The sequence below is a fragment of the Billgrantia bachuensis genome (genome assembly GCF_011742165.1).
GTDB classification, from domain to species: Bacteria; Pseudomonadota; Gammaproteobacteria; order Pseudomonadales; family Halomonadaceae; genus Halomonas; species Halomonas bachuensis.
The window spans coordinates 1-52,311 of record NZ_JAAQTO010000065.1; the positions used below are offsets into that span (position 1 = coordinate 1).

50 protein-coding genes and 2 pseudogenes are annotated in these 52,311 nt (G+C 65.5%); 29 read left to right on the forward strand and 23 right to left on the reverse strand.

What is annotated here, in order from left to right; genetic code table 11:
- The 7 genes and pseudogenes from HBJ55_RS21210 to pqqA all read right to left on the reverse strand — a co-directional run.
- Positions 1-131 (reverse strand): annotated as a pseudogene (locus tag HBJ55_RS21210) (S-(hydroxymethyl)glutathione dehydrogenase); the annotation flags it as partial.
- Between the two features lie 146 nt (positions 132-277).
- A complete protein-coding gene (locus HBJ55_RS21215; RefSeq protein WP_167119952.1) occupies positions 278-2,776 on the reverse strand; it encodes an insulinase family protein in 2,499 nt (832 codons plus the stop codon).
- Positions 2,773-3,924: a pyrroloquinoline quinone biosynthesis protein PqqE gene (pqqE, locus tag HBJ55_RS21220; RefSeq protein WP_167119954.1), complete on the reverse strand. Its 1,152-nt coding sequence runs from the start codon at positions 3,922-3,924 to the stop codon at positions 2,773-2,775. The genes HBJ55_RS21215 and pqqE overlap by 4 nt, the downstream gene beginning before the upstream one ends.
- Positions 3,917-4,201, reverse strand: a complete 285-nt coding sequence (pqqD, locus tag HBJ55_RS21225) for a pyrroloquinoline quinone biosynthesis peptide chaperone PqqD (protein ID WP_422674225.1) — start codon at positions 4,199-4,201, stop codon at positions 3,917-3,919. The genes pqqE and pqqD overlap by 8 nt, the downstream gene beginning before the upstream one ends.
- Positions 4,201-4,989: a pyrroloquinoline-quinone synthase PqqC gene (gene pqqC, locus HBJ55_RS21230; RefSeq protein ID WP_167119960.1), complete on the reverse strand. Its 789-nt coding sequence runs from the start codon at positions 4,987-4,989 to the stop codon at positions 4,201-4,203. The genes pqqD and pqqC overlap by 1 nt, the downstream gene beginning before the upstream one ends.
- A 68-nt stretch (positions 4,990-5,057) precedes the next feature.
- Positions 5,058-5,984, reverse strand: coding sequence for a pyrroloquinoline quinone biosynthesis protein PqqB (pqqB, locus tag HBJ55_RS21235; RefSeq protein WP_167119963.1), 927 nt, complete (start codon positions 5,982-5,984; stop codon positions 5,058-5,060).
- A gap of 92 nt (positions 5,985-6,076) precedes the next feature.
- Complete coding sequence (pqqA, locus tag HBJ55_RS21240; protein WP_081786101.1) at positions 6,077-6,148, reverse strand: pyrroloquinoline quinone precursor peptide PqqA; 72 nt, start codon at positions 6,146-6,148, stop codon at positions 6,077-6,079.
- 334 nt (positions 6,149-6,482) lie between these two features.
- Between pqqA and HBJ55_RS21245 the strand changes: the two genes are divergently transcribed.
- The 8 genes from HBJ55_RS21245 to HBJ55_RS21280 all read left to right on the forward strand — a co-directional run bounded on the left by HBJ55_RS21245 (position 6,483) and on the right by HBJ55_RS21280 (position 14,291).
- Entirely contained in the window at positions 6,483-8,306 is a 1,824-nt protein-coding gene (locus tag HBJ55_RS21245; protein WP_167119966.1) for a methanol/ethanol family PQQ-dependent dehydrogenase, read from the forward strand.
- A 102-nt stretch (positions 8,307-8,408) separates the two neighbouring features.
- Entirely contained in the window at positions 8,409-8,936 is a 528-nt protein-coding gene (locus tag HBJ55_RS21250) for a c-type cytochrome (RefSeq protein ID WP_167119969.1), read from the forward strand.
- 44 nt (positions 8,937-8,980) lie between these two features.
- A complete protein-coding gene (locus HBJ55_RS21255) occupies positions 8,981-9,823 on the forward strand; it encodes a substrate-binding domain-containing protein (protein WP_167119972.1) in 843 nt (280 codons plus the stop codon).
- Positions 9,820-10,461, forward strand: coding sequence for a hypothetical protein (locus HBJ55_RS21260; RefSeq protein WP_167119975.1), 642 nt, complete (start codon positions 9,820-9,822; stop codon positions 10,459-10,461). The genes HBJ55_RS21255 and HBJ55_RS21260 overlap by 4 nt, the downstream gene beginning before the upstream one ends.
- A gap of 56 nt (positions 10,462-10,517) precedes the next feature.
- Positions 10,518-11,729 carry an ABC transporter substrate-binding protein gene (locus HBJ55_RS21265; RefSeq protein WP_167119978.1) on the forward strand — a complete coding sequence of 404 codons (1,212 nt, stop codon included), beginning with the start codon at positions 10,518-10,520 and terminating at the stop codon, positions 11,727-11,729.
- Positions 11,717-12,724, forward strand: coding sequence for a PQQ-dependent catabolism-associated beta-propeller protein (locus HBJ55_RS21270; RefSeq protein WP_206022802.1), 1,008 nt, complete (start codon positions 11,717-11,719; stop codon positions 12,722-12,724). Before HBJ55_RS21265 ends, HBJ55_RS21270 begins: the two co-directional genes overlap by 13 nt.
- On the forward strand, positions 12,721-13,491 hold the full coding sequence (locus HBJ55_RS21275; RefSeq protein ID WP_338072063.1) for an ABC transporter ATP-binding protein: 771 nt from the start codon (positions 12,721-12,723) through the stop codon (positions 13,489-13,491). The genes HBJ55_RS21270 and HBJ55_RS21275 overlap by 4 nt, the downstream gene beginning before the upstream one ends.
- Positions 13,482-14,291, forward strand: coding sequence for an ABC transporter permease (locus HBJ55_RS21280; protein ID WP_167119981.1), 810 nt, complete (start codon positions 13,482-13,484; stop codon positions 14,289-14,291). Before HBJ55_RS21275 ends, HBJ55_RS21280 begins: the two co-directional genes overlap by 10 nt.
- Before the next feature lie 3 nt (positions 14,292-14,294).
- Here HBJ55_RS21280 and HBJ55_RS21285 read toward each other — a convergent pair whose 3' ends face one another.
- From HBJ55_RS21285 to HBJ55_RS21310, 6 genes are all read right to left on the reverse strand, one after another.
- Positions 14,295-14,687, reverse strand: coding sequence for a c-type cytochrome (locus HBJ55_RS21285; RefSeq protein WP_167119984.1), 393 nt, complete (start codon positions 14,685-14,687; stop codon positions 14,295-14,297).
- Between the two features lie 7 nt (positions 14,688-14,694).
- Complete coding sequence (locus tag HBJ55_RS21290) at positions 14,695-15,057, reverse strand: hypothetical protein (RefSeq protein WP_167119987.1); 363 nt, start codon at positions 15,055-15,057, stop codon at positions 14,695-14,697.
- 110 nt (positions 15,058-15,167) lie between these two features.
- Positions 15,168-15,554: a hypothetical protein gene (locus HBJ55_RS21295; RefSeq protein WP_167119989.1), complete on the reverse strand. Its 387-nt coding sequence runs from the start codon at positions 15,552-15,554 to the stop codon at positions 15,168-15,170.
- 84 nt (positions 15,555-15,638) lie between these two features.
- Positions 15,639-15,950 (reverse strand): AzlD family protein, encoded by a 312-nt coding sequence (locus HBJ55_RS21300; RefSeq protein ID WP_167119992.1) that lies wholly within the window; start codon positions 15,948-15,950, stop codon positions 15,639-15,641.
- On the reverse strand, positions 15,947-16,672 hold the full coding sequence (locus tag HBJ55_RS21305; protein ID WP_167119995.1) for an AzlC family ABC transporter permease: 726 nt from the start codon (positions 16,670-16,672) through the stop codon (positions 15,947-15,949). The genes HBJ55_RS21300 and HBJ55_RS21305 overlap by 4 nt, the downstream gene beginning before the upstream one ends.
- Entirely contained in the window at positions 16,669-17,664 is a 996-nt protein-coding gene (locus tag HBJ55_RS21310) for an LLM class flavin-dependent oxidoreductase (RefSeq protein WP_167119998.1), read from the reverse strand. Before HBJ55_RS21310 ends, HBJ55_RS21305 begins: the two co-directional genes overlap by 4 nt.
- 167 nt (positions 17,665-17,831) lie before the next feature.
- Between HBJ55_RS21310 and HBJ55_RS21315 the strand changes: the two genes are divergently transcribed.
- From HBJ55_RS21315 to HBJ55_RS21335, 5 genes are all read left to right on the forward strand, one after another.
- Complete coding sequence (locus HBJ55_RS21315; protein ID WP_167120001.1) at positions 17,832-19,466, forward strand: BCCT family transporter; 1,635 nt, start codon at positions 17,832-17,834, stop codon at positions 19,464-19,466.
- A 122-nt stretch (positions 19,467-19,588) separates the two neighbouring features.
- On the forward strand, positions 19,589-19,765 hold the full coding sequence (locus HBJ55_RS21320) for a hypothetical protein (protein ID WP_167120004.1): 177 nt from the start codon (positions 19,589-19,591) through the stop codon (positions 19,763-19,765).
- 36 nt (positions 19,766-19,801) lie between these two features.
- Positions 19,802-20,476, forward strand: a complete 675-nt coding sequence (locus HBJ55_RS21325) for an extensin-like domain-containing protein (protein WP_422674226.1) — start codon at positions 19,802-19,804, stop codon at positions 20,474-20,476.
- Between the two features lie 72 nt (positions 20,477-20,548).
- Positions 20,549-21,496 (forward strand): cobyrinic acid a,c-diamide synthase, encoded by a 948-nt coding sequence (locus HBJ55_RS21330; RefSeq protein WP_167120010.1) that lies wholly within the window; start codon positions 20,549-20,551, stop codon positions 21,494-21,496.
- Between the two features lie 79 nt (positions 21,497-21,575).
- Positions 21,576-22,790: a toxic anion resistance protein gene (locus HBJ55_RS21335; protein WP_167120013.1), complete on the forward strand. Its 1,215-nt coding sequence runs from the start codon at positions 21,576-21,578 to the stop codon at positions 22,788-22,790.
- A gap of 17 nt (positions 22,791-22,807) precedes the next feature.
- Here the strand turns inward: HBJ55_RS21335 and HBJ55_RS21340 are convergent, their stop codons facing one another.
- From HBJ55_RS21340 to HBJ55_RS21355, 4 genes are all read right to left on the reverse strand, one after another.
- Positions 22,808-23,152 (reverse strand): sll1863 family stress response protein, encoded by a 345-nt coding sequence (locus HBJ55_RS21340; protein ID WP_167120016.1) that lies wholly within the window; start codon positions 23,150-23,152, stop codon positions 22,808-22,810.
- Positions 23,153-23,223: 71 nt separating this feature from the next.
- Entirely contained in the window at positions 23,224-24,492 is a 1,269-nt protein-coding gene (locus HBJ55_RS21345; protein ID WP_338072064.1) for a GGDEF domain-containing protein, read from the reverse strand.
- On the reverse strand, positions 24,489-25,850 hold the full coding sequence (locus tag HBJ55_RS22500; RefSeq protein WP_240936234.1) for a substrate-binding periplasmic protein: 1,362 nt from the start codon (positions 25,848-25,850) through the stop codon (positions 24,489-24,491). The genes HBJ55_RS21345 and HBJ55_RS22500 overlap by 4 nt, the downstream gene beginning before the upstream one ends.
- A 255-nt stretch (positions 25,851-26,105) precedes the next feature.
- A complete protein-coding gene (locus tag HBJ55_RS21355) occupies positions 26,106-27,221 on the reverse strand; it encodes a PQQ-dependent sugar dehydrogenase (protein WP_167120019.1) in 1,116 nt (371 codons plus the stop codon).
- Positions 27,222-27,342: 121 nt separating this feature from the next.
- Between HBJ55_RS21355 and HBJ55_RS21360 the strand changes: the two genes are divergently transcribed.
- Both HBJ55_RS21360 and HBJ55_RS21365 read left to right on the forward strand, forming a co-directional pair.
- Positions 27,343-28,728, forward strand: coding sequence for an MFS transporter (locus HBJ55_RS21360; RefSeq protein WP_167120022.1), 1,386 nt, complete (start codon positions 27,343-27,345; stop codon positions 28,726-28,728).
- The gene (locus HBJ55_RS21365; protein ID WP_167120025.1) at positions 28,725-29,474 is read left to right on the forward strand and encodes a sulfite exporter TauE/SafE family protein; all 750 of its coding nucleotides are present in this window, start codon (positions 28,725-28,727) and stop codon (positions 29,472-29,474) included. Before HBJ55_RS21360 ends, HBJ55_RS21365 begins: the two co-directional genes overlap by 4 nt.
- A gap of 10 nt (positions 29,475-29,484) precedes the next feature.
- Here HBJ55_RS21365 and HBJ55_RS21370 read toward each other — a convergent pair whose 3' ends face one another.
- Positions 29,485-30,720, reverse strand: a complete 1,236-nt coding sequence (locus HBJ55_RS21370; RefSeq protein WP_167120028.1) for an E22 family MetX-like putative esterase — start codon at positions 30,718-30,720, stop codon at positions 29,485-29,487.
- A 158-nt stretch (positions 30,721-30,878) separates the two neighbouring features.
- Here HBJ55_RS21370 and HBJ55_RS21375 point away from each other — a divergent pair, with 158 nt between their 5' ends.
- The 6 genes from HBJ55_RS21375 to HBJ55_RS21400 all read left to right on the forward strand — a co-directional run bounded on the left by HBJ55_RS21375 (position 30,879) and on the right by HBJ55_RS21400 (position 37,823).
- A complete protein-coding gene (locus HBJ55_RS21375) occupies positions 30,879-31,406 on the forward strand; it encodes a retropepsin-like aspartic protease family protein (RefSeq protein WP_167120031.1) in 528 nt (175 codons plus the stop codon).
- Positions 31,407-31,501: 95 nt separating this feature from the next.
- Positions 31,502-32,377 carry a YihY/virulence factor BrkB family protein gene (locus tag HBJ55_RS21380; protein WP_338072065.1) on the forward strand — a complete coding sequence of 292 codons (876 nt, stop codon included), beginning with the start codon at positions 31,502-31,504 and terminating at the stop codon, positions 32,375-32,377.
- Positions 32,378-32,394: 17 nt separating this feature from the next.
- Complete coding sequence (locus HBJ55_RS21385; protein ID WP_167120037.1) at positions 32,395-33,435, forward strand: NAD(P)H-dependent flavin oxidoreductase; 1,041 nt, start codon at positions 32,395-32,397, stop codon at positions 33,433-33,435.
- Positions 33,436-33,478: 43 nt separating this feature from the next.
- On the forward strand, positions 33,479-35,206 hold the full coding sequence (locus HBJ55_RS21390) for a VRR-NUC domain-containing protein (RefSeq protein WP_167120040.1): 1,728 nt from the start codon (positions 33,479-33,481) through the stop codon (positions 35,204-35,206).
- Positions 35,203-37,539 (forward strand): ATP-dependent DNA helicase, encoded by a 2,337-nt coding sequence (locus tag HBJ55_RS21395; protein ID WP_167120043.1) that lies wholly within the window; start codon positions 35,203-35,205, stop codon positions 37,537-37,539. The genes HBJ55_RS21390 and HBJ55_RS21395 overlap by 4 nt, the downstream gene beginning before the upstream one ends.
- Positions 37,540-37,643: 104 nt before the next feature.
- Positions 37,644-37,823, forward strand: coding sequence for a PLDc N-terminal domain-containing protein (locus tag HBJ55_RS21400; RefSeq protein WP_167120046.1), 180 nt, complete (start codon positions 37,644-37,646; stop codon positions 37,821-37,823).
- 7 nt (positions 37,824-37,830) lie between these two features.
- On the opposite strand, the gene HBJ55_RS21405 is transcribed toward HBJ55_RS21400, so the two are convergent.
- The 3 genes from HBJ55_RS21405 to HBJ55_RS21415 all read right to left on the reverse strand — a co-directional run bounded on the left by HBJ55_RS21405 (position 37,831) and on the right by HBJ55_RS21415 (position 38,977).
- Positions 37,831-38,037: a DUF3565 domain-containing protein gene (locus HBJ55_RS21405; protein ID WP_167120049.1), complete on the reverse strand. Its 207-nt coding sequence runs from the start codon at positions 38,035-38,037 to the stop codon at positions 37,831-37,833.
- A 30-nt stretch (positions 38,038-38,067) separates the two neighbouring features.
- Positions 38,068-38,595, reverse strand: coding sequence for a GspH/FimT family pseudopilin (locus tag HBJ55_RS21410; RefSeq protein WP_167120086.1), 528 nt, complete (start codon positions 38,593-38,595; stop codon positions 38,068-38,070).
- Positions 38,596-38,713: 118 nt separating this feature from the next.
- Positions 38,714-38,977, reverse strand: a complete 264-nt coding sequence (locus HBJ55_RS21415) for a PP0621 family protein (protein ID WP_167120052.1) — start codon at positions 38,975-38,977, stop codon at positions 38,714-38,716.
- A 98-nt stretch (positions 38,978-39,075) separates the two neighbouring features.
- Here HBJ55_RS21415 and HBJ55_RS21420 point away from each other — a divergent pair, with 98 nt between their 5' ends.
- On the forward strand, positions 39,076-40,707 hold the full coding sequence (locus tag HBJ55_RS21420; protein ID WP_167120055.1) for an NAD+ synthase: 1,632 nt from the start codon (positions 39,076-39,078) through the stop codon (positions 40,705-40,707).
- Between the two features lie 66 nt (positions 40,708-40,773).
- Here the strand turns inward: HBJ55_RS21420 and HBJ55_RS21425 are convergent, their stop codons facing one another.
- Complete coding sequence (locus HBJ55_RS21425; RefSeq protein WP_167120058.1) at positions 40,774-41,598, reverse strand: outer membrane protein assembly factor BamD; 825 nt, start codon at positions 41,596-41,598, stop codon at positions 40,774-40,776.
- 119 nt (positions 41,599-41,717) lie between these two features.
- Here HBJ55_RS21425 and rluD point away from each other — a divergent pair, with 119 nt between their 5' ends.
- The 5 genes from rluD (at position 41,718) to ilvN (ending at position 48,914) form a co-directional block, all read left to right on the forward strand.
- Complete coding sequence (rluD, locus tag HBJ55_RS21430) at positions 41,718-42,677, forward strand: 23S rRNA pseudouridine(1911/1915/1917) synthase RluD (protein WP_167120061.1); 960 nt, start codon at positions 41,718-41,720, stop codon at positions 42,675-42,677.
- Positions 42,678-42,686: 9 nt separating this feature from the next.
- Positions 42,687-43,442 (forward strand): peptidoglycan editing factor PgeF, encoded by a 756-nt coding sequence (pgeF, locus tag HBJ55_RS21435; RefSeq protein WP_167120064.1) that lies wholly within the window; start codon positions 42,687-42,689, stop codon positions 43,440-43,442.
- A 158-nt stretch (positions 43,443-43,600) separates the two neighbouring features.
- On the forward strand, positions 43,601-46,183 hold the full coding sequence (gene clpB / locus HBJ55_RS21440) for an ATP-dependent chaperone ClpB (RefSeq protein WP_167120067.1): 2,583 nt from the start codon (positions 43,601-43,603) through the stop codon (positions 46,181-46,183).
- Positions 46,184-46,698: 515 nt separating this feature from the next.
- Entirely contained in the window at positions 46,699-48,423 is a 1,725-nt protein-coding gene (locus tag HBJ55_RS21445) for an acetolactate synthase 3 large subunit (protein WP_167120069.1), read from the forward strand.
- Positions 48,423-48,914, forward strand: a complete 492-nt coding sequence (gene ilvN, locus HBJ55_RS21450) for an acetolactate synthase small subunit (protein ID WP_104205163.1) — start codon at positions 48,423-48,425, stop codon at positions 48,912-48,914. The genes HBJ55_RS21445 and ilvN overlap by 1 nt, the downstream gene beginning before the upstream one ends.
- A 61-nt stretch (positions 48,915-48,975) precedes the next feature.
- Here ilvN and ilvY read toward each other — a convergent pair whose 3' ends face one another.
- Positions 48,976-49,863 (reverse strand): HTH-type transcriptional activator IlvY, encoded by an 888-nt coding sequence (ilvY, locus tag HBJ55_RS21455; protein ID WP_167120072.1) that lies wholly within the window; start codon positions 49,861-49,863, stop codon positions 48,976-48,978.
- Between the two features lie 178 nt (positions 49,864-50,041).
- Between ilvY and ilvC the strand changes: the two genes are divergently transcribed.
- Positions 50,042-51,058, forward strand: a complete 1,017-nt coding sequence (gene ilvC, locus HBJ55_RS21460) for a ketol-acid reductoisomerase (protein ID WP_167120075.1) — start codon at positions 50,042-50,044, stop codon at positions 51,056-51,058.
- Between the two features lie 149 nt (positions 51,059-51,207).
- Positions 51,208-52,066, forward strand: a pseudogene (gene pssA, locus HBJ55_RS21465) (CDP-diacylglycerol--serine O-phosphatidyltransferase).
- Positions 52,067-52,311: the final 245 nt, after the last annotated feature.

Genomic DNA, 52,311 nt, shown 5'->3' on the forward strand with positions numbered 1-52,311 from the left:
GCATCGGTGTGACAGACGCTGGTCGCGGCGATGCGCACCAGCACTTCGCCGGCCTTGGGATCCTGGACATCGATTTCGGTGAGTTCGAGGGGCTGGCCCGCGGCCATGGCGACGGCGGCGCGTGATTTCATGGCAGGTCTCCCTGGGTTGTTGTCGTAGGGCCGCGTTAGGCCTTGAAAGGGTCGACGCTGATGACAGTCTAGGTGAGCCGGGGCAAACGGATTGTGACGTGGTGACACAACAGAGTTGCGTACTGGCAACATTGCTTCAGCGTGGATTACGCGTCTGCTCCGCTCGGGCGGTGGAACCACCAGCGCGTTGCCAGGCGGCCCATGGCGAGGTCGCGCGCCAGGGAGAGGAGATCGTCGCAGCGCAGTGCTGCCAGCGCCTGCTCTTCGGCCTCCCAGGGCAACGGCTGCCAGGGCGCGCTGGCGTTGCCCGACGCTGTTTGGCGACGCAACGACTGCCATAGTCGGTCAGTGGCTTCGGCGTGAGTCTCGGGGCGGCCGGCGTGGCTGAGCAGGCCAAGCCGGCGGCGTGTCATCTCCGCCGGGGAGAGCTGCGCCAGCGTTTCGCCCTGCCGGGTCAGAAAATCGAGAATGGCCTGGCGCAGTGTGTCTGCCCCGGTGCCGGGAGACTGAATCACGTAGCCCAGTCGCGGGAAACCCGACGCTTCGCGATAGCGCACCGCCGATACATAGCCCAGGGCGCGGCGCTGACGCATTTCATGGTGGAAGGCGGCATCGTGGCACTGGGCCAGCAGCTGCAGCAGCCAGCGGCTGCGGGGGGTGTCGTCGGGGCCGGCGAGCTCCAGCATGGCGGCGTGATCGCTGCCCTGAGGAGACAGCCAGGTCGTGCCCTCCCGTACTTCATGCTGTGGCTCGTCAGCCTCGGTTGGCATGTTTGTCAGCCGCTCGGCCAGATGCCGGATGAGCGCTTTGGCCGCTCGTTCATCGGCGCAGCCACTCGCCCATCCCAGCACGTGCCTGGATCCGGCGGCATTCGCCCCGGGGGGTGGCAGAGCCTCGAGCCGCGCCAGCATGCGCTGGGCCAGTAGCCCTTCGGCCGGACCAGTGGGGGCCGGTGCGGTTCTCTCCGGCCAGCAGGCCACGGCCAGCTCCACCAGTGCCTCGAGGCGCTCGGCCGTGCCCGTGGCGATGAGCCAGTCGCCGCGAGCATCGCCTGCACAACTCAAGCGCATGCCGTGGCTAGCGGCCACCTGGCGCAGCGGCAGCGTATTCTGCCGCCACTGGGCCAGGCGCGCGGCCTGCTGCGATGCTGGCGCGGGCCAGCCCAGGCAAAGGCTGGCCGGCGGCGCATCGGGCAGGCGTGCCGGGTCTCCGGCCCAGAGCGTAAATCGCTCGTCCCGGTGCAACGGGCGCGGGGGCGGGTCGTCGACGCTCGGGTAGACCGGGCGGACGGCGAGCGAGGGTGGCGCCCGCCAAGGCAGCGGCAGGCTCTCGCCCGGCGGTGATTGGCTGCGCCAGGCGGTGCCGGTTTCCGCCAGCGTCGCCCAGCGGTGCGGCGTGGTGGGAGATTGCCAAAGCAGCCGGCACTGCTCGGGAGCCAGCCAGGGCAATAGCGGTTCGGTCGTGGCGCCGGCAGGCTGGGGCGTGTCCTGTTGGTTGGCTACCAACTCAGCGGCGCGTAGGCGCGGCCAGGCATCGAGATCCAGCGGTGCAGAGGGTGGGGTGGGCAGTGGCGCGGCGAGCGCCCGCTCCAGCGCGCTGCGACAGGCGACCAGCATCGCCTGCACCGCCTCCATATCGGGTGCCGGCGTCAGGCGCAGAGCCAGAGCGGTACCCATGCCATCGGGGGCGAGCGTGACTTCCAGCTGTTCCAGCTCAATGGCGGCCTGCAGGGTGGCGGCGAGCCGGCCATCGGCCAGCCGGGCCGCCACGGAAGCCAGCCAATCGGCATGTGTACTTGCTTGTTCCTCGGGCAGGGGCCAGAACAGTTCCAGCGTCGTCGTTCTGGAATGGGTCCCTGCCTTGGCCGTGGGCGGATGCCAGGCCACACCTCCCGGTTCGCTCCAGCGCCAGTGACGCACCGGCGGTGTGGGCTCACGTGCCGGCAGCATCGCGCCGTGGCGGGTGAGCCGTTCCAGTTGCTCCTCGAGCGGCAGCGGCCCCAGCATGACCAGCGCCATGCGCTCGGCGCGGTAGTGCTGGCGATGAAACGTGGAGAGCTGCATGACCAGCCGTTCCCTATCAACGCCCAGCGTCTTGCGGTTACCGGCATGGCACAGCCGGGCGGGATGCCCTTCGCGACAGAGCCGGCCGAGCGCTACCAGCCGGTGCAGGGCCGGGTCGGCCAGCCGGGCCTGGAATTCCGCATCGAGCACCTCCACCTCGCTACCGATGCGCTCGGGATTGAAACTTGGCTGGGCCAGCACGTCCACCAGGCGGGTCAGGCCTTCATCGGTGTCGCCGGGCGGCAGGTGAAGGTGAACGTCGGTGACGGTTTCGCCGGTGCGGGCGTTGTAGCGCCCGCCACGCTCGCCGACCCAGCAGGCCAGTTCGCCCGAGTCGGGATAGTTTGCCGATCCCAGGAACAGGGCGTGTTCGAGCAGGTGGGCCAGGCCGCGGCAGTCGCCAGGTTCGTCCAGGTAGCCCACGCCCACTGCAGCGACCAGGCGCTGCCGGCGAGCGCCGGGCACCTCCGCCGCAGCGATTGTCAGGCCGCTTGCCAAGCGGGTCTCGTGCAGGCGACTACCCGGCGGTAGCCCCACGCGTCGGGCAGTCTCGTCATCGGGGACGCTGGCTGGGGCGTTCATGTGCGGCAGAATATTCGCGATTCGTGAACGTTGCGCGGGGTCAGCGCTTCCATCGGCGCGGCGGCGGCATCGGCCTCGCGGCGGGCGGCCTCGATCAGGTGATGATCCGGCGACAGCGAGCACACGGGATCGGTGGCGGTGGCGTCGCCGGTCAGCAGGTACGCCTGGCAGCGGCAGCCGCCGACGTCCTGGTGGCGCTCGTCGCAGCTGCGGCAGGGTTCGCGCATCCAGGCGTCGCCGCGGTAGCGGTTGAAGGGCTCGCTGTCGTACCAGATCTCGCGCAGCGGGCGCTCGCGCACGTTGGGGAAGCGCATCGGCAGCATGCGCGCGCTGTGGCAGGGTAGCACGGCGCCGTCCGGGGCCACGGTCATGAAGATCGCGCCCCAGCCACCCATGCACGCCTTGGGGCGTTCGGCGTAGTAGTCGGGCACCACGAACAGCAGGCGCATGTCGTGGCCGCGCTCGGCCAGCCGCTCGCGCCAGCGCGCGGTGGTGGCCTCGGCCACCTCGAGCTGCTCGCGGCTCGGCAGCAACCCCTCGCGATTGAGCTGGGCCCAGCCGTACATCTGGCAGTTGGCCAGCTCCACGGCGTCGGCGCCCAGCTCGTCGCACAGGGCGATGATGTCGTCGAGCCGGTCGATGTTGTGCCGGTGCAGCACCACGTTGAGCACCATGGGATAGCCGGCGGCCTTGACCGCGCGCGCCATGGCGAGCTTCTTGGCGTGGGCCTTGGGCGAACCGGCCACCGCCGCGGCGACCTCGGGATCCGAGGCCTGTAGGCTGATCTGGATGTGGTCGAGCCCGGCCGCGTGCAGCGCCGCGATGCGCGCCTCGTCGAGCCCCAGCCCGGACGTGATCAGGTTGGTATAGAAGCCGAGCCGGCGCGCCTCGGCCACCAGCGTCTCGAGGTCCTGGCGCACCAGCGGTTCGCCGCCGGAGAAGCCCATCTGCACCGCGCCCATGGCGCGGGCCTGGGTCAGCACCTCGATCCACTCGGCGGTGGAGAGTTCCTCCTTCACCGCGGCGAAGTCGAGCGGGTTGGAGCAGTAGGCGCACTGCAGCGGGCAGCGATAGGTGAGCTCCGCGAGCAACCACAGCGGAGCGCCGGTGGCGCCGTTGACGGCAGCGGTATGGGTACGGTCAGTCATGTTGGATCCAGCCTTGTCGGGCGGCATCGAGCAGGAATTCGTGGACGTCCTGTTCGATCGCCGCGGCGGGAGCATCGGGGAACTGCGCCTGCAGGTTCGCCACCACGTTCGCCACGTCGCGCTGGCCGTCGAGCTGGGTGAGGATGGCGCCGGCACTGTCGTTGAGCTGCACCATGCCCTCGGGATAGAGCAGCACGTGGCGGTTCTGGGCCTCTTCCCACTGCAGGCGCCAGCCGGGGCGCAGGCGATAGACGGATGCTGGTGCGATCGTAGTCATCATAGCCCCCGGTGGTAGACGCGCCGGTCGGTGACGCTGTGGTAGGGCGGGCGCTCGAGCTGGTAGGCCAGGGTCATGGCATCGAGCATCGACCATAGCACGTCGAGCTTGAACTGCAGGATCTCCAGCGCGCGCTGCTGGGCGGCGGCGGTGGTGCATACCGCCAGCGCCACCTCCAGGCCGTGGTCGACGTCGCGACGGGCCTCCTTCAGGCGCTTGCGGAAGTAGCCGTAGCCGGCCTCGTCGATCCAGGGGTAGTGGGTCGGCCAGGTGTCCAGGCGGCTCCTGTGCGCCTCGGGAGCGAACAGCTCGGTGAGCGACGAGATCGCCGCCTCGCGCCAGTCGGCGCGGCGCACGAAGTTGACGTAGGCGTCCACCGCGAAGCGCACCCCCGGCAGTACGTGCTCCTGGGCCCACAGCTCGTCGCGGGTCAGCCCCACCGCCTCGCCCAGGGCCAGCCAGGCCTCGATGCCGCCGCCATCGTCGGTGTGGCCGTCGTGGTCGAGCAGCCGCTGGATCCAGCGGCGTCGCGTGGCGGCGTCGGGGCAGTTGGCCAGCAGCGCGGCATCCTTCTGCGGAATATTGACCTGGTAGTAGAAGCGATTGGCCACCCAGCCGCGGATCTGCTCCGGCGTGGCGCGGCCCTCGGCCATGTCGACTTGGTAGGGATGGTGAATATGGTAATAGGCACCCTTGGCCAGCAGCGCCTGGCGGAAAGCCTCCGGCGGTAGTGCCGGTGCGTCGGTCTCGACCGCAGAGGCGGCGAAGGGAGAGGCAATCGAGGTCATGAGGCGCTTCCTTCCCATTGCATGGCGTGTAGAGGGTTATTGTTGTGACGTCATCTGAAGTTGCCGGTTCATATCTCCAGGCGCATGCCGTCGAAGGCGACCTCGATGCTGGCCTCATCCAGCGTGCCTCGCTCGGGCGAGCGCTCATCGAGGATCGGGTTGGTGTTGTTGATGTGGATCAGCACCCGGCGGGTGTCCGCCGGCAAGTCGGCCAGCTCCTCCAGCAGACCGCCCGCGCCCGCCAACGCCAGGTGGCCCATGTCGGCGCCGGTGGCCTGGCCCACACCGGCACGAATCAACTCGTCGTTATGCCATAGCGTGCCGTCGACCAGAACGCAGTCCGCCCGGCGCAGAAAACTCCGCACCCGCACGTCGAGCCGACCGAGCCCCGGCGCATAGAACAGCCGCTTGTCGCGCTCGCGATCCTCGATCAGCAGGCCGATGTTGTCGCCCGGCGTGGGGGCCCCGCGCCGCGGCGAGTAGGGCGGCGCGTTACTGGTCAGCGCCACGGCGGTGAAAGCGAGGCCGGGGCAGGCCGGCACCTCGAATTCGGCCTCGAGATGCGTTTCGTCGATGCCGATGGGTCGCCAGTTCAAGCCGCCCCAGTGTTCGAGCATAGTGAACAACGGGAAGCCGCTGCTCAGGTCCTGATGCACGTTGGGTGTGCACCACACATCGAAGGGACACCCTTCGCGCAGCGACAGCAGGCCGGTGGCGTGATCGATCTGCGCATCCATCAGCAGTACCCCGCCGATGCCGCTGTCGCGCGGGATCCGGCGCGGATGCAGCTCGCGGTTGGCGGCCAACTGGCTGCGGATATCGGGCGAGGCGTTGCACAACAGCCAACGTTCACCATCGCTGCTGATGGCGATCGACGACTGAGTACGAGGAGTGGCCTCGATGCTGCCTTCGCGCAGGCCGCGGCACAGCGAACAGTTGCAGTTCCACTGGGGAAAGCCGCCGCCAGCGGCCGCACCCAGAACCAGTACATGCATGCAGAGCTCCGTTGCCGGTGGTAAACGAAACACGGCTGACGCCCGGGATGGGCGTCAGCCGCTTGATGCTACATCCTGATCCTGAGTCGGGTTCAACGGTTGGAGATGTACAGCGTAACTTCGAAACCGAGACGAAGATCGGTATACGCAGGCTTGGTCCACATAGGAGGCCCTCCACATTGGGGTGGATTTCTTTGCATGCACTCCCCAGTAAAGCAGTGAACGGCGTGACTGCCTTTCGACCTAAGTCGCATGCATTGCGTGTAAGCACCAGCGTAACGCGTTGAAACGCTGCTGTGGCGCGGCTCGATAGGGCACTGAAAAGATTGTTGCCAAGAGGCAATAGTCTTTTGACTTAAAAGCGGTGCCTAATTTACCCCTGTCGACCGGTGGCGACGAAAAGTTGTGCTAGACCTTCTCAATGTCAATAGCTGAAACACAACTATACAAGATGTGCCGTTTCCCCAGGCACACCTTCAGTGAGACGGAGACGACGCCATGCTTAGGGAGACAGGTTACGTGCTAGCGGCCATGGGATTGATGGCCGCATCGGTGGCACACGCCAACCAGAATCAACTCGAACTCCAGCAGAACCCGGAATACTGGGCAACTCAGCTGGGTAACTACCAAGGCAACCGTTTCAGCGAGCTGGACCAGATCAACCGCGACAACGTGGGCGAGCTACGCTCGGTCTGGCAGTTCTCCACCGGCGTACTGCGCGGCCATGAAGGTGGCCCCCTCTACGTCGGCGACGGTCGCTTGTACATTCACACCCCCTTCCCCAACAAGGTGTTCGCCCTCGACCTGGAAGACGAGGGGCGGGTGGTCTGGAGCTATGAGCCGGATCAGGATTCCCGTGTCATACCGGTAATGTGCTGCGACACGGTCAACCGCGGGCTGGCCTACGCCGATGGCCGCCTGTTCCTCGGCCAGGCCGACAACACCCTGATCGCACTGGATGCCGAGAGCGGCGAACTGCTGTGGGAGGTCAGCAACGGCGACCACACCGTCGGCGAGACCAACACCATGTCGCCCCTGGTGGTTCACGACAAGGTGCTGATGGGCATCAGCGGCGGCGAGTACGGCATTCGCGGCCACATGACCGCCTACGATGTCGAGACCGGCGAACAGGTGTGGCGCGGCTACTCCACCGGCCCCGACGACGAAGTGCTGATCGATCCCGAGACCACCACCATGCTGGGCGAGCCGATCGGCGAGTCCGACCTCGGCGTCTCTACCTGGCCCGAGGGCGAGTGGGAACGCGGCGGTGGCGCCCCTTGGGGCTGGGTCACCTACGACCCCGAGCTTGACCTGGTCTACTACGGCACCGGCAACCCTGGTACCTGGAACCCCGAGCAGCGCACCAAGGATGGCGAGCCCGCCGACAACAAGTGGGCGATCACGGTGTTTGCCCGTGACCCCAACGACGGCACGGTCAAGTGGGTCTATCAGAAGGTGCCCTTCGACGAGTGGGACTACGACGGGGTCAACGAGAACCAGCTGATCGACATCGAGTACGAGGGCGAGCAGCGCAAGGGCCTGGCGATCATCGACCGTACCGGCTTCGGCTTCCTGCTCGACCGTGAGACCGGCGAGCTGCTGGTGGCGGAGAAGTTCGCTCCCGAAACCAACTGGGCCGATGACTACGACATGGAGACCGGCCGGCCCAACGTCAACGAGCAGTACAGCACCTACCGCCAGGGCGTGGACGTCAATACCACCGACATCTGCCCCACCGCCATGGGCGCCAAGAACATGCAGCCGAGCGCCTACTCGCCGCGCACCGGGCTGATCTATGCCGGCATCAACCGGATCTGCATGAACTACGAGCCCTTCGAAGCCGAATACGTGGCCGGCCAGCCCTACGTCGGCGCCACCCTGACCATGATGCCGGCGCCGACGCAGAACGGCAGCATGGAAGGCCGCATGGGCAGCTTCATCGCCTGGGATCCGGTGGCTGGCGAAACCGTGTGGGAAGTGGACGAGCGCTTCGCGGTGTGGAGCGGGGCGCTGGCCACGGCCGGTGACCTGGCGTTCTACGGCACGCTGGAAGGGCACGTGAAGGCGGTCGATATCGAAACCGGCGAGGAGCTGTGGCGCTTCAAGACTCCCTCCGGGATCATCGGTAACGTCAATACCTTCATGCATGAGGGCAAGCAGTACCTGGGCGTGCTCTCCGGTGTTGGCGGCTGGGCCGGTATCGGGCTCGCGGCCGGCCTGGAAAACCCCGAGGACGGGCTGGGTGCGGTGAGTGCCTTCTCCGCCCTGGGGGACTACACCAAGCTCGGCGGTGTGCTGACAGTATTCGCCCTGCCGGATTGAGCCGGTTCATGATCGGGCGGGTATGGCGATGCCATGCCCGCCCAACCTTGTCTTTCCGGCGGCGTCATCTTCGACGCGCCCGAGCTGTAGAAGGAAGTCTGCATGACGGTATTTGCACGTTCCTGCCGCGGTATCCTTTCCCTATTCGCCGTCCTGCTCACGCTGGGACTGGTCCAGGCCGGCCAGGCCGACGAGGATCGCATTACCGGTGAGGCGCCCGGGGCCTTCGTCGTCGAGGACGGCAAGGTCGACCCCGACACCTACGAGGGCTATATCATCTACACCCGAGTCTGCATGGCCTGCCATGGGCCGGATGGCCTGGGCTCATCCTTTGCGCCCAATCTGGTCCGCGCCGTGGAGAGGCGTGGCTGGGAGAATTTCGCCGGTACCATTGCCTCCGGGCGTGAGGTCCAGCCTGGCCAGGTGATGCCCTCCTTCGCCGACGATCCCAATGTCATGGGCAACATCCCCAAGATCTTCAGTTATCTGCGTGCACGCGGCGAGGGTGGCCTGGGGCGCGGCCGCCCGAAGATCATCGAGTCGATGCAGGAGCAGGACGAGGAGAGCGCTGAAAAAGGCGCGGAAGAGGAAGAAAAAGACGAGGCCGCCGAGGAAGCGAACGCCGAGTGAAGCGTGGCACCGTTCGCAATGCCATTTCCGCCAGCGGAGGATGCATGAGAGCAGCCTGTCGTCAGATGGTACGAGCCGTGACTTTGGCCCTGGGCCTGGTCGCCGCTTGCAATGCCGTCGCCGAACCCCCCGAGCGCCTGGAGCGCGAGGCCCTGCGGGTCTGCGCCGATGGCAACAACCTTCCTTTCAGCAACCAGGCCGGCGAAGGCTTCGAGAATCGTATCGCCGAGCTGATGGCAGACGATCTGGGCGTGCCGCTGACCTATGTATGGGCGCCTCAGGTGATGGGCTTCGTGCGCAACACCCTGGAGCTGCGGGTCTGCGATGTGATGATTGGCGCCGTGGCCGGCTACGGGTTCGTGCAGAACACCAATCCCTACTATCGTTCTGTTTACTCCCTGGTGGTGCCCGAGGACTCCGAGCTCGATACGACCCGCCTGAGCGACCCGGCATTCGCCGGGCGGCGCATCGGCGTAGTCGCGGAGACCCCGCCGGTGGTGCCGCTACGCCGCAGCAGAGCACGGATCCAGGGCTACCCGCTGATGGTCGATACCCGGGTGCGCGCACCGGTGCGCGATGCCGTCGAGGACGTCGCCAGTGGCAACACCGAGGGTGCCGTACTGTGGGGGCCGCTGGCCGGCTACTACGCGGCGCGCCAGGACCCGCCGTTGAAGGTGGTGCCGCTGGTCGACGATGACTCAGGCGCCCAGCTCGATTATCGCATCACCATGGGGGTGCGGCATGGCGAACCCCACTGGAAGGACTGGATCAACGACTTCATCGACCGCCACCAGGACGAAATCCACGCAATCCTCATGGAGTATGGGGTGCCGCTGCTCGACCGACACGGCCAATTGATCGAGGCTGGTGAGGGAGGTGGTCCATGAACAGAGCGAGGCGTCTGCGTCTGCTGCCGCTGGGAGTTGCCATGGGCCTGGCGCTAGCCGGCACGGCTCAGGTCGAGGCGCAGCGCGCCGCGGCGGGGCCACCCGACTGGCCCTGCGTACAGCGGCTGATCCCCGAGCTGGCCTGGGGCACCATCTGGACCGGCCCGCCGCTGGACGAACTGGAACAGGACTGGTGGGAGGACGAGGAGGTCGGGCGGGTAGTGCGCTTTGCCACCTCGCGTTCGACTCCCGATGAGCAAGCCCTGGAACGGGTTCGAGAGTTCGTCGACTCGGTGGACGAGGAGGAGGCCGAGCAGCGGCTGACCCTGCTGTTCGCCGGCCTGTTCGAACTCACCGACCGCGAGCGCCGACGCACTATCGAGGGCATACGGCGCGCGTCACGCGCCCAGATGGACCGCCTCGACACCATTTCGTCGATGGTCGACGAGCTCGAGGAGCGTCGCGCCGAGGAGGATGCGGACGAGCAGGAGATAGAGCGGTTGTCCGAGGCGCTGTTCTGGGAGCAGCGCACCTTTCAGCATCGCCAGCAGGCGCTGCCGGCCATGTGCGACCAGCCTTACCTGCTGGAAGAGAAGCTGTCCCGCATGGTCAGGCTGATCATGGCACGCATGCCCTGAGCTGGCTGCTGCACATAACGACAACAGCGGCAGCGCCGGCTGCCTGAGGAGTACGCATGAGAACGCTACCGCGATCCCTTTGCTGGCTGGCGATGGGTGGGCTGGCCTGCGGCTTGGGATGGCCGACCCTGTTGGCGGCCGATACGCTCGAGCCGATCGTCGTGGGCTACCTGGGCATGGAGCGCCCCGACGACCGGGAGCCGCTCTCGGTGCTCGACCCCGTGCTAGACGACGATGGGGTGCAGGGGGCTCGACTGGGGATCAGCGACAATAACGCCTCGGCCCAGTTCCTGGGCCAGGAGTTCCTCTTGCACGAGGCGCAGGTTGCCCAGGGCGATGATATCGATGAGGCCTTGGAAAGCCTGGTCGAGCAGGGCGTGGAGTGGATCGTCAGTGGCTTGCCCGGCGAGGCATTGAGCGAGCTGATGGCGCATCCCGCACGCGGCGAGCGGGTGGTGTTCAATGCCCGGGCGCCGGACGACGAGCTGCGCGGCGAGGCGTGTCATCCCCAGCTCTACCACACCACTCCCAGCCGGCGCATGCTGGCCGATGCCCTGGCCCAGTTCCTCGGCTTCAAGCAGTGGGACCGCTGGGCGCTGGTCTACGGCAACACCGAGGAGGATCGTATCCTGGCCGATGTGCTGCGTGCCGCAGCCGAACGCTACGGCCATCGCATCGTGGGTGACCGGCAGTGGCCCCACGACCCCATGGCGCGCCGCGCCGAGGGCGGCTTCCATGCCATCCAGCGCGAGATCCCGGTGTTCGTGCAGGATCTGCCCGAGCACGACGTGCTGGTGATCGCCGACGAGACCGATTATTTCGGCGAATATTTCCCCTACCAGACCTGGACGCCGCGCCAGGTGGTGGGTACCCAAGGACTGATCGCCACGCCCTGGCACCGCGCCCACGAATCCTGGGGCGCGGTACAGCTGCAGCGACGCTTCGAGGAGCTCGCCGAGCGTTGGATGACGCCGCGCGACTTCAGCGCCTGGCTGGCGGTGCGTTCGCTGGGCGAGGCGGCGGCGCGTACCGGCTCCGTCGAGCGCGAAACGATCCTCGATTACATGCTCAGCGAGGAGTTCGAACTCGCCGGCTACCTGGGCCTGCCGGTCAGCTACCGCACCTGGAACCACCAGCTGCGCCAGCCCATCCTGATCACCGGACCGCGCATGGTGGCTTCGGTGTCGCCGCAGGAAGGCTACCTGCATTCACGCACGCCGCTCGATTCGCTGGGCGCCGACGAGGGGGAATCGACATGCCGTTTCTGAATCGCAGGGGACCGGTTTCCAAGTTTGGGCATAGCCTGCTCGGGCTGGCCCTGGGAACGCTGCCGCTGCTGTCCTCCAGTGCCCAGGCGGAGCGAATCTTCGTCTCCAACGAGAAGGACAATACCGTTTCGGTGATCGACGGCGCGAGCCTCGAGGTGGTGGAAACCATCCGCGTCGGGCGTCGCCCGCGTGCGATGGCCTTCAGCAGCGACGGCAGCGAGCTGTTCGTGGCGGTGGGCGACGACGAATCCATCGACATGATCGATCTCGAGACGCTGCAGGTGGTGCGCAGCCAGTCCTCGGGGGAGGACCCCGAGGTGATCCGCGTCGACCCCAACCGACCCTACGTTTACGTTTCCAACGAGGACGACAACATCGTCTCGGTGCTCGACTACGAACGCCGCACCCTGGTTACCGAGATTCCGGTGGGCGTCGAGCCCGAAGGGCTCGGCATCAGCCCCGACGGGCGCTGGCTGATCTCCACCACCGAAACCTCCAACATGGCACACATCATCGATCTCGAGACCATGGAGGCGGTACATCATCGCCTGGTGGGGGCGCGGCCGCGGCACGCCGAGTTCACCCATGACGGCCGCGAGGCCTGGGTTTCGTCGGAGATCGCCGGCATGGTGTCGATCCTCGACATGGAGGAGACCTTCGACATCAAGCACACCATTCGCTTCGACGTGCCGGGCGTGCCGCGAGAGACCGTGCAGGCGGTGGGGGTGGAGCTCACTTCCGACGGTCGCTACGCCTTCGTCGCCCTGGGCCCCTCCAATCGCGTGGCGGTGATCGACCAGCAGAGCTACGAGGTGCTCGACTACATCCTGGTCGGCCAGCGGGTCTGGCACCTGGCGCTCAACGGCGACGAGAGCCGGCTCTACACCACCAACGGGGTCAGCGGCGACGTCACCATGATCGAAGTGGATGGCCTGCGGGCGGTCAAGTCGATTCCGGTGGGACGCTTCCCTTGGGGAGTGATCGTCGAACCGTGAGTGAAGAGACCGCTGTGCGTGGCGAAACGGCACCTGCCCTCGAGGTTGCCGGGCTGAGTTTTGCCTACAACGGGAAACCAGTACTCGATGCGCTCTCCGTGGCCATCGCGGCGGGGGAGTTCGTCGTCCTGCTCGGACCTAACGGTGCCGGAAAGACTACCCTGTTCTCGCTGATCACCCGGCTGCACGATCGCCGCCAGGGCGAGATCCGCATCGGCGGCTTCGACATGCGCCGTCAGGCGGTACAAGCCCAAGCTCGCATCGGCGTGGTCTTCCAGCAGCCGACCCTCGACCCCGACCTCAGCGTGGCGCAGAACCTCGCGTATCACGGTGCCCTGCACGGCATGGGGCGGCGCGAGGCGAGATCGCGAGCCGAGGCGCAGCTCGAACGGGTGGGGCTGGCCGCCCAGCGCCGCACGCGGGTGCGACGGCTCTCCGGCGGCCAGCGGCGGCGGGTGGAGATCGCCCGCGGGCTGATGCACTCGCCGCGCCTGCTGCTGCTCGACGAGCCCACCGTGGGGCTGGATATCGCCTCGCGCCGCGAGCTGGTCGAGCATGCCCACCGGCTGTGTGCCGAGGAGGGCGTGGCGGTACTGTGGGCGACCCACCTGATCGACGAGGTGCGCCCCAGCGATCGGGTGCTGGTGCTGCATCGCGGTTGCCTGCTGGCCGATGAGCGGGCCGAGGCGTTGCCCACTCGGCTCGGCGTCGATAGCCTGGGCGAGGCTTTCGACCGCCTGGTGGATGGGGAGAGTCCATGCGAGTGATGCCCTGGCTGAACTGCCTGCGCGGCGTGGTGGGGCGCGAACTGCTGCGCTTCCTGCACCAGCGCAGCCGCTTCCTGGCGGCGCTGGTGCGGCCGCTGGTGTGGCTGTTCGTCTTCGCCACCGGCTTTCGCATGGCGTTGGGCGTGGCCATGACCGAGCCCTACCAGACCTACATTCTCTACGAGGTCTACATCGTGCCGGGGCTGGTGGGCATGATTCAGCTGTTCAACGGCATGCAGAGTTCGCTGTCGATGGTCTACGATCGCGAGATGGGCAGCATGCGGGTGCTGCTGGTCAGCCCCTTTCCGCGTTGGTACCTGCTGGTATGCAAGCTGCTGGCCAGCACTCTGGTTTCGGTGGTGCAGGTCTACGTCTTTCTCGCCATCGCCTGGGCCTACGGCATCCAGGCCCCCCTGATGGGCTATCTCTACCTGCTGCCGGCGCTGCTGGTGACGGGTTTCATGGTCGGCGCCCTGGGGCTGCTGCTCTCCTCCTTCATTCGCCAGCTGGAGAACTTCGCCGGGGTGATGAACTTCGTCATCTTCCCGATGTTCTTCCTCTCCTCGGCGCTCTACCCGCTGTGGCGCATCCGCGAGGGCAGCTATCTGGTCTATCAGATCGCGGCGCTCAATCCCTTCACTCACGCCGTGGAGATGATCCGCTTCGCCATGTACGAGCGTTTCAACGTCGAGGCGGTAACGATCAGCGTGGCCGTGGCCGCGTTGCTGCTGGCGTTGGCGATACTCGGGTATAACCCGTCGCGGGGCATGCTGGCCCGCAAGGGCGCCGGCGGGGACTGAGCGTCAGGGCTCGGCGATACTTTCCAGGTAGTCGATGATGCGCTGGCGCGAGCGCTCGTCGAGCCCCCACAGCACCATGCGCGTGCCGGGCAGGAACTCCTGGGGCCCGGCGAGGAAGGCGTCCAGATTCTCGCGGTTCCATGTCAGGTCGGCTTGCTCCAGGACCGGCGAGTAGTCGAAATCCTCGAGGCTGCCGGCCGGTCGGCCGACCAGCGCGTGCAGGCTGGGTCCGGCCAGGTGCCGGCCGGGTTCGATGCTGTGACAGCCGATGCACTGGGAGCGGAACAGGCGTTCCCCCTGGGCATGCTCGGCAGCCGCGCCTGGCACGGGAGTTGAAAGTATCGCCAGCAGGGCGAGGACGGCCGGCAACGGGCCGAGCCGGAAGGAGCGCGACACGAGCACCTCAGAAGCAGCGCAGGTTGGCGTCGGCCTGGACTCGATGCAGGGCGTCGACCTGATCCTGCATGCCGCGCTCGGTGCGGAACAGCACGCCCAGTTCGCCGCGCTGGTCCTGCATGCCCAGCACCGTCTCGACTTGCTCGTAGGTTTCGTAGGGCAAATGCTCGGCGATCACGTCGATGCTGCAGGAACACTTCTGCATGGTCAGGTAGTCGTTGCCATTGGAGGCCATGCAGCCCAGCACGTAATCGACGCGTGCCTCGGTGGGGTAGTCATTGGCCAGGCTCGTCGTGGCGAAGGGGAGCAGCAGGCAGGCGAGCACCGTCTGGCGCAGCACGCCGGCCGCTGTCGTCCGAAGTCGAGGCATTGTTGTTGTCTCCGGAAGCATCAGAGTGGATGACTTCAACTTATGGCAGACGAGTTCTTTTTTCCACTGCAAACGATGACTTATCGATTCTGAGCCCCGTTGCCAGCCGGTCAGCCGTTGCGTTCGTCGTCGCGAACCTCGTAGTCGCCCTCCAGCAGTTCATGCTCGCCCGGGCGACGGTCTCCGCGGTAGTGGGCCTCGCGATAGCGGGTCTCGCTGTAATGGTGGCTGCCGCCGGCATCCTTGGCCTGCTCGGCGCGGATCTGCTCGAGGCGCTTCTTCATGCGGTAGCGCACGAACGGCAGCATGGCCCAGCCGAGCAGCAGGAAGAACAGGCCGAGTACGGTGCCGACGATCAGCAGCAGGCCGAACAGCAGCCAGGTAAGGATCAGCTTCAACCCACCCAGGGGGCCGCGGGGCGCCTGATTCGCCCGGGCGCGCCACTGCTGGGCGGCCTGCCAGGCGGCGTTGCGGCGAGGATCGTTGCGATCGAACATGGACGTCTCCGATGATGACGCCGCAGCGCGGCGTGCGAATGACTGTCCCTTTGAGACTGTGGGACAAGGATCGTTCCCTGGAGCCTATGCGACCAGTCGCCACAGGGCAGCGGTCACGATGCCGGCAGTGATCGCTGCAAGGGCCTTCTGGGTGGTCAGCATCATCACGAGGGTGGCCAACAGTGCCAGACGTGCGCCCCAGTCGCCCTGCACCGCCATGGGCGTGATCACCGCGACCAGCACCGAGCCTGCCATGGCATTGATGAATCGCTCCACCTTGGGGCCGATGGGAATGCGCGACATCACGAACACGCCGCCGGCGCGGGTCAGGTAGGTGATAAACGCCATGATCATGATGGCAATGACGGCTCCCGCCGCCGTCGAGGGCAGAGTCATGCGGTGGCCTCCCGCTCCCCGCGGCTGGGCGGTACCAGCAGGCCGACAAGCCCACCGGCCAGGGCCCCGACGATCACGTGGGAGTGCGGCGGTAGCCAGACCATTGCCGCCAGGGCGGCCAGTGCAGCGGCGCTCCACGGTAGCAGCATCGACAGGTCGCGGCGCCCGCCTACCAGCATGGCCAGCAGGAAGCAGCCCATGATCACGTCGAGCCCGAAGCGCTGGGGCTCCTCGATGCCGCTGCCGAAGATTACCCCGAGCAGCGTGCCTGCCAGCCAGGTCAGCCACAGGGCGATGCCGCCTCCCACCAGCATGCCGACGTTGGTTTCGCCGCGCTGGTGATCGGCGGCGGCCATGGCCCAGTTGGAGTCGCTCATCACCACCAGGCTGGCGTAGCGCTGTCGGGGTGGCAGATGGGCCAGCCAGGGTTGGATGGCGGCTCCCATCAGCAGATGGCGGGCGTTGATGGCGAAGGTAGTGGCGATCAGCGGCAACAGCGGAATTTCCGGTCCCCACAGCTCCAGGGCGGCGAACTGCGAGGCACCGGCGAAGACCAGCGCGCTCATCAGCATGGCCTCCAGGCCCGACAGGCCGCGCGACAGAGCGGCCACGCCGAAGGCCAGGCCGAAGATCACCACGAACAGCGACAGCGGCGCCATGCGGCGGATGCCGGAGAGCACGCCGGGGAGATCGAGTCGTGCACCAGCTACGGGTGGGGTCATGCGTGCCACACCTCGCTGACGATCTCGTAGCTGCGCAAGCGATCCTCGCTGGCGTAGGTATCGGTGTTGAGCATCAGTTCGTCGGCCCCGGTCTGCTCGAGAAAGCGTTCTAGCCCTGCGTGCACGGTATCGGGCCCGCCGATGACCGCCGCGCCCAGGAATTGCTCCACCTGGACGCGCTCCATGGGCGTCCAGTCGAGGGTCTCGACCGGCGGCAGCGAGCGGGTGCGGCGGCCGTGTACCATGCCGAGGAACTTCTGACGGGTGGTGGAGGCGAGGAACTGGGCGCGTTCGTCGTCTTCGGCGGCGATCACCGGCAACCCGACCATGGCGTAGGGGCGTTCGAGTAGTGCCGAGGGGCGGAAATTGTCGCGGTAAAGCCGCAGCGCTTCGTGCAGGTAGCCCGGTGCGAACTGGGCGGCAAAAGCGAACGGCAGCCCCTCGCGGGCCGCGAGCTGGGCGCTGTAGCCGCTGGAGCCGAGCAGCCAGAGAGGTACCCGGGTGCCCTGGCCGGGTACGGCGCGCACGCGCTGGCCGGGCTGCTCGTCGTCGAGGAAACCCTGCAGCTCGGCCAGCAGCTCGGGGAAGTTCTCGGCACCGGCATATGGGTCGCGACGCAGCGCGGCCATGGTGGCGGCATCGGAGCCCGGCGCGCGGCCCAACCCCAGATCGATGCGGTCCGGGTAGAGGGTCTCCAACGTGCCGAACTGCTCGGCGATGACCAGCGGGGCATGGTTGGGCAGCATGATGCCTCCGCTACCCACGCGGATGCGCGAGGTGGCGCCGGCGATATGGCCGATCATCACGGCAGTGGCGGCACTGGCGATGCCGTCGAGGCTGTGATGCTCGGCCAGCCAGTAGCGGGTGAAGCCCAGGCGTTCGGTCAACCGGGCCAGCGCCACGCTCTCGGCGAAGCTATCGGCGATGGTGCCGCCCTGGCGGATCGGTGCCAGGTCGAGCACGGATAGTGGGGTGTCGGAAAGTCGGGGCATGTTCGAGACTCAAAACCTTTAGCCTGCTTGGTTTCTCCAGAATCGTCCTCTCGACGCCACGATGCAATGGTTTTGTGGCCCGAATCGATACGGTGGCAGTGGATTGTGTGGCGTCAGGGTTGGCCTGCTAGGATGAGAGCGTTCAAGGACGAAGCAAGGAGCGCCTTATGGCCAACCATGGAGGGCAACGGGTCTTTACCGTGTCGGCCCTGATCATTCTGGCGCTGGTGGCACTCGGCGCCGGTTTTCCCGAGGCTTTCGGCGAGGCGGCCGACGCCGCGCTTGCCAGCGTGACCCGGCTATTCGGCTGGTTCTATCTCTTTTCGGTGTTCGGCTTCGTGGTTTTCCTGCTGGCGCTGGCCTTGAGCAAGTACGGCAAGATCCGCCTGGGGCCGCAGGACAGTACGCCGAGCTTCAGCTTCTTCTCCTGGGTGAGCATGCTGCTGGCGGCCGGCTTCGGCGTGGGCCTGGTGTTCTACGGCATGGCCGAGCCCATGCTCCACTACGTCGAACCGCCCTACGGCGACGTGCCCGCCGAGAGCACCGAGGCGGCACGCTACGCCATCCAGTACAGCTACTTCAACTGGGGCATTCACCAATGGGCGGCGTTTTCGGTAGTGGGCCTGATCATCGCCTATTTCCAGTTCCGCAAGGGGCAGGCCGGGCTGGTCTCGTCGGTGCTGTCGTCCATTGCAGCCAAGTACCCTCGCGTGCGCCCCTACGCACCGACCCTGGACGTGTTCGCCGTGGTGGCCACGGTGATGGGCGTAGCGACCTCGCTGGGGCTGGGGGTGCTACAGCTCAACGGTGGCTTCAACGCCGTGTTCGGTCTACCGGAAAGCGTACTTTGGCAGTCCATCATCCTGTTCCTGATGTTCCTGGCCTACATGGCCTCCACCTGGTCGGGGCTGGACAAGGGAATCCGCCGGCTCTCCAACCTCAACATGATCCTGTGCATCGGCCTGATGCTCTATGTGCTGGTGACCGGCCCCACGGTGATGATCCTCGAGACCATCACTCTGGGTGTCGGTGACTACCTGCAGAATTTTATCGGCATGAGCCTGCGTATCTCGCCCTTTACCGACAACACCTGGGCGGCCAACTGGACGATCTTCTACTGGGCCTGGGTAATCGCCTGGTCGCCGTTCGTCGGCACCTTCGTGGCTCGGGTGTCGCGCGGTCGCACCATCAAGGAGTACGTTTTCGGCGTGCTGATCGTGCCGCCGCTGCTGGCCTGCCTGTGGATCGGCGTGTTCGGCGGCGCCGCCCTGCACATGGAGCTGGCCGGCGACGTTGGCCTGGCGAGCGCCACCGAAGCCAACATCACCGTGGCGTTGTTCGAGATGTTCGAGCTCATGCCCTTTACCGGCGTGCTCTCGGTTATCGCCATGCTGCTGATCTTCATTTTCCTGGTCACCTCGGCCGATTCGGCGTCCTATATCGTGGCCCAGATGACCGACAACGGCTCGATCAACCCGCCGCTGTTCAAGCGGGTAGCCTGGGGCGTGTTGATTGCCGCCATCTGCCTCACGTTGATTGCCGCCGGTGGCTTGACCGGGCTGCAATCGGCAGCAGTACTCTCGGCGCTGCCCTTCACCTTCATTCTCTACGGCATGATCGTGGTACTGATTCGCGAGCTGCGCGCCGACCGCCGGGCCATGCTCACCCAGCTCTACCGCCGCCATGGCGAGACACCGGTGGGCGCCGATGCCTTCGAGGCCGAGGCGCTGGGCGAGCAGGAACGGCTGCGTCGCGCGCCCAATGTGATCAATCGGCGCATCAACCGCCGCGAAGGTGGCTAGGTGTGTCCGCAAGCGGTTTGTGCTTGAGCAATATGGCGTTAAAAGTCAGCCCCAAATAGCAGGTAGCCAGTGGGGGGCGCAGGCCGTAAGCTCTGAGAAGAATGGGGAACCGGACGTCTACCATGTCTCTCATCGGCCCACGCCGTCGCGCGCTTCAGCGAGGCGCCACCCGCCGGCGGCAGCCGAACCGCGGGAATCAGAACAACTTCGATCGCTGGCTCGACCGTGCGGTTGACCTTGCCGTGCTCACGGCCCTGGCGGTGGGGGGCGTGGCGCTGGTATTGCACTTGTTGCGCTAGCGCGGGGTCGAGATGCGCTCGTTGCTGGTATTGGTCATGTTGGTCGCCGTCGTTGCTGCTGCCTGGTGGCAGTTCGAGGAGCGAATACCCGCCCATTGGCATCCCTGGAAACCGCTGAGCGTCGACGACATCCTGACCCCGGTCACCAAGTGGAAACTGCATCGCCTGGCCGACGACCGTGAGGGGTGCCTGACGGCGCTCGGCACGGCCCCTGAGGGGACGCTGCAGATGACGCCGTTGGATGATTACGAGCCTTCGCCCGGTTGCCCGCTGAGCAACGTGGTGCGCCTGCATGGCAGCGACGTCGCGTTCAATGCCAGTTTCGTTGCGAGCTGTCCGCTGGCCCTGGCCTGGGTCATGTACGAGCGCCAGCGCCTGCAGCCGGCAGCCGAGGCCCACTTCGGCACCCGAGTGGCGCGTATCGAACATTTCGGCAGCTTCTCCTGTCGCAATGTCTATGGTCGCGAGAGCGGCCGACGCAGCGAGCATGCCACGGCCGAGGCCTTGGACGTTGCCGCCTTCCGCTTGGAGGATGGACGTAGGATCACCCTGCTCGAACACTGGAACGACGAGGGGGCGCGGGGAGCCTTCCTGCGCGAGGCGCGCAACGGCGCCTGCGACCTGTTCGGCAACGTGCTGGGCCCGGCGTACAACCGCGCCCATGCCGACCACTTTCACTTCGGCATGCGTGGTTTCCGCCTGTGCCGCTGAGATCGTCAGGCTCGCACGCCGTCGTCGGCCCCCGTACACTCAGAGGCATCTACCCGCTGGCGCACGAGGCTTATGCTGGGATTCTTGCAGGGATTCGCTTACGGGCTTTTCGTCACCTGCCTGCCATGGTGTCTGGTCGGGCTGGCCAACCCGCGGCTGGCGGTAGCCACCGATAACCCCAACCGCTTCCAGGTGCTGTTTCGCTACTGCCTGCTGGTACCCTTCATCAGCACGGTGCTGTGGCTGACGTCGCTGTGGGGCGGCTTCGGGCCTAGCCTGGGCGGTTGGCTGGCCGGCCTGGTGGCGGTGGGGGTATCGCTGCCCGTGGAGCGTGGCTGGCGTCGCTGGCGAGCGCGGCGGCACCATCGCCGGTTGCAGGAGCGGCTGGCGGCCGAAAGCGAGCGGCGGCGCGCCGAGCAGGAGCGTGCCGCGCGGGAAACCGGCGTGGCCGAGCTGGACCCCGACCGGCCGCCGGTGGATGCCGATGAGCTGGTGCTGTCGCTGTGCCGCGCCAAGCAGGGGCTGCTCGACGTGAGACGTGCCGATCTGGCGAGCCAGGTCGACCGTTTCTACACCCGCTATGCGCATGTGATGGAGCTGCTGTCGGCGCGCTTCGACCGCAGCGAGCTGGCCTTCGAGCGCTCCCGGGGGCTGATCACCGAAGTCTGCCTCGGTGCGGTGGATACCTTCACCTCCATGGCGGCCCAGGCGCGTGGCGTGACGGGGCTGGACGGCGACTATGTACGCCGGCGCCTGGATCAGGAGGGAAGCCGGCTGTCCGTCGAGGAGCGGATTGCGCTCAAGCGTCGGCTCGAGCTGATCGAGGAGACCGACCATCGCCTGCGGCGCTTGGTCGCGCGCAACGAATCGGCGCTGACGCTGCTCGACGATACGGCGGTGGCTCTCGCCCGGGTCGAGACGGGGCGACCGCAGGCCACGCTTGCCACCGACCGGGCGCTGGAGGAGCTGCGACGCTTCATCGAGGGAGCGGATCGCTACAGCCGCCATGAACGCCGTTGAGCATCTCGCTGGCCGGCGTTGAGCAGTACGCCGGCGTAGCTTGCTAAGGTGTGGAAAAGCGCCTGAAGGGGGAACGCTTATGAATCAGTCGTCCGAACGTGGCTCGCCGCTCTCGCTGCCGCCGGTGGAGCAGATCGCCAGTGAACTCGAGGAGGTCGCTCCCGAGCCGATGGATGGCGAAGAGATCGTGATCGACGACCCTGAGCTGGAGCAGTTGGCGGATAGCTTCGTCGACGAAGTGCTGGCCAGCGAAGGCGCCGCGCTCGAGCGCCAGCGGCGTGCGGTGGACGAGATGGGCCTCGAATTGCAGCAGCAGGCGGCGCATCACAGCGAGATGCTGCAGGCGCCGTTGCGCAAGCTGGCCCATCAGGGCGATGAGGGCGGTCCGGTGGCCAAGGCGCTGATCGACCTGCGCGGGCACATGCAGGATCTCGACCCTCATCAGCATCGCCTGGCGTCGGGGCCGTTCGACCGCCTGCTGTCGCGCATTCCCGGGGCAGGCAGTCGCGTGCAGCGCTATTTCCGCAAGTTCGAAAATGCCCAGCAGGCGCTGGATGCCATCATTGCCGACCTGGAGGCGGGGCGCGACATGCTGCGTCGTGACAACATCACGCTCAGCGATGACCAGGAGAGCCTGCGCCAGCTGCTGGGACGGCTGCAGCGTCAGGTCGACCTGGGACGGTTGATCGACCGACGCCTGGTGCAGGCACTGGAACGGCTCGGCGACGCGCATCCGCAGCGCGCCTTCATCGAGGAGGAACTGGTCTTCCCGCTGCGCCAGCGCATCGTCGACCTGCAGCAGCAACAGGCGGTCAGCCAACAGGGCGTGCTGGCCCTGGAAGTGATCATTCGCAACAATCGCGAATTGATTCGCGGCGTCGACCGGGCCATTCACGTGACCGTGTCGGCGCTGACCGTGGCCGTCGCCGTGGCGCTGGCGCTGGCCAATCAGCGCCTGGTCCTCGACCGCGTCGAATCGCTCAATACCACCACGTCGGAGATGATAGCCGGAACGGCGAGAACGTTGCGCCAGCAGGGCGTGGAGATCCAGACCCGTGCCGCCTCGGCCCAGCTTGACATGCAGGCGCTGGAGCAGGCTTTCGACGACGTGCTGGGCGCGATCGACGACCTGTCCCACTATCGCCAGGAAGCGTTGCCCCAGCTCGACGCCCAGATCGACCGGCTGGCACAACTGGCACGCCGCGGCGGTACCGCCACCGACAGGCTGCAGCGCGGCAGCGAGATCCAGTCACCCGACTCGGAGGAGGAGCCGCCGTCCCAGCGTGAGCCTTAGGCCAAGCCTTCGCCTGCCTAAGGCGAGCCCCCGGGGGAGTGGCTCGGGCCATCGTCTTCGTTGACGTCCTTGGGCGGTGGCTCGTGCCGCTGGGCATCGCGCAGTGCCTTGCGCATCAGCTCCCAGGCATCGTCGAGCCCCTGCTGCAGGGAGTCCCAGGCCGCCTCGCTGGCAAACTGCAACTCGTCTAGCCGACGGCGGGTCTCGTCGCGGCGCCGCCGCAGCCGCTCGATGTCATCCTGGTAGCGGGTCTGTGCCTCGGCGCCTGCCCGGCGCGCGCGGGCGACCAGGGCGTCGATCTCGGCGTTCCATTCGTCCAGTCGGGCCTTCATCTGCTCGATGAACTCATCGCGTCTGTTCATACGGCTTCTCCGCCTCTGGCTGATGCTACTCCTATCGATTCCCCGCTGCCGGGCCGGTTCCCCAACCATGCTCAGATCTGTGCGGCCACCCGGTCGCGGCCCTGGCGCTTGGCGCGATAAAGCTGGCTGTCGGCCTGGGCCATCAGTTCCTCATGGCCGGTGTCGTCGAGTGCCGGCGCACAGCTGGCCACGCCCAGGCTGGCGGTGACCCGGTCGGTGTGGGTCGCGTGCGCATGGGGAATGTCGAGTGCGCGTATTTCCAGGTGAATCCGCTCCGCTACTCGCAGGGCGCCCTCCAGGTCGGTATCGGGCAGTACGCAGACGAACTCCTCGCCGCCGTAGCGGGCGACCAGGTCGGAGGCGCGATGGACCACCCGCGTGAGCGCCTCGGCGATGGCTCTCAGCGTATCGTCGCCAGCGACGTGGCCGTAGTGGTCGTTGAACTCCTTGAAGTGATCGATGTCGATGAAGATCACCGAGAGTGCATGGCCATTGCGCCGGGCACGCTGCCACTCGCGAGCGAGAAAGGCGTCGAAGTGGCGACGATTGGCAATGCCGGTTAGTCCATCCATGGTCGAGATCTGATGCAGCTGGTCGCGCTGGTCGAGGCCCTGCTGGAAAGCCAGCAGCAACTGGTCGACGCTCTCCACCAGGTGCCCCAGCTCGTCGTTGCCATGACGGCCCATGGCGGGTTTCGGCCAGCGGCCGGGTTGGCGCGGGTCGGTGGCGACAATCGCCGCATGCACGCGGAGCAAGGGGCGTGTCACGAACCAGTGAAACACCAGGGCAAGCAGCGCCGCTATGGCCAGTGACTTGGCAACGCCCAACGAGAAGATCAGCAGGCTGCGATCGATGAAGTCGCGTGCCAGGCGGTCGAGCGCCAGCGTCAGCTTGAGTTCGCCCACTGGCTGGGCCGAGTTGTCAGTACCGGCCTGGTAATTGAGCGTCTGCTGGTAGTGCAGGATGTCGTCGAACAGGACGTGTGCCAACCAACTGGAGGCGGGTTCGAACTGACGTTGACGCGTGGCCATGACACGGCCGAAATCGTCCGTGAGGGCCGCGCTATCGACACGACCGCCGTTGAATAGTCCCTCGACGACCTGAGTTGCCAGGTCGGGGTTGAGCTGGAAAGCGGCCTCTGCCGCGGTGCCGTGCACCAGGTCAAGGCGGTAGCGAGTGTCATTGACGATTTCCTGTCGCATCGCGCGGGCATCGAGGGCCAGTTCGATGACACCGGCAAGAATGCTGAGCAACAGCGCGATGGCCAGGGTGAGCCCGGCCTGCTTGGCGGTCAGGCTGCGCCTGCCGGTCTGGCGTTCCATGCCAGGGGGGTGGCTCACTGAGGTTTCTCCCTGTTGGCCCGTACCCGATCGAGAGCGGCTTGCAGCCGGGCTATGAAGTGATCGGGAACCGAGGGGTGGCAGGCCAGATAAAGATCCACCTCGTTGAAGGAGAACAGACGACGCAGCGGCAGGTCGGCCTCCTCGGCGAGGAGCCAGGCGGTCTGTTCGCCGGTGACCCAGGCATCGATCAATCCGGCACGCAGACGGCCGACGTTCTCGCGTTCGGCACTGGCCACGACGATGGGAACCCCTTGATTGGCCACGTATTGGCCGACGGCATCCTTGCGAAAGCTGCCCACGCGCAGCTCTGCCAGGTCGGCCAGGGAGTCGGCTTCGATGCCTGCCTCTTCGAGGGCGAAGGCGGCCCAGGTACTCGATACCAAGGGACCCACCCAGGTGAACAGCGACTCGCGCTCGGGCGTGCGGGTAGTCGAATAGACGCAGTGGCGCTCGCGCAGCTGGGCTTCGGTCAGGGCCCGTGCCCAGGGCAGCAGGCGGAAGTCGGCGGCGAGTTCGGCGTCATCCAGGGCGGCCCGCAGCAGTTCGGTGGCGTTCCCCGTAACCCGGCCGTCGTCGTCTTGATAATTGTAGGGCGGGTACTCCTCGGTATTGAAGGCGATGGTGCCGCCGAGGATATCGCTGACGACACCCTGTTCGCGCAGACGATCCAGTGCCATCTGCATGCGCTCGACCAGGAGCGGGTCCGTGTCGCGATGCAGGGCATAGTAAAGATCGGACTCACTGATGGTTAATGCGGGAACGAAGTCAGTAGTGGGCAGGCCCTCCTCCTGCATCAGCCAGAAGGCCACGTCTTCGCCATAGGCCCACAGGTCGACCCGGCCACGCTCGAGCATGCGCAGTGCGCTGACATTGGAAATCGCCGCATGCACCTGACTTTCCGGCACGCCGGCTTCCTGTAGCCGCTGATCGCCGATATCCTCACGGATGATGGCGATGCGATAGCCGCCGGCGATCGCATCCTCGATATCGTTCAATTTGATGCCACTGTCACGACGAGCAATCAGCGTGACCCTATCGGTGGCAATGGGACCGACCCACTGGAACAGCTCCTCGCGCTGCTCGGTGCGCGTGGTGGAGAAGAGTACCGTACCCGGCTCGGATAGGGCGGTATCGTAGCCGCGTGCCCATGGGTAATAGAGCACGTCGTCGCGGGATAGCGCGGTATCTGTCTCGGCAAAGATCCGTTCGAGCAGCTCGATGGAAATACCTTCGAGGCGATCGTTGTGCCGATAATTGTAGGGTGGGTACTCTTCGGTGATGAAGGTCAGCCCTTCCAGGCCGGCCGCTGCCGGGAGGGGCAGCAATACCAGCATCAGCAATAGCCACTTTTTCATGCGCTCTGCCCCTGCCTGCTTGTTCTTCTGACCTCCGCGTGACGGTGCCAGTCACGGTTACGAGCCGCCTGTCTGCGTTTGTCTGGTCAGGTGGCGCCTGGATGAAGCCAACAGCATGACAAAATTGCTTAACCCAGGTTAACAAAGATAATGCCCGTGGTATGGCGAGAAGTGAAGAACGCCTTTCTCCACGTTTTGCGAATGGCTATTGCCGGCCGACAGGCATCGCGGGCCGACCGAATGCGAAGGTGAGCGTTACGCTTCGGGCTCTAGTCGATAGAGCGTGCCGCTCTCGTCGCCGACAAGCATGTAAATATAGCCGTCGGGCCCTTGGCGCACGTCACGTACTGGGCCGAATGTCTCGTCGAGCAGCGCTTCCTCTTCGGTAACTTCATTGCCTCTTATGACGAGGCGATGGAGCTGCTCGCTCTCCAGTCCGCCGACGAGCAGGTTCCCCTCCCACTCGGGATAATGATCCCCATTGATCACCGCCAGGCCCGAAGGCGACACGTTCTCGGAAAAGCGATAGGCAGGCTCGACGACTTCCTCCTCATTGAAGAATCCGCTGCTGGCGCCCAGTTCCAGCAATTCGGTATCTTCACCCTCAGCCGCCGCGCCGTGATTCTTGCCGGGCTGGATGAGCAGCACTTCGTCATGACCGTTGCTGCGCGCTTCCACGGCCCAGACGTAGCCGCGCTTCTCATCCACGGCCAATCCCAGAACGTGGCGATGCCCCCATGAGTAGATTCTGGGAAGGAAGCCGGCCTCTTCGAGGAGCGGATTGTCCTCTGGCGCCAGGCCCTGCGGGTCGAGCCGCAGTATCGAGCCGGCATGGTCCTGGGTATCCTGAGCCCGTTCGGGGTCACCGCGGTCGCCGACGGACATCAGCAGGGTGTCGTCCTCCAGCCAGGCGAGTCGCGAGCCGGCACGAGGGCCGGGTTCGGAGCGCCGGTTCTGCTCAAACAACTCTTCCACGTCCACCAGTTGGTCGCCGGCCAGGCGACCGCGTGCCAGCGCCGTGGCAGTGGAGTCGGTATCGCCGCTGGCGTAGGTGAAGTAGATCCAGCCGGTATCGGGGTAGTCGGGAGAGGCGGCGACGTCGAGCAGGCCTGCCTGGCCCTCGACATGGATACCGGGCAGACCTTCGACCTCTTGCCGTTCGCCGTTGTAGAACGTCTGGATCTGTCCGGTGCGCTCGCTGATGACGAAGAGTCCACCGGGCAGGACGGCCACGCCCCAAGGCTGTTCGAGGTCCTCCGCCACCGGCACCAAACGCAAGTCCTGGGTGGTGCTCAAGGACGTTTCTTCGGCATGTACCGATGCTGCGGCCAAGGTCAGCCCCAGCAAGGAGATAACACTCAAGCGTTCCATTGCTTGTCTCCAGTCTGAAATGTCGCTCTTAGTGTAGTGAAAGCAGTCTTGTCGTCATTCTTCTCCCGATAAGCTGATAGGCTAGGCGCTTCGGATGAGGCAGGCAGGGAGAGGAGGGACGATGAGCGCGATGCCGGCCGTTGGCGGTACGACACCCAGACTGCGGGCGTCAAAGCGGGAAATCTTTGGCTGGGCGATGTTCGATTTCGCCAACCAGGCCTATACGCTGCTGATCATCACCGTGGTGTTCGGTGAGCTGTTCACCACCGTCATCGTCGGCGATCGCGATGACGGCTTCCGCCTGGCCAACCTGCTGTGGAGTCTGGCGCTGGCCGTCAGCTACCTGCTGGTGGTGATCACCGGCCCGCTTTGCGGTGCGGTAATGGACTACCGAGCGGCCAAGAAGCGTTTCCTGTTCGTCAGTTACATCGCCACCGTGGTGGCGACCGCGCTGCTCTATTTCGTCGCGCCTGGCTACGTCATGCTCGGGTTCTTGCTGATCGTGGTGTCCAACTACGCCTACTCCATGGGCGAGTCGTTCATTGCCGCCTTCCTGCCCGACCTCGGCCCGCCGCAGGACCTCGGCAAGATCTCCGGCTTCGGCTGGGCGCTGGGCTACGTGGGCGGCCTCTTTGCCGCCGGTTTCACCCTGGTGGCGCTGGGCGAGGCCACGGCCGACAACTTCGAGCGCATCCGCTGGGTGGGTCCCTTCGCTGCGGCGTTCTTCCTGGTCACCGCCATTCCCACCTTTCTCTGGGTGAAGGAGCGAGGCACGCCCCAGCCGCACCGCAAGCGCTATCGTGAGATCGCCTGGGAGCGCGTCTCCACCACCCTGCATGAGCTGCGGCGCTTTCGCGACCTGGGCATCTTCCTGGTGTCGCTGCTGTTCTCCATGGCCGGCGTCTACATTATCATCGCCTTCGCCTTCATCTACGGCGCCCAGGTGATCGGCTGGGACGAATCGATCCGCAACGTGATGTTCATCATCGTACAGATCACCGCCGCGGCCGGTGCGCTGGGCTTCGGTTTCCTGCAGGATCGTATCGGCACCAAGATCACCTACCAGTTGACCCTGCTGCTGTGGGTGGCGGCGATACTCGCCATCTGGGCCACGCCGGAGGTCACCGCTTGGCTCAACGCCAGCCTGGGGCTCGACTGGGAGGCCCAGCACCTGTTCCTGTTCGTGGGCTGCCTGGCGGGGCTCTCGCTGGGCTCGAGCCAATCGGCCAGCCGTGCCTTGGTGGGGCTGTTCTCGCCCACGCGCAAGGCCGCCGAGTTCTTCGGCTTCTGGGGGCTGGCCAACAAGCTTGCCGGGGTCATCGGCATCATCGGCTTGGGGCTCTTGCAGACGGTGGTGGGGCTGCAGGCCTCTATCCTGCTGTGCGCGGCGTTGTTCATCGTGGCGATGCTGATCTGCCTGGCGGTAAACCAGGCCCGGGGGCAACAGGCGGCCGTCGAGTGGGAGGCGCGCAACGGGCACGCCATGCCGGGAGACGCCGGGCGATGACCCTGGATCCTGTGTTGCTGGCACTGGTGGCCGCAACCTTCGTTGTCGCCGGTATCGTCAAGGGCGTGATCGGCATGGGTATGCCGACGGTGTCGCTGGCATTGCTCACCGCCACGGTGGGGTTGCCATCGGCCATGGCCCTGCTGCTGGCACCGACCATCGTCACCAATGTTTGGCAGGCGCTGGCAGGTGGGGACCTGCAGCAGATCCTGCGGCGCCTCTGGCCCTTCCTATTGGCCTCGGTGGTTACCGTGTGGCTGGGCGTGGGCGTGTTGGCCAGGGTCGACGTTCGCTGGCTTTCCGGCCTGCTGGGCGTATTGATCGCCTTCTATGCCCTTTCGGGGCTGTTCAATCTCGGCTTCGGCAAGTTGGTCAGCCGTGGTCGCCATGCGGCACCCGTGAATGGTGCGCTGACCGGCCTGCTTACCGGTATGACCGGTTCCTCGGTGTTTCCCGGCGTGGCCTATCTACAATCCCTCGGCCTGCCACGGGACATGCTGATCCAGGCCATGGGCGTACTGTTCGTCGTTACCACCATGGCACTAGGGTTCTCCATGGGTGAGCAGCGCTTGCTCAGCATGGAGCTTGCGCTGCTCTCCGTGGGCGCGGTGATACCGGCCCTTCTCGGCATGCAGCTTGGTCAGCGGTTGCGCCAACGGCTTTCCGAGGCGACCTTTCGCCGCGTCTTCCTCAGTGGTCTGCTGGCCATGGGCGCCTACCTGCTGCTGCGGTCTCTAACGGGCTAGCCAAGACGCCTCACTCGGCAAGAAAGTCGCGGATGCGATCGCCGGCCTGGCCAATGGCCAGCACGCCGTCGAGGTGGCCGCGACTGCCTTCAAGCGTGACCAGCTCGACCTCGGTGCCGTCGGCCTCGATCAACTCGGCGGTTTCACGCACGCCTTGCGGCGCAAAGACCAGATCGTTCTCGCTGTAGAGAATCAGGCTGGGGGCGCCGATGCGTGCCAGCCCCTCCTCGAGGCTCTCGCCGTGGCCGGTGACGAACGCCTGGTTGGCTTTCACCAGGTAGAGGAAATGGTTGGCGTCGGCGACTTCGGCCCGCGCCGCAGCGATGTCGTCGAGTGTCTGCTCGATGGCGTAGCGCGCCTCGAGTTCGCGGGTGGGGTCGGCGTCATCGTCGGCCCAGCTACGGTCGAAAGTGGCATTGGCCCACTGCCAGTGGTTGGCGTCGAGGGTGACCAGCTTGAGCGATTCGCGCAGACCGTCCAGCGGCGGCTCGCCGGCGTAGTAGTCGCCCTCGTTCCAGTTGGCGTCCAGGCGGATGGGCGCGGCCCAGGCGCTCAGGGTGGCCAGCAGCCAGGGGTCGGTGACACCCCCACCGATCACCGGGATCAGCCGTTCGACCCGCTCGGGATAGGCGCTGGCCCACTCGTAGGCTTGCAGTGCGCCCATGGAGGCTCCCATCACCGCGTGCAGACGTTCGATACCTTGACTCTCGAGCAGCGCCTTTTGCACCTCGACGAAGTCACGAATGTTGACCAGCGGGAAATCCGTGCCCCAGGGCTCGCCGCTTTCGGGGTTGGTCGTGGCCGGCCCGGTGGTGGTCACGTTGGGGGCGTGGGCATTGAGGTTGACCAGGGTGTCCGAGGCGATGATGTAGTACTCGTCGGTATCCAGCGGTTTGCCGGGACCGATGATGGCGTCCCAGTAGCCGGGTGCGGCGTCATCCTCGGCGTAACGGCCGGCGGCATGGCTGGTGCCGGAGAAGAAGTGGGTGATCAGGATGACGTTGTCCTTCTCTTCGTTGAGCTCGCCGTAGGCCTCCCAGCCGATGCGTACCGGGGCGATGGTCTCGCCGCCGACGGTGGTGTACTCCTCCATCTCGAAGACCTGCTTTTCCACCAGCCCATCCCATGCCGCCGCTGTGCTGCTGGCGAGCAGCATGAAGTTGGCCAGGGCAGCACAGGCAAGGTGCAGGGAGCCTTGGGAATGGCGGGCAACGTTCACGGTCGAATGTGAGATGCTGTCGTGCATGTGGCTATCCTTGTCGTTATCGGGTCGCTGGGCATCCGCGGATGACGCCCGGCGAATGCCAGAGAGAATGCAGCCAAGGGAAGCTTGGCGCCGTTTAGTACAGACAGTGGGAACAGGGGTGTCAAAGCGGGTGAAGCCTGCTAACCAGGAGACGGGACATGAGCCGACAGAGCGGTTCGATCCGGCGTACCGGAATGGGCATGATGCTGCTGTTCTGGGTGGCCTTCATCGGCTTCGGCAGCTGGTGGCTGCATGGCTTCATCGAGACCCAGCGCAATCCCAATGCTCATCTGGTCAATGCCGTGACCGGGGCGGAGGAGTCGATCGTGCTCGAGCGCAACCGCTCGGGCCACTTCGTAGCTACCGGGCGCATCAATGGCGAGCCGGTCGATTTCCTGCTCGACACCGGCGCCACCTACGTCGCTGTGTCGGCTGAATTGGCCGAGCGGTTGGGGCTGGAGCGTGCGGGGGCCGCCTGGTTCAACACCGCCAACGGACGTGTACGCGGCGACATGACCTGGCTCGATGAGGTCAGCCTGGGAGGCTTTACCGCCGCCGAGGTGCGTGGCTCCATCAGTCCTGGGCTTGGTGATGACATGGCCCTGCTGGGCATGAGCTTTCTCAATCGGTTCGATATCGAAATACGTGATACCCGTATGGTCCTGCGTCCGGCGCAGCAGCCCTGAGGAGAGGAATGGCGAATTTCTGGCGAGGCAGGCGAGCTGTAAGACCGGACCAGATTCCCGGCCCGGGGTGGCTGGATATCTGCTGGCGAGTCAAGGTGCAGTTAACGGATGATCGGGTCGGCATGCTGGCGGCCGGTATTGCTTTCTATGCGCTGTTGTCGCTCTTTCCGGCCATTGGTGCGGTCATATCGCTGTGGGCGTTGGCGTTCGATCCGGCCGAGATGGCCCGCCAGATCGGCGAACTGAGCCGCTTCATGCCCCCGGGGGGTGCCCGGCTGATCAACGAGCAGGCCCGGCAAGTCAGCGAGAACACCGATACCGGGCTCAGCCTGACGGCTCTGTTCGGTCTGGTCGTGGCGATGTTCCTCGCCTCCAAGGGAGTACGCGGCCTGATGGTGGGGCTCAACGTGGTCTATGGCGAGGAAGACCGGCGCGGTCTGGTACAGCGCATGCTGGTGACGGCCGCTTTGACCGTCGGGTTGATCATGATGTCGCTGGCGGCCACCATGTTCGTGGCCTTGTATCCCATCGCCGTCGCCTGGCTCGTCCTCGAGGGACCTCTCGTCACCCTGATCACCTGGCTGCGCTGGCCGGCGCTGTTGTTGTTGATGATGTTCGTCATTGCCGTGCTCTATCGCTATGGGCCCTATCGCAGCTCGCCGCACTGGGAGTGGGTCAGCGCGGGCACGGTGACAGCGACGCTGCTGTGGCTGCTCGGTTCGGGTGGGCTGTCGCTCTACGTCAGCCAGTTCGCCAATATGGATGAGCTATACGGCTCACTGGGTGCCGTGGTTGTGTTGATGCTGTGGTTCTGGCTCTCTTCGTACGTCGTATTGCTGGGAGCCGAGATCAACGCTGAAATGGAGCGCCAGACCCGGCGTGACACCACGGTGGGCGAGTCCCGGCCAATGGGCGAACGAGGCGCCTACGTTGCCGATACCCTGGGGCCGAAGCGACCGTGGCGCAAATGACAACAGGGAGAAGACCCATGAGCCTGACCCGCCAGCTCGGCATCGAGTTACCCATCCTCCAGGCGCCCATGGCAGGCGTGCAGGGCAGCGACCTGGCCGTGGCAGTGAGCGAGGCGGGTGGGCTGGGCGCCTTGCCCTGCGCCATGCTTTTGCCCGAGGCAATGGCAGATGAGCTGCGCCGCATCCGTGCTGCGACGACGCGGCCGCTCAACGTCAATTTCTTCTGTCATGCCGCGCCGACGCCGGACGATGTACGTCTGGAGCGCTGGCACCAGGCGCTGGCGCCCTATTACGCCGAGTTCGGCCTGGACATCGACAGCGTGCCGGCCGGAGCCGGGCGGCGCCCGTTCGACCAGGCGGCCTGCGACGCCCTGGAGCCGTTCCGCCCGGAAGTGGTCAGCTTCCACTTCGGCCTGCCGGAGCCGGCACTGATCGAGCGGGTCAAGGGCTGGGGAGCGATCGTGCTCTCTTCGGCTACCACGGTTGCAGAGGCGCGCTGGCTCGAGGCGCGCGGCGTCGACGCGGTGATCGCCCAGGGCGTGGAAGCGGGCGGCCATCGCGGCATGTTCCTCGACGACGACATTACCACCCAAGTGGGCACCTTCGCCCTGCTGCCCCAGGTCGTGGAGGCCGTCTCGCTGCCGGTGATTGCCGCCGGGGGGATTGCCGATGCGCGTGGCGTGGCGGCCGCCCTGGCCCTGGGTGCATCGGCCGTGCAAGTCGGCACCGCCTTTTTGTGCTGCCCGGAAGCCACCACCTCGACACTCCATCGCCAGGCGCTGCAGAGCGAGGCCGCGCGACATACGGCGCTGACCAATCTCTACACCGGCCGACCGGCCCGCGGCATTCTCACCCGGCTGATGCGTGAGCTCGGCCCGCTCAGTGAGGTAGCTCCGGCGTTTCCCCTGGCCACCGCCGCCATCGCCCCGCTGCGCAGCGCCGCCGAGGCGGTAGGCAGCGCCGAATTCTCGCCGCTGTGGGCCGGGCAGAATGCCAGTGCCTGCCGTGAGATACCCGCGGGCGAGGTGGTGCGCGCACTCGCCGCAGGCCTGCGCTGAACGCAAGGATGGCGAGGAGCTGCGAGGCTGATATCATGGATGCATGAACAGTATTTCAGGCACTGCTTCCGTCACCGCCTCGCTCGACGATCCGCTCTATTACCTGGCGAATTTTCGCTTCGTTCTCGGCTGGGTGCGCGAACGCCACGGTGACCTGCTGAACGCGGCAGAGCATGCCTTCGTCACCGACTTCGGGGCCTTGCCGCAGCCATCCCAGGCGCTGCTGGTGCGCATGGTGATGCGCAAGGGCGAGCTCTTTCGCAGCGGTAAACTCGCCTATGCCGAGATCGGCAATACCCAAAGTGCGCTGGCTCCCCTGGTCGAGGCGGGCTGGGTTGATGCGGCTCCGGCGCTGGCTCTCGCCGAGCTGTTCTCCTTACTGCGCCTGGACGAGCTGCGCCGGGCACTGGCGCCGACAATCGTCGCCGAGGGGCTCTCGCCCAGGGCTCGCAAGGCCGCGCTGAGTGAGGCGCTGCTGGCGCAGGAGCGCCCGGCGAGGCGACTGGAAGAGTGGTGGCCCGAGGCCAACGAGGTACTGGCAGGAGAGCGCATCGTGCGGTTGACCGTGATGCCCTGGTGCGATCGGCTGCGACTGATGTTCTTCGGCAACCTGCGTCAGGACTGGGCCGAGTTCGTGCTCACGGAGCTTGGCCTGCAACGCTTCGAGCGGGTCGGACTGACGCCCGGCTCGCGCGCCTTTCACCGCCGCGAGGAGGTGGACGCCTACCTGGTCCTGCATCGATTGCGCGAGCGCCTCGAAGCGGGCGAATCGCCCGAGCGGCTGGCGGCCGAGGTCCCCGAGGCGTTGGCGGAAAATGCCTGGTTGTCGCAGCGGCGGGGCAGGCTGTTGTTTCGCCTGGGCCATGCCGCCGAGCGTACCGGGCAGGTGGCGCTGGCGTTAAGGCTTTATGGCGAAGGCGGCGAAGGGCCGGGCGGCCAGGTGGAGGCTCGCATTCGTCGCCTGCGGCTGCTGGAGCGGCTGGGCGAGCATCGCCAGGCATATACCCTGGCCAGCCAGGCAATGGCGTCGGCGACTGGCGAACAGGAGACCCAGGCGCTGGCACGGCTGATGCCCAGGCTGTGTCGCCGGCTGGGGGTGGCACCGCCAGGGCGCGCGCCCGAAGTCGTGCCGCGGCGGATGGACCTCAGCCTGCCGCGTCCCGCGACGCTGGGCGTCGAACAGGCCGTAGCCGAGCATCTGAGCCGTCCCGAAGCCCCAGTGCACTATGTCGAGAACGTCCTCATGACGGGCTTGTTCGGGCTACTCTGCTGGTCGGCGCTGTTCGCGCCGCTTCCCGGGGCCTTCTTCCATCCCTTCCACGCTGGCCCGGCGGATCTTCATCGCGACGACTTCGTGGCGCGTCGTCGCGAGCGCTTCGAGGCTTGCCTGGCCCACCTCGATGAAGGAACTCACGGCGAGGTCATCTGGCGCGTCTGGCACGACAAGCGAGGGCTGGCATCGCCTTTCGTGCACTGGGAAGGGCTCGACGAAGCGCTGCTCGAACAGGCACTGGCCTGTATTCCCGCTGCGCATTTGCGCGCCTGCTTCGAGCGCCTGTTGACCGATCTCAAGGCCAACCGCGCCGGCTTGCCCGACCTGATTCAGTTCCTGCCCGGAGCAGGCGGCGCTGAGCCTCGTTATCGGCTGATCGAGGTGAAGGGGCCGGGCGACAGGTTGCAGGACAACCAGCGCCGCTGGCTGGCGTTCTTCGAGTCCCGGGGCATTGAGGCCGCGGTTTGCCACGTAACCTGGCAGGACGCAGTGCCATGAGCGATGGCAAGAAGGGGGCCGAGCCGCCGCTCTACCGAGTGGCCGTGCGAGCGCTGTGTGACTTCACTGCTCGTGAGGGCGATCTCGATCACCGCTTCACGCCTTCGCCCAGCGCCCGTGAGGGCATGGCCGGCCACGCCCTGGTGGCGGCGCGCCGTGGCGACGGCTACGAAAGCGAGATTGCGCTGAGCGGACACTATCGCAGCCTCGTCGTCAGCGGCCGGGCCGACGGCTTCGATCCGGCGACAAACCGCCTCGAGGAGATCAAGACCCACCGCGGCGACCTGTCGCGCATGGCTGCCAATCAGCGCGCCTTGCACTGGGCCCAGGTCAAGGTCTATGGCGCGTTGCTGTGCGCTGAGCGGGGGCTCGAGTCGCTGACCCTGGTGCTGGTCTATCTCGACATCGCCAGCGAACGAGAAACACTACTGACCCAGCAGGCAAGTGCTGCCGAGCTTACCGTTTTCTTCGAGACCCAGTGTGAGCGTTTCCTCGGTTGGGCCGAGCAGGAGCAGGCTCATCGCCGGGCGCGCGATGCCGCGCTCGATGATCTGACCTTTCCGCATGAAGGCTTTCGCCCGGGCCAGCGCGAACTGGCCGAGGGTGTCTACAAGGCGGCAGCTACCGGGCGCTGCCTGCTGGCGCAGGCCCCCACGGGGATCGGCAAGACCGTCGCCACGCTGTTTCCCACCCTCAAGGCGATGCCGCGCCAAGGCATCGACCGGCTCGCCTTCCTGACCATGAAGACGCCGGGACGGCGCCTGGCGCTGGAAGCCCTGGCAAGGCTGAGGGCCGACGCAGCGAACAGGGAGGGGAGCACGGCCGGGGGCGGTAAGCAGTACCTTCCTCTGCGGGTGCTGGAGCTGGTTGCCCGAAGCAAGGCCTGCGAGAATCCCGACAAGACGTGCCATGGCGATGCCTGCCCGCTGGCCGCCGGCTTCTACGACCGGCTGCCAGCCGCCCGCCGGGCCGCGGTGGCACGCGGCTGGCTCGATCGCGAGGCGCTGCGCGAGGTGGCGCTCGAGCACGATATCTGCCCCTACTACCTGGGCCAGGAGTTGGCGCGCTGGAGCGATGTCTGCGTGGGCGACGTCAATCACTACTTCGACGCCGCGGCGCTGCTCCACGGCCTGGCCCAGGCCAACGGCTGGCGCCTGGCGCTGCTGGTGGACGAGGCGCACAACCTGGTGGAACGCGCCCGAGGCATGTACAGCGGCGAGCTGGACCAGCGTGCCTTCAGTCGCCTGCACCGCAGCGCCCCCGCGCCGCTGGTGAAGCCACTTGGCCGACTGATACGCCAGTGGCAGACCCTGGTGCGGGAGCAGGGCGGGATCGAAGAGGGGCAGACGAGGCAGCCTGCTTATCGGGTATTGGATGGCCTGCCTGAGCGGCTCGTCGGTACCCTGCAGCGAGTGGCGGCGGCGATTACCGACTATCTGGCCGAGCACCCGGGCGGCGCCGACCCTGCCCTGCAGGAGCGGCTGTTCGAGGCCCTGGGCTTCTGCCGCCTGGCCGAATCGTTCGGTGAGCATTCGCTGTGCGACCTCACCCGGCATGGCCGTGGCCACGCGATTCTCGGCCTGCGCAACCTGGTGCCGGCGGACTTCCTTGCCCCGCGCTTCGCCCAGGCGCACAGCAGCGTGCTGTTCTCGGCGACATTGTCGCCGGCGCACTATCACCGCGACCTGTTGGGGCTGCCGCATGATTGCGTCTGGCAGTCGGTCACCTCGCCGTTCAGGGCCGATCAGCTCGAAGTACGCATCCAGAGCGGTATCTCGACGCGCCTGCGCGACCGCTCGGCCTCGCTCGACCCTATCGTCGCCGAGCTGGTCGGTCAGTACCGCAGACGACCTGGGCTCTATCTCGTCTTCTTGAGCAGCTTCGCCTATCTGCAGGCCGTCGAAGAGCGGCTGGCACGGCTGCATCCCGAGCTGCCCCGCTGGAGCCAGACTCGCGGCATGAGCGAGGCCGAGCGCGATGCTTTCCTGGCACGTTTCCAGCCGGGCGAGAAGGGGATCGGCTTTGCGGTACTGGGCGGGGCGTTCGGGGAGGGGATCGACCTGCCCGGAGAACGGCTGGTCGGAGCCTTCATCGCCACCCTTGGCTTGCCACCCTTCGACCCCTTCAACGAGGCGCTCAAGGCCAGGCTGGAGGCACGCTTCGGCAGTGGCGATGCCTATGCTTACCGCATACCGGGGCTGATCAAGGTAATCCAGGCCGCCGGGAGGGTGATCCGCAGCCCCGAGGACCGCGGTACCCTGGTGCTGATGGATGACCGTTTCCAGCGTCAGGACGTGCGACGCCTGCTGCCCGAGTGGTGGCGGGTCGGCTGATTCCGTTACTTGTCATCACTCAAAGTTACAGTTTCGGTTTGTTACCTTCGTCGCTGCGTGCTACTCCTTGAACCAACACCTACCGCTGGACAAGGAGACGTCTGATGGGAATCGAAGTGGGCGGCCTGCTAGGCCTGATCTGGCTTATCATACTGGTCTGGGCCATCGTCAAGGTGGCCAAGAGTTCGGCCGGAACCTTCGCCAAGGTCCTCTGGATCCTTGCGCTGCTGATATTTCCGCTGGTCGGCCTGATTATCTGGCTCTTGATGGGGCCCAAGGGCTAGCGGTTGCCTAGGGGTTGTCCCGCGGTTCGCCGCGGTCGCATTTGACGCATTCGAGCTCGAGGCCGAGGCGCGAACGGCGCCCGGCCTCTGTCGTGACCCAGGGGCGTTCGGCCCAGGGCGGCTGGTGGCGGACATGCTGATTGTGGCCGCACGCCAGTTCGGCGACCCAGTGTCTTTCGTCGTCCCGGTGATAACCCACGATGGCTTGCCGCATGGAGGCTCCTTTGGCAAAGCGACAGGTCGCTCAGCAACTGATGACATTGCCGGCGCGCACCCGTCCGAAATTGCTGAGCACCAATTGGGCGCCCTGGTTATGGCGACCGCAGATACGGAAAGTACCATTGTGTCCCGCCGAACGTCCCAGGACACCATAGCGTACCGGCCTGCCATCCTGGCGATAGCTGACGCTGACGCCGCGGCTGGCCTCGACGACTCGTAGCAAGGCAGACTCGTCGAAAGCGGTGCCCGACAAAGGGCCGAGCACGATGGCCAACGGGGCGCTCCAATCATCCATGACGCAGCTCCGCTGATCGGGGCTGGGGCAGACGAATACAGGGGTGCGACGGGTGATTGCCGTGTTGCGCGCCAGCGAGAGAGCCGTACGGATTCGATGCGCCTCGGCAACGACTTCCTGGCGCGCATTCATCGCCTGGAGACCGGGTACTGCCCAGCCCATCAGCGCGATGGCCACGGCGATGACGGCGAGGAGTTCGATGAGGGTAAGGCCGCGTTGGCGCAGGGCGGCGCAAGTCGGAGCTCGAGCTGCGTCCATGAAGCTCTCCTGGAGTAATGTCCCGGGTCACGAGGCATTCACTCTAGACGAGCCTGGAGCGGAGTCTATCAGCCATTACCGATGAAGTTTGTAGGCGATTGCCGCCATGTCTGCAGGTCTAGTCTTCGGGGCGCTGCTCCTGCAAAAAGCGATCGCGATGGGCGCTGCTGCAGAACCATTCGCCTTGGTCACGCAGGGCATCGGCTTCCGGTACATGTACCTTGCACCAGGCACAGCGCACCATTTGCCCCGCCTCCTGCTGCGACTCGGCGTCAAGCTGGCTCTCATGGTCCAGCTTCCATTCACGGTACATGCGGTAGAGCTTGAGGCCGGCGAAGAACAGCACGGCGAAGATGATCAGGCGAATGAGCAAAAGATTCATCCTTATTCGTCTCCCAGATGGGGGCTAGCGGCTTTGCCAGCCGGACGCCCTTGCGGGACAATACAATGACTTCGGATTCTCAAGAGATTTCTACGCCCATGCAAGATCTGACGCTGGTGATGGCGCAGCTGGACCCGCTGGTAGGGGACATCCCCGGCAACGCCGATCGTGCCATCGAAGCCGTTCGCGAGGCGCGCATCGAACATGGCGCCGATATCGTGGTGTTTCCCGAACTGTTCCTGAGCGGCTATCCCCCCGAGGATTTGCTGCTGCGCCCTTCCATGGAGACCCGCCTGCGCGAGGCCCGTGCCCGCATGGCGGCGAAGATGTCCCGCGACGTGCTGGTGATCATCGGCTATCCCGGTCGCCGCGAGGGGCTCGGCTACAACCTGGCCGGGCTACTCTACAACGGCGAATGGATCGCTGAATACGCCAAGCAGATACTGCCCAATTATCAGGTCTTCGACGAGCGGCGCTATTTCGCCACCGGCGAGCAGAGCCTGGTGATCGAGCACAAGGGGGTCAGGCTCGGTGTGCTGATCTGCGAGGACGTGTGGGACAGCGAGCCGGTGCGAGCGGCTCGTGATGCGGGAGCGGATATTCTCGTCACGCTGAATGCATCGCCCTATCACCAGGACAAGCCGGCCGAACGCCTGCGCCTGCTAGAGCAGCGCGCATCCGAAGTGTCGCTGCCGCTGGTCTACGTCAATACCATTGGCGGCCAGGACGAACTGGTCTTCGATGGCGGCTCGGCCTGCGTCGATGCCGAGGGCCGGATCCGGGTGGTGGCGCCCTATTGGCAGGCAGGGCTGATGCCGGTGCAGTTCGTGCAGGAATCGCACGGCTGGGTGCCGCGGGAGGGCGAGATCGAGCCTGACGAGGAGCCCGAGGAAAGCCTCTACTGTGCCCTGGTCAGCGGCGTGCGCGACTATGTCAACAAGAGCGGCTTCCAGGGCGTGGTGCTGGGGCTCTCCGGCGGCATCGACTCGGCCTTGACGCTGGCGATCGCCGTGGATGCGCTGGGTCCGCAGCGAGTGCACGCAGTGATGATGCCCTACCGTTACACCGCCGACATCTCCCAGGACGACGCCGCCGAGCAGGCCCGCCTGCTCGGCGTGCACTACGAGGTGCTGCCGATCGAGCCGATGGTGGACGCCTTCATGGCCACCCTGGCGGACACCTTTGCCGGCACCGAGCGCGACACCACCGAGGAGAACCTGCAGTCTCGCTGCCGCGGCGTGCTGTTGATGGCCATTTCCAACAAGAAGGGCCTGATGGTGCTGACCACCGGCAACAAGAGTGAAATGGCGGTGGGTTATGCCACGCTCTACGGCGACATGGTGGGTGGTTTCAATGCGCTCAAGGACGTCTACAAGACCTGGGTCTATCGCTTGGCCCGCTGGCGCAACACTCAGTCGCCGGCGATTCCCGAGCGGGTCATCACTCGGCCGCCCTCGGCCGAACTGGCGCCCGACCAGAAGGACACCGACTCGCTGCCCGACTACGATACGCTCGATGCCATTCTGGCGCGCTACATCGAGGGCGATATGAGCGCCGAGGCGATCATCGACGCCGGTTTCGATCGTGACGACGTCTATCAGGTAGTCAAACTGGTCGATCGCAACGAGTACAAGCGCCGCCAGGCACCGGTGGGCGTACGGGTGACGCCGCGTGGGTTCGGGCGTGACCGCCGTTACCCCATCGTCAACGGCTGGCAGCCCGGCGACTGAGCGGCGCCAAACGAAAGAACCCGCGAGCAGGGCTAGCGGGTTCTTTTGCTTCAACTGAGCGATGGGTCAGGCCGACAGCGACTCAGCTTGCACGTGCTGCGGTTGGAAGGTGCGCCCACGAAGTCGGTCGTTGTTCGGGTCGTTCTCGATCAGTACCTGCAGTACCTCGCGGGCACGATCTCGCATATCGAGCCCGAGATAACCTTCGACCATCACCGCCAGTGCATCTCGGGTGGCCTCGGCCTCGGGATAGTTCTCGATCACCCAGCGACCACGCTCGACGGCGGCCAGGTAGGCGCCCTTGCGCAAGTAGAAGTCGGCGACGTGCAGCTCATGGCGGGCCAGCACGTTGCGCAAGTAGACGATGCGCTGCTCGGCGTCGGGCGCGTATTCGCTGTTCGGATAGCGTGACACCAGCTCGCGGAAATCGGTGTAGGCGTCTCGCGAGGCGCCCAGGTCGCGCTTGGATATGTCGATCAGACGCAGGCGCTCGAGGCTGAAGCGGCCCGCCTGCCATGAGGCCAGCCCGCGCATGTAGAGCGCGTAGTCGGCCTGGGGATGCGTGGGATGCAGGCGAATGAAGCGACTGGCGGCGGCGCGCGTGGCTTCCCAGTCGCTGGTCTCGTAGTAGGCGTAGATCAGCTCGAGCTGGGCCTGTTCGGCATGGCGGCCGAAGGGATAGCGCGTATCGATGGCCTCGAGGCGAGAGATGGCGGTGGTGTAGCGTCCATCATCGAGCGCTTCGCGCGCCTCGTCGTAGAGCTGCTGTTCGGCAACGCCCTCGAATTCGTCCGGTTCTTCTTCCGGGGCAGACCTGCCGGCACAGCCGCTGATCAGGGCGGCGGCCAGCAGCAGGGCAATCAGGCGTGTGGCGATGGGGGAAACGCGCATCGTGATCCTCGTGTCTAACAAGCCGTGTCGGCCGTGGTAGAATCGACCGTAACCCGTCCACTATAAAGCACCTCGCGTGAAAACGCAGTCCGAGGATGCTGACAACGATAGTCCCCCCTATGCCCCAGATCGTGGAAGCCCAGCAGCGCGTGCCCGTTTCTCTAGCCGGCAGCCGCCTCGACCAGGCGGCTGCCGAACTCTTTGCCGACCATTCCCGCGAACGACTCAAGGGCTGGATCAAGGAGGGTGCGCTGACCGTCGACGGGCGCCCGGGCAAGCCCAAGGACAAGATGGCAGGCGGTGAGTGGCTGCAGCTCGCTGCTGAAGTCGCGGAAGACGCCCGCTTCGAACCCGAGGCGATACCGCTCGAGGTGATCCACGAGGATGACGAGGTATTGGTCATCGACAAGCCTGCGGGACTGGTAGTGCACCCGGCAGCCGGCAACCCCGACGGCACCCTGCTCAACGCGCTCTTGCATCATTGCCCGACACTGGCCACCGTGCCGCGGGCCGGCATCGTGCATCGCCTGGACAAGGACACTACCGGTCTGATGGTGGTGGCCAAGACACTTGCCGCCCAGACTGCGCTGGTCGAACAGATGCAGGCGCGCACGGTATCGCGCGAGTACGATGCAGTCTGCGTCGGCGTGATGACCTCCGGCGGAACGGTGGATGCCCCCATCGGCCGGCACCCCAAGGATCGCAAGCGCCAGGCGGTGCACGTCAGCGGCAAACCTGCCGTGACCCACTACCGCGTCGTCGAGCGTTTCCGCACCCATACCCACGTGCGCTGCCGGCTCGAGACCGGTCGCACCCACCAGATCCGTGTGCACTTGGCGCATCGGCGCTTCCCGCTGGTCGGCGATTCGGTATACGGTGGACGGCTCAAGCTGCCGGCCGGGGCGGGCGAGGAGCTCAAGACGTTGCTGCGGGAGTTTCCGCGCCAGGCGCTGCATGCACGCAAGCTGGCCTTCCTGCACCCCGGCAGCGGCGAGCCAGTCGAGTTCCGCGCGGCGCTGCCCGACGACCTGCTGTTGTTGATCGACTACCTGCGTGACGACCACGAGGCCATGCGCTGAGGAGCCCGGATGAGCGACGCCCCCCATCTGCAACCGACCCTGATCGAGCCCGATTGGCCGGCGCCCGCCGCTGTCGGTGCCTTTGTTACCACGCGCGAGACGGGGCCCAGCCAGGACGAGTATGCCTGCTTCAATCCGGCCGATCAGGTGGGCGACAATCCCGCTCATGTGGCCTTGTGCCGCCGCTTGATCGGCAACGAGCTCGACGACGAGCGGCCGCTGTTGTGGCTCAAGCAGGTGCACGGTGCCCGGGTGCAGCCGAGCTATACCGCAAGCGTGCCCGAGGCGGATGCCTCGGTGGCTTTCGATCGTGGTCACGCCTGCGTGGTGCTGACCGCCGATTGCCTGCCGGTGTTCTTCTGCGACCGCCAGGGCACTAGGGTCGGTGTGGCCCATGCCGGTTGGCGGGGGCTGGCTGGCGGCGTGCTCGAGGCCACGGTGGCGGCGCTCTCCAGCCCGCCGGAAGAACTGATGGCCTGGCTGGGGCCGGCGATCTCCAATGCTCAGTTCGAGGTGGGCCCCGAGGTACAGCAGGCTTTCGTCGGCGTGCACCCGGAAGCGGCCGCGGCATTCGACCCCAGCCCATACCGCTTGGGCCATTACATGGCCGATCTCTACAAGCTCGCCCGCCTGCGCCTGGAGCGTCTCGGTGTGGCGCATGTCAGTGGAGGCCATTTCTGCACCGCCTGCGAGTCGCGCTTCTACTCGCATCGGCGTGACGATGGGCGGACCGGGCGCATGGCCAGCGTAATCTGGCTGAGGTAGCACCAGCCCGCAACCTTGACCCGCGTCAAGCTGCCGCACTTCACTCCTGGCCGACGACTTGAAAGCCGGCCACGCTGACTCCATTGAATCTGTCAATACGATACGACAGGGCCAAGCGGTGCGTCCGAACGCGCCGCCACCCCGATGGAGGAAAGCGAATGCGTTTCGACAAGTTCACCGCCAAGCTGCAGAACGCCGTGGCCGACGCCCAGTCCCTGGCCGTGGGGAGAGGCCACAATCAGCTCGAGCCCGGCCACCTGTTGCTGGCGCTGCTCGATGCCCGTGACACCGGCCTCAAGGCACTCATCCAAAAGGCTGGCGGCGATGCCGCGCGCCTGCGCGATACCCTGGTGGGGCATCTGGACGACCTGCCCCAGGTCGGCCAGTTCACCGGTGAGGTGCAGCCTTCACGCGACCTGATCAAGCTGTTCAACCTCACCGACCGCGAGGCGCAGAAGCGAGGCGATCAATACATCGCCAGCGAGCTGGTGCTGCTTGCCGCTCTCGAGATGGGCCATGCGGTGACCAAGCTGCTGACCCAGGCCGGCGTGACCCGCAAGGCATTGGAAAGTGCCATCGACAGCTTGCGCGGCGGTGAGCGGGTCGACGACCCCAACGCCGAGGAGCAGCGCGAGGCGCTGGAGAAGTACACGCTGGATCTCACCGAGCGTGCCGCCGACGGCAAGCTCGACCCCGTAATCGGCCGCGACGACGAGATCCGCCGCACCATCCAGGTGCTGCAGCGGCGCACCAAGAACAACCCGGTGCTGATCGGCGAGCCCGGCGTGGGCAAGACCGCCATCGTCGAGGGTCTGGCCCAGCGTATCGTCAACGGCGAGGTGCCGGAGGGGCTCAAGGACAAGCGTGTGCTGTCGCTCGATATGGGCTCGCTGCTGGCCGGGGCCAAGTTTCGCGGCGAGTTCGAGGAGCGGCTGAAGGCGGTGCTCAAGGAGCTGGCCCAGGAGGAGGGCCGGGTGATCCTGTTCATCGACGAGCTGCACACCATGGTCGGTGCCGGCAAGGCCGAGGGCGCCATGGACGCCGGCAACATGCTCAAGCCGGCGCTGGCGCGCGGTGAACTGCACTGCGTGGGCGCCACCACCCTCGACGAGTACCGCAAGTACATCGAGAAGGATGCCGCGCTCGAGCGTCGCTTCCAGAAGGTACTGGTCGACGAGCCCTCCGAGGAGGATACCGTGGCGATCCTGCGCGGCCTCAAGGAGCGCTACGAGGTGCACCACGGTGTCGACATCACCGACGGCGCGATCATCGCTGCGGCCAAGCTCTCGACCCGCTACATCACCGACCGTCAATTGCCCGACAAGGCCATCGACCTGATCGACGAGGCGTCGTCGCGTATACGTATGGAGCTCGACTCCAAGCCCGAGGAGATGGATCGCCTCGACCGGCGGCTGATCCAGCTCAAGATGGAGCGCGAGCATCTCAAGAAGGAGACCGACGAAGCCTCGAAGAAGCGTCTCGAGAGCCTGCAGGAGCAGATCGACGATCTAGAGCGCGAATACGCCGACCTGGACGAGATCTGGAAAGCCGAGAAGGCCAGTATTCAGGGCGCCGCCCAGTTCAAGGACGAGCTCGACCGTGCTCGCATCGATCTGGAGCAGGCGCGTCGCCAGGGCGATCTCGGCCGCATGTCGGAACTGCAGTACGGCGTGATTCCGGAACTGGAGAAGAAAATCGCCGAGTCGAGCGAAACCGAGGCCGATACCTCGCAGCACAAGCTATTGCGCTCCAACGTCACCGAAGAGGAGATCGCCGAGGTGGTGTCGCGCTGGACCGGTATCCCGGTGGCCAAGATGCTGGAAGGTGAGCGCGACAAGCTGCTGCGCATGGAGGAGGCGTTGCATCAGCGGGTGATCGGTCAGGAGGAGGCGGTGACAGCTGTGGCCAACGCCGTTCGTCGCTCGCGTGCCGGGCTCGCCGATCCCAACCGTCCCAACGGCTCGTTCCTGTTTCTTGGCCCGACCGGTGTAGGCAAGACGGAACTATGCAAGGCGCTGGCCAACTTCCTCTTCGATACCGAGGAGGCAATGGTGCGCATCGACATGTCGGAGTTCATGGAGAAACACTCCGTGGCGCGGCTGATCGGTGCGCCTCCCGGCTATGTCGGCTACGAGGAGGGTGGCTACCTGACCGAGGCCGTACGGCGCAAGCCCTACTCCGTACTGCTGCTGGACGAAGTGGAGAAGGCGCACCCGGATGTCTTCAATATCCTGCTGCAGGTGCTTGAGGACGGCCGGCTCACCGACGGCCAGGGGCGCACCGTGGACTTCCGCAACACGGTGATCGTGATGACCTCCAACATGGGCTCGGACATCATCCAGCGCATGGGCGGTGCCGACGAGCAGTACGAGGAGATGAAGAGCGCCGTCATGGACGTGGTGGGCATGCATTTCCGCCCCGAGCTGATCAACCGTATCGACGAGGTGGTGGTATTCCATGCCCTGCGCCAGGCGCAGATCGAGGCGATTGCCGGCATCCAGCTCGACCGCCTGCGCGCTCGCCTGGCCGAGCACGGCATGCAGCTCGAGGTCAGCGACGAGGCGATGGCCCAGCTTGCCCTCGCGGGTTTTGACCCGGTGTTCGGGGCGCGGCCGCTCAAGCGGGCGATCCAGAGTCGTATCGAGAATCCTTTGGCCCAGGACCTGCTTGCCGGCCGCTTTGCTTCCGGTGACACGATTCGGGTCGAGTTGCAGGACGATACCTTGGTGTTCAGTAACTGATACACACGGTAACGCGCTGGTCGGTACGCCGGCCGGTGAGCGGCTACACTGTCTTATAGGTTGCGTCCTGTAACCCCCTTGCCCGCCCGCACATTGCCGGCGGGCTTTTTTACGCTGCGGCATGCTCGCGATCGCACTACGGTTGACACTTTCGCTAGGCTGTTGGAATCTTGAGCGTTCCTGATTTGCGGGCGCGGATTCCTGCGGGCAACCCCCCATCCCCGCGCGAAGGGTGGGCCGTTTTGGCCTCTACCCGCCGAAGGACTACCGGAATGCGGTCAACCACCGCTTCTGGCCAATGCCCCGACGCGGCAATCCGCCGTGATAGGGTACTGCTGATTGTCTTGCGTATGCAGCAATCGGTGGTTCCCGAAGAGAGTGCAGGCCCCAACAGGGCTAAATGCCAGGGTTTGGCATCAGGTGTCGGCCTCGCCGACAGCGGCATACCGCCGCACTCGAAACCGTGCCCGTCATGGGCTCGGATCGCACTCGAGACCTCCAGGGGAGATACACAAGTGGAATTGCTTTCCGGCGCGGATATGATCGCCCGATTCCTGCAGGATGAAGGCGTCGAATACATCTATGGCTATCCGGGCGGCGCGGCACTGCATATCTACGATGCACTGTTCCGCCAGGACAAGGTCAAGCACATCCTGGTTCGCCACGAGCAGGCGGCCACCCATGCCGCCGACGGCTATGCCAGGGCCTCAGGCAAGCCCGGCGTGGTTCTCGTCACCTCCGGCCCGGGGGCCACCAACGCGGTTACCGGCATCGCCACCGCCTACATGGATTCGATTCCCATGGTGGTGCTGTGCGGGCAGGTGATGAGCCACCTGATCGGCGACGACGCCTTCCAGGAGACCGATATCATCGGCGTGACCCGCCCGATCGTGAAGCACAGCTTCTCGATCAAGCATCCGACCGAGATTCCGGAGGTGTTGAAAAAAGCTTTCTACCTGGCCGCGACGGGGCGCCCCGGGCCGGTGGTGGTGGACATTCCCAAGGACATGACGGCGCCCACCGAGCGCTACGAGTACGTCTACCCGAAGAAGGTCAAGATGCGCTCCTACAACCCGGTGGCGCGGGGGCACACCGGCCAGATCAAGAAGGCCGTGGAGATGATGCTCAAGGCCAAGCGGCCGGTGTTCTACACCGGGGGCGGGGTTATTACCGGGCGCGCCTGTGAGGGCCTGACCGATCTGGTCAAGCGCCTCGACTATCCCATCACCACCACGCTGATGGGCATCGGCTCCTATCCGCAGAGTGATCGCCAATGCCTGGGTTGGCTGGGCATGCACGGCTCCTACGAGTCAAACATGGCCATGCACCATGCCGATCTAATTATCGCGATCGGTGCGCGTTTCGACGACCGCGTGACCAACAACACGTCCAAGTTCTGCCCTACCGCCAAGATCATCCACGTCGACATCGACCCCAGCTCGGTGTCGAAGACGGTGCGTGCCGATGTGCCGATCGTTGGGCCGGCAGCCAGCGTCATCGACGAGATGATCAGCCTGGTACAGGGCAAGGAGATCGCTCATCCCGAGGCGCTGACCGAGTGGTGGCAGAAGATCGACGGCTGGCGCGAGGAACGCCGCGGCAAGCTCTACGAGCCGTCGAAGCCGGGCGAGCAGCTCAAGCCGCAGGAGGTGATCGAGGCGCTATGCGAAGTGACGCGCGGCGAGGCGTACGTAACCACCGACGTGGGCCAGCACCAGATGTTCGCGGCGCAGTACTACAAGTTCGACAAGCCCAACCGCTTCATTACCTCGGGCGGGCTCGGCACCATGGGTTTCGGCTTTCCCGCGGCCATGGGTATCAAGCAGAACTTCCCCGAGGAGCAGGTGATCTGCGTCACCGGTGAGGGCAGTTTCCAGATGATGATGCAGGAGCTCTCCACCTGTAAGCAGTTCGGTGGCGGCGTCAAGATCATCAATCTCAACAACGCGTCGCTGGGCATGGTGCGCCAGTGGCAGGACCTCAACTACAAGTCGCGCCACGCGCACTCCTACATGGAGTCGCTGCCGGATTTCGCCAAGCTGATCGAGGCGTATGGCTTCACCGCGCTGCGGGTGGAGACGATGGACGAGCTACGCCCGGCGCTGGAACGCACCTTCGCCGACAAGCACGAGCTGGTATTCGTGGATGTCATCGTCGACCCGCGCGAGCACGTTTATCCGATGCAGGTGCCCCTGGGCTCCATGCGTGACATGCTGCTGTCCAAGACGGAGCGGACCTGATGCGCCATATCATCTCGATTCTCATGGAAAACGAACCGGGCGCACTGTCTCGCGTGGTAGGGCTGTTCTCGCAGCGCAACTTCAACATCGAGACGCTCAACGTGGCGCCGACCGAGGACCCATCGCTGTCGCGGCTGACCGTGACCACCGTGGGCGACGATCGTGTGATCGAACAGATCACCAAGCACCTCAACAAGCTGATCGACGTGATCAAGCTGGTCGACCTTACCGAGGGCAACCACATCGAGCGCGAGCTGATGCTGGTGAAGGTCAAGGCCTTGGGAGCGGCACGCGACGAGGTCAAGCGTACCGTCGACATCTTCCGTGCTCAGATCGTCGACGTGACGCCGAGTCTCTATACCGTGCAGATCACAGGCGACGCCTCCAAGCTCGATGCCTTCCTGCAGGCCATGGGGCCGGTGGGGATTCTCGAGGTGGCGCGGACCGGCGTGTCCGGCATCGCCCGGGGAGACAAGGTTCTCAGCCTCTGATCTCAGTTGTCTGCAGGATCGACAAGCCGCCTTTCGGGGCGGCTTTTTCTTGGGTTCCGACCTAACGTTCCTCGACCTCGTCCCACAGCGCCTGAATCAGCGGGCTCTTCAGCTGTCGGTTGAGCACACACAGGCCGACGTCGTAGTGGGGCAGCTCGGGTTTCACCGATAGCACTCGCACCCGCTCGGCGAGCGGGCTGTTATCGAGCACGATCTTCGGCACAACACCGATGCCGAAACCCAGCCCCACCATGCTGACGATTGCTTCGTGACCGGCCACCTGGGCGTAGATGGTCGGCGCCACGCCCAGCGCTCGGAACCACGTATCGGCATATTCCCGTGACAGTCCCGCTTCGGAGAGAATCATCGGTACGGCTCGCCACTGTTCCGCGGAGGGGGAAGTAGGCGTTGCCGGAATCCACGGTGCCTGCTCCACCGGGGCGATAAATACCAGCGGCGAGCGGGTCAATGACTTGAAGACCAATCCCACCGGCGCGCTGCGCGGTCGGGGCGTAATCGCCATGTCCTCCTCGCCGGCGAGCACCCGATTCATCGCCTCAGCCGGGTCGCCGGTATGCAGCTTGAGCTCGATGCGTGGGTGGTGCAAACGGAAGTCGCTGAGCAAGTCGTAGAGGAAGCTGTAGCTTGCTGTGACCGAGCAGTAGATGCTGATCTCGCCGGCAAGCTCGCCGGCCTGGCTGCTCAGCGTATGGCGCAGCATTTCCCACTGGGCCAGCGCCTCGCGCGCATAAGCCTGAAAGACCAGGCCTTGGCGAGTCAGGCTGACATGGCGGTTGTCGCGGACGAACAGCGGGGCATCAAGACTCTCCTCGAGCTGTCGGATGGTGCGGGAGAGCGTCGAGGGGCTGACGTGGCACAGTTCGCTGGCCCGGCCGAAGTGCAGCGTGTCGGCCAGAGTAAGAAACTGCTTGAGGGGGCGCGTGTCCATGTCCGGATTATTGCATGATTCGGCACGTGACGTTGCAAATATCGCGTTTTACGCAACGTTGCTCAGGCGTTAAGGTGAATTCATCGAATGACCCGAATCCCAGCGCCGCGACAGACGGCGCGGGTGGCCATCAACGCTGACACCAACTTCACCGACTTTCGTTACCAGGAGCACCAGCATGCGCGTTTACTACGACAAGGACTGCGACCTCTCCCTCATCCAGGGCAAGAAGGTCACTATCGTGGGCTACGGTTCACAGGGCCATGCCCACGCCAACAACCTCAAGGAGTCCGGCGTCGACGTCACCGTCGCCCTGCGTTCGGGCTCTTCCTCAGCGGCCAAGGCCGAAGGGGCCGGCCTCAAAGTCGCTTCCGTCGAAGAGGCATGCAAGAGTGCCGACGTGGTAATGCTCCTGGCGCCGGATGAGAATCAGAAGGCGATCTACGAGAACCAGGTCGAGCCGAACCTGAAGGAAGGCGCCACGCTGGCCTTCGCTCACGGCTTCAACATTCACTACAACCAGATCGAGCCACGCCGCGACCTCGACGTGATCATGGTCGCCCCCAAGGCGCCGGGCCACACCGTGCGCTCCGAATTCGTCAAGGGTGGCGGTATCCCCGACTTGATTGCCATCCATCAGGACGCCTCCGGCAGGGCCAAGGAGCTCGCACTCTCCTACGCCGCGGCCATCGGCGGCGGTCGCAGCGGCATCATCGAGACAACCTTCAAGGACGAGACCGAGACCGACCTGTTCGGCGAGCAGGCCGTACTGTGCGGCGGTGCCGTGGAGCTGGTCAAGGCCGGCTTCGAAACCCTGACCGAGGCCGGCTACGCTCCGGAGATGGCTTACTTCGAGTGCCTGCACGAGCTCAAGCTGATCGTCGATCTGATGTATGAGGGCGGCATTGCCAACATGAACTACTCCATCTCCAACAACGCGGAGTATGGTGAGTACGTGACCGGCCCCGAGGTGATCAACGAGCAGTCTCGCCAGGCCATGCGCAATGCACTCAAGCGCATCCAGACCGGCGAGTACGCCAAGATGTTCATTCAGGAAGGCAACACCAACTATCCGTCGATGACCGCGCGTCGTCGCCTGAATGCCGAGCACGAGATCGAGCAGGTGGGCGCCAAGCTGCGCGGCATGATGCCGTGGATTGCTGCCAATCAGCTGGTCGACAAGACCAAGAACTGAGCCGTCTTATCGTTGTGATCATGCTGGGGCGCGGACTTCCGCGCCCTTGTCGTATCTGGCTGACAGCCGCTTCGCTTTTCGACTCGGCAGCACCGTGTAGAATGAAGGCAATACATAGAGTGGCCCCATTCTGGCAACGGATGAGACGAATGAGTCAGGATTCCCGCAATACCGAGCACGACATCCAGCGCGATGACGCCCAGGCAGATCCTGCCGCCTGCAAGGACGAACGAGCAGAGGAGGAGGATCTGGCCGCTGCCTTCGTGCGCGAAACGGAGGTGGTGGAGGAGTCGATCGAGGATGGCAAGAAGGTCAGGCGCAGGGGGATCTACCACGTCGGCCCTGTTTGCCGGGTTCTTCTCGGTGGTAGCAGGGATCAATGGAGATTTCACCGCGGCAGCGGTGGCCATTTTCATTGCCATGGTGCTCGACGGCCTGGATGGTCGCGTGGCGCGTCTGACTAATACCCAGAGTGCCTTCGGGGCCGAGTACGACAGCCTTTCCGATATGCTCTCCTTTGGCGTAGCGCCGGCGTTGGTGTCATTCACCTGGATTCTCCAGGATATCGGCAAGACTGGCTGGGTCGTGGCCTTTCTCTACGTTGCCTGCGCGGCGCTGCGTCTAGCACGCTTCAATGTGCAGATAGGGAGCGTCGACAAGAAGTGGTTCATTGGGCTGCCCAGTCCCTCCGCAGCGGCCTTCGTGGCGGCAAGCGTATGGACTTTTCATAGCTTCGACGCTGAGGCATTCGGTTTCAAGCTGCTGATGCTGATCGTCGTGGCTGCTGCCGGAGTGCTGATGGTGAGCAATATTCGTTACTACAGCTTCAAGGATGTCGACCTCAAGGGGCCCGTGCCCTTCGTGGTGCTGCTGGCCATCGTGCTTGGCTTCGTGGTGATTTCGGTCGAACCCTCCGTAATGCTGCTGCTGCTGTTCGGCACCTATGTAGCTTCCGGGCCGACGCTGGCCGTCATGCGCAAGATGAAGCCTTCACCTCCGGAAGGGTGAATGTGCCCCCCATGCAGCGCCCGCCATGAGCGGGCGTTATCGTCTCTGGGGCAGCGTAGATTCGTCCACAGGCGCTCGCCTGCGAGCGCCTGTGGATAGCGCTGCCGTCATCGAATCTTCATGAGCTTGCCGTCATTCTGAAACTTTTTTACAAGCGGCCCTTGCAGAGGCGCGGGGAAAACCGTAAAGTACGCATCCGCTGCCGGCGACGGGCAACGTAGCCAGCGGTGGGAAGAGTGGTAAGT

What these genes read in the sequence shown, in the direction of transcription:
- HBJ55_RS21395 (WP_167120043.1), top strand. Translation starts at nt 35,203, where the DNA reads ATGAGCGATGGCAAGAAGGGGGCCGAGCCGCCGCTCTACCGAGTGGCC.
- HBJ55_RS21375 (WP_167120031.1), top strand. Translation starts at nt 30,879, where the DNA reads ATGAGCCGACAGAGCGGTTCGATCCGGCGTACCGGAATGGGCATGATG.
- HBJ55_RS21310 (WP_167119998.1), bottom strand. Translation starts at nt 17,664, where the DNA reads ATGCCCCGACTTTCCGACACCCCACTATCCGTGCTCGACCTGGCACCG.
- HBJ55_RS21340 (WP_167120016.1), bottom strand. Translation starts at nt 23,152, where the DNA reads ATGAACAGACGCGATGAGTTCATCGAGCAGATGAAGGCCCGACTGGAC.
- HBJ55_RS21390 (WP_167120040.1), top strand. Translation starts at nt 33,479, where the DNA reads ATGAACAGTATTTCAGGCACTGCTTCCGTCACCGCCTCGCTCGACGAT.
- HBJ55_RS21415 (WP_167120052.1), bottom strand. Translation starts at nt 38,977, where the DNA reads ATGAATCTTTTGCTCATTCGCCTGATCATCTTCGCCGTGCTGTTCTTC.
- HBJ55_RS21315 (WP_167120001.1), top strand. Translation starts at nt 17,832, where the DNA reads ATGGCCAACCATGGAGGGCAACGGGTCTTTACCGTGTCGGCCCTGATC.
- HBJ55_RS21255 (WP_167119972.1), top strand. Translation starts at nt 8,981, where the DNA reads ATGAGAGCAGCCTGTCGTCAGATGGTACGAGCCGTGACTTTGGCCCTG.
- HBJ55_RS21410 (WP_167120086.1), bottom strand. Translation starts at nt 38,595, where the DNA reads ATGGACGCAGCTCGAGCTCCGACTTGCGCCGCCCTGCGCCAACGCGGC.
- HBJ55_RS21425 (WP_167120058.1), bottom strand. Translation starts at nt 41,598, where the DNA reads ATGCGCGTTTCCCCCATCGCCACACGCCTGATTGCCCTGCTGCTGGCC.
- HBJ55_RS21400 (WP_167120046.1), top strand. Translation starts at nt 37,644, where the DNA reads ATGGGAATCGAAGTGGGCGGCCTGCTAGGCCTGATCTGGCTTATCATA.
- clpB (WP_167120067.1), top strand. Translation starts at nt 43,601, where the DNA reads ATGCGTTTCGACAAGTTCACCGCCAAGCTGCAGAACGCCGTGGCCGAC.
- HBJ55_RS21260 (WP_167119975.1), top strand. Translation starts at nt 9,820, where the DNA reads ATGAACAGAGCGAGGCGTCTGCGTCTGCTGCCGCTGGGAGTTGCCATG.
- HBJ55_RS22500 (WP_240936234.1), bottom strand. Translation starts at nt 25,850, where the DNA reads ATGAAAAAGTGGCTATTGCTGATGCTGGTATTGCTGCCCCTCCCGGCA.
- HBJ55_RS21365 (WP_167120025.1), top strand. Translation starts at nt 28,725, where the DNA reads ATGACCCTGGATCCTGTGTTGCTGGCACTGGTGGCCGCAACCTTCGTT.
- HBJ55_RS21270 (WP_206022802.1), top strand. Translation starts at nt 11,717, where the DNA reads ATGCCGTTTCTGAATCGCAGGGGACCGGTTTCCAAGTTTGGGCATAGC.
- HBJ55_RS21325 (WP_422674226.1), top strand. Translation starts at nt 19,802, where the DNA reads ATGTTGGTCGCCGTCGTTGCTGCTGCCTGGTGGCAGTTCGAGGAGCGA.
- HBJ55_RS21420 (WP_167120055.1), top strand. Translation starts at nt 39,076, where the DNA reads ATGCAAGATCTGACGCTGGTGATGGCGCAGCTGGACCCGCTGGTAGGG.
- pqqD (WP_422674225.1), bottom strand. Translation starts at nt 4,201, where the DNA reads ATGACTACGATCGCACCAGCATCCGTCTATCGCCTGCGCCCCGGCTGG.
- ilvY (WP_167120072.1), bottom strand. Translation starts at nt 49,863, where the DNA reads ATGGACACGCGCCCCCTCAAGCAGTTTCTTACTCTGGCCGACACGCTG.
- HBJ55_RS21265 (WP_167119978.1), top strand. Translation starts at nt 10,518, where the DNA reads ATGAGAACGCTACCGCGATCCCTTTGCTGGCTGGCGATGGGTGGGCTG.
- HBJ55_RS21405 (WP_167120049.1), bottom strand. Translation starts at nt 38,037, where the DNA reads ATGCGGCAAGCCATCGTGGGTTATCACCGGGACGACGAAAGACACTGG.
- HBJ55_RS21385 (WP_167120037.1), top strand. Translation starts at nt 32,395, where the DNA reads ATGAGCCTGACCCGCCAGCTCGGCATCGAGTTACCCATCCTCCAGGCG.
- HBJ55_RS21360 (WP_167120022.1), top strand. Translation starts at nt 27,343, where the DNA reads ATGAGCGCGATGCCGGCCGTTGGCGGTACGACACCCAGACTGCGGGCG.
- ilvC (WP_167120075.1), top strand. Translation starts at nt 50,042, where the DNA reads ATGCGCGTTTACTACGACAAGGACTGCGACCTCTCCCTCATCCAGGGC.
- HBJ55_RS21250 (WP_167119969.1), top strand. Translation starts at nt 8,409, where the DNA reads ATGACGGTATTTGCACGTTCCTGCCGCGGTATCCTTTCCCTATTCGCC.
- HBJ55_RS21290 (WP_167119987.1), bottom strand. Translation starts at nt 15,057, where the DNA reads ATGCCTCGACTTCGGACGACAGCGGCCGGCGTGCTGCGCCAGACGGTG.
- HBJ55_RS21370 (WP_167120028.1), bottom strand. Translation starts at nt 30,720, where the DNA reads ATGCACGACAGCATCTCACATTCGACCGTGAACGTTGCCCGCCATTCC.
- pqqB (WP_167119963.1), bottom strand. Translation starts at nt 5,984, where the DNA reads ATGCATGTACTGGTTCTGGGTGCGGCCGCTGGCGGCGGCTTTCCCCAG.
- HBJ55_RS21335 (WP_167120013.1), top strand. Translation starts at nt 21,576, where the DNA reads ATGAATCAGTCGTCCGAACGTGGCTCGCCGCTCTCGCTGCCGCCGGTG.
- HBJ55_RS21305 (WP_167119995.1), bottom strand. Translation starts at nt 16,672, where the DNA reads ATGACCCCACCCGTAGCTGGTGCACGACTCGATCTCCCCGGCGTGCTC.
- HBJ55_RS21245 (WP_167119966.1), top strand. Translation starts at nt 6,483, where the DNA reads ATGCTTAGGGAGACAGGTTACGTGCTAGCGGCCATGGGATTGATGGCC.
- HBJ55_RS21295 (WP_167119989.1), bottom strand. Translation starts at nt 15,554, where the DNA reads ATGTTCGATCGCAACGATCCTCGCCGCAACGCCGCCTGGCAGGCCGCC.
- HBJ55_RS21330 (WP_167120010.1), top strand. Translation starts at nt 20,549, where the DNA reads ATGCTGGGATTCTTGCAGGGATTCGCTTACGGGCTTTTCGTCACCTGC.
- HBJ55_RS21300 (WP_167119992.1), bottom strand. Translation starts at nt 15,950, where the DNA reads ATGACTCTGCCCTCGACGGCGGCGGGAGCCGTCATTGCCATCATGATC.
- HBJ55_RS21320 (WP_167120004.1), top strand. Translation starts at nt 19,589, where the DNA reads ATGTCTCTCATCGGCCCACGCCGTCGCGCGCTTCAGCGAGGCGCCACC.
- HBJ55_RS21355 (WP_167120019.1), bottom strand. Translation starts at nt 27,221, where the DNA reads ATGGAACGCTTGAGTGTTATCTCCTTGCTGGGGCTGACCTTGGCCGCA.
- pqqC (WP_167119960.1), bottom strand. Translation starts at nt 4,989, where the DNA reads ATGACCTCGATTGCCTCTCCCTTCGCCGCCTCTGCGGTCGAGACCGAC.
- pgeF (WP_167120064.1), top strand. Translation starts at nt 42,687, where the DNA reads ATGAGCGACGCCCCCCATCTGCAACCGACCCTGATCGAGCCCGATTGG.
- rluD (WP_167120061.1), top strand. Translation starts at nt 41,718, where the DNA reads ATGCCCCAGATCGTGGAAGCCCAGCAGCGCGTGCCCGTTTCTCTAGCC.
- HBJ55_RS21215 (WP_167119952.1), bottom strand. Translation starts at nt 2,776, where the DNA reads ATGAACGCCCCAGCCAGCGTCCCCGATGACGAGACTGCCCGACGCGTG.
- HBJ55_RS21280 (WP_167119981.1), top strand. Translation starts at nt 13,482, where the DNA reads ATGCGAGTGATGCCCTGGCTGAACTGCCTGCGCGGCGTGGTGGGGCGC.
- ilvN (WP_104205163.1), top strand. Translation starts at nt 48,423, where the DNA reads ATGCGCCATATCATCTCGATTCTCATGGAAAACGAACCGGGCGCACTG.
- pqqE (WP_167119954.1), bottom strand. Translation starts at nt 3,924, where the DNA reads ATGACTGACCGTACCCATACCGCTGCCGTCAACGGCGCCACCGGCGCT.